The 55,985-nt window shown below is 61.3% G+C and carries 55 protein-coding genes (2 of these 55 running past the window's edge); 39 read left to right on the top strand and 16 right to left on the bottom strand.

The window, feature by feature from the left end:
• Positions 1–224 carry the 5' portion of a DUF695 domain-containing protein gene (locus BM059_RS04445; protein ID WP_036998583.1) on the bottom strand. It extends 214 nt beyond the left edge of the window, so only the first 224 of its 438 coding nucleotides appear in the window; the start codon lies at positions 222–224; the stop codon falls past the left edge of the window.
• 233 nt (positions 225–457) lie between these two features.
• On the opposite strand from BM059_RS04445, the gene BM059_RS25710 reads away from it, so the two are divergent.
• The 3 genes from BM059_RS25710 to BM059_RS04455 all read left to right on the top strand — a co-directional run bounded on the left by BM059_RS25710 (position 458) and on the right by BM059_RS04455 (position 1,556).
• A complete protein-coding gene (locus tag BM059_RS25710; RefSeq protein ID WP_279626467.1) occupies positions 458–580 on the top strand; it encodes a hypothetical protein in 123 nt (40 codons plus the stop codon).
• Between the two features lie 157 nt (positions 581–737).
• Positions 738–878 carry a hypothetical protein gene (locus tag BM059_RS04450; protein ID WP_244154379.1) on the top strand — a complete coding sequence of 47 codons (141 nt, stop codon included), beginning with the start codon at positions 738–740 and terminating at the stop codon, positions 876–878.
• A 468-nt stretch (positions 879–1,346) separates the two neighbouring features.
• The gene (locus BM059_RS04455) at positions 1,347–1,556 is read left to right on the top strand and encodes a cold-shock protein (RefSeq protein WP_074937003.1); all 210 of its coding nucleotides are present in this window, start codon (positions 1,347–1,349) and stop codon (positions 1,554–1,556) included.
• A gap of 610 nt (positions 1,557–2,166) precedes the next feature.
• Here the strand turns inward: BM059_RS04455 and BM059_RS04460 are convergent.
• Genes BM059_RS04460 through dapE form a run of 3 tightly spaced genes read right to left on the bottom strand, consistent with a single transcriptional unit; the run spans position 2,167 to position 4,495 of the window.
• Positions 2,167–2,538 (bottom strand): hypothetical protein, encoded by a 372-nt coding sequence (locus BM059_RS04460; RefSeq protein ID WP_074937004.1) that lies wholly within the window; start codon positions 2,536–2,538, stop codon positions 2,167–2,169.
• Between the two features lie 5 nt (positions 2,539–2,543).
• On the bottom strand, positions 2,544–3,356 hold the full coding sequence (locus BM059_RS04465; protein WP_074937006.1) for a putative RNA methyltransferase: 813 nt from the start codon (positions 3,354–3,356) through the stop codon (positions 2,544–2,546).
• A complete protein-coding gene (gene dapE, locus BM059_RS04470; RefSeq protein ID WP_074937008.1) occupies positions 3,353–4,495 on the bottom strand; it encodes a succinyl-diaminopimelate desuccinylase in 1,143 nt (380 codons plus the stop codon). Before dapE ends, BM059_RS04465 begins: the two co-directional genes overlap by 4 nt.
• 199 nt (positions 4,496–4,694) lie before the next feature.
• On the opposite strand from dapE, the gene tcdA reads away from it, so the two are divergent.
• From tcdA to BM059_RS04485, 3 genes are all read left to right on the top strand, one after another.
• The gene (gene tcdA / locus BM059_RS04475) at positions 4,695–5,504 is read left to right on the top strand and encodes a tRNA cyclic N6-threonylcarbamoyladenosine(37) synthase TcdA (protein WP_074937010.1); all 810 of its coding nucleotides are present in this window, start codon (positions 4,695–4,697) and stop codon (positions 5,502–5,504) included.
• Between the two features lie 100 nt (positions 5,505–5,604).
• Positions 5,605–6,447: a substrate-binding periplasmic protein gene (locus tag BM059_RS04480; RefSeq protein ID WP_244154380.1), complete on the top strand. Its 843-nt coding sequence runs from the start codon at positions 5,605–5,607 to the stop codon at positions 6,445–6,447.
• Between the two features lie 39 nt (positions 6,448–6,486).
• Positions 6,487–6,948: a YehS family protein gene (locus BM059_RS04485; RefSeq protein ID WP_074937012.1), complete on the top strand. Its 462-nt coding sequence runs from the start codon at positions 6,487–6,489 to the stop codon at positions 6,946–6,948.
• A gap of 132 nt (positions 6,949–7,080) precedes the next feature.
• Here the strand turns inward: BM059_RS04485 and BM059_RS04490 are convergent, their stop codons facing one another.
• The 5 genes from BM059_RS04490 to BM059_RS04510 form a co-directional block, all read right to left on the bottom strand.
• Positions 7,081–7,611, bottom strand: a complete 531-nt coding sequence (locus BM059_RS04490; protein WP_074937014.1) for a hypothetical protein — start codon at positions 7,609–7,611, stop codon at positions 7,081–7,083.
• 67 nt (positions 7,612–7,678) lie between these two features.
• A complete protein-coding gene (locus BM059_RS04495) occupies positions 7,679–8,089 on the bottom strand; it encodes a SufE family protein (protein WP_074937016.1) in 411 nt (136 codons plus the stop codon).
• 115 nt (positions 8,090–8,204) lie between these two features.
• Positions 8,205–9,410 carry an aminotransferase class V-fold PLP-dependent enzyme gene (locus BM059_RS04500; protein ID WP_074937018.1) on the bottom strand — a complete coding sequence of 402 codons (1,206 nt, stop codon included), beginning with the start codon at positions 9,408–9,410 and terminating at the stop codon, positions 8,205–8,207.
• A 79-nt stretch (positions 9,411–9,489) separates the two neighbouring features.
• Complete coding sequence (gene dapD, locus BM059_RS04505) at positions 9,490–10,524, bottom strand: 2,3,4,5-tetrahydropyridine-2,6-dicarboxylate N-succinyltransferase (RefSeq protein WP_036998564.1); 1,035 nt, start codon at positions 10,522–10,524, stop codon at positions 9,490–9,492.
• A 37-nt stretch (positions 10,525–10,561) separates the two neighbouring features.
• Complete coding sequence (locus tag BM059_RS04510) at positions 10,562–10,909, bottom strand: ArsC family reductase (protein WP_036998562.1); 348 nt, start codon at positions 10,907–10,909, stop codon at positions 10,562–10,564.
• Positions 10,910–11,061: 152 nt separating this feature from the next.
• On the opposite strand from BM059_RS04510, the gene BM059_RS04515 reads away from it, so the two are divergent.
• Positions 11,062–12,696 carry a Na+/H+ antiporter gene (locus tag BM059_RS04515; protein WP_074937019.1) on the top strand — a complete coding sequence of 545 codons (1,635 nt, stop codon included), beginning with the start codon at positions 11,062–11,064 and terminating at the stop codon, positions 12,694–12,696.
• A gap of 145 nt (positions 12,697–12,841) precedes the next feature.
• Here BM059_RS04515 and dapC read toward each other — a convergent pair whose 3' ends face one another.
• The 3 genes from dapC to map all read right to left on the bottom strand — a co-directional run bounded on the left by dapC (position 12,842) and on the right by map (position 17,644).
• The gene (gene dapC, locus BM059_RS04520) at positions 12,842–14,038 is read right to left on the bottom strand and encodes a succinyldiaminopimelate transaminase (RefSeq protein WP_074937021.1); all 1,197 of its coding nucleotides are present in this window, start codon (positions 14,036–14,038) and stop codon (positions 12,842–12,844) included.
• Positions 14,039–14,075: 37 nt separating this feature from the next.
• Complete coding sequence (locus BM059_RS04525; RefSeq protein WP_074937023.1) at positions 14,076–16,775, bottom strand: [protein-PII] uridylyltransferase; 2,700 nt, start codon at positions 16,773–16,775, stop codon at positions 14,076–14,078.
• An 86-nt stretch (positions 16,776–16,861) separates the two neighbouring features.
• Complete coding sequence (map, locus tag BM059_RS04530; RefSeq protein ID WP_074937024.1) at positions 16,862–17,644, bottom strand: type I methionyl aminopeptidase; 783 nt, start codon at positions 17,642–17,644, stop codon at positions 16,862–16,864.
• A gap of 285 nt (positions 17,645–17,929) precedes the next feature.
• Here map and rpsB point away from each other — a divergent pair, with 285 nt between their 5' ends.
• The 23 genes from rpsB to ispD all read left to right on the top strand — a co-directional run bounded on the left by rpsB (position 17,930) and on the right by ispD (position 43,957).
• Positions 17,930–18,673: a 30S ribosomal protein S2 gene (rpsB, locus tag BM059_RS04535; protein WP_036998555.1), complete on the top strand. Its 744-nt coding sequence runs from the start codon at positions 17,930–17,932 to the stop codon at positions 18,671–18,673.
• A gap of 112 nt (positions 18,674–18,785) precedes the next feature.
• A complete protein-coding gene (gene tsf / locus BM059_RS04540; RefSeq protein WP_036998554.1) occupies positions 18,786–19,649 on the top strand; it encodes a translation elongation factor Ts in 864 nt (287 codons plus the stop codon).
• Between the two features lie 188 nt (positions 19,650–19,837).
• Positions 19,838–20,581, top strand: a complete 744-nt coding sequence (gene pyrH / locus BM059_RS04545) for a UMP kinase (protein WP_036998553.1) — start codon at positions 19,838–19,840, stop codon at positions 20,579–20,581.
• On the top strand, positions 20,578–21,135 hold the full coding sequence (gene frr / locus BM059_RS04550) for a ribosome recycling factor (RefSeq protein ID WP_036998551.1): 558 nt from the start codon (positions 20,578–20,580) through the stop codon (positions 21,133–21,135). The genes pyrH and frr overlap by 4 nt, the downstream gene beginning before the upstream one ends.
• A gap of 17 nt (positions 21,136–21,152) precedes the next feature.
• The gene (uppS, locus tag BM059_RS04555; RefSeq protein WP_036998550.1) at positions 21,153–21,899 is read left to right on the top strand and encodes a polyprenyl diphosphate synthase; all 747 of its coding nucleotides are present in this window, start codon (positions 21,153–21,155) and stop codon (positions 21,897–21,899) included.
• The gene (locus BM059_RS04560; protein ID WP_074937025.1) at positions 21,899–22,714 is read left to right on the top strand and encodes a phosphatidate cytidylyltransferase; all 816 of its coding nucleotides are present in this window, start codon (positions 21,899–21,901) and stop codon (positions 22,712–22,714) included. Before uppS ends, BM059_RS04560 begins: the two co-directional genes overlap by 1 nt.
• The gene (gene ispC, locus BM059_RS04565) at positions 22,711–23,895 is read left to right on the top strand and encodes a 1-deoxy-D-xylulose-5-phosphate reductoisomerase (RefSeq protein ID WP_074937027.1); all 1,185 of its coding nucleotides are present in this window, start codon (positions 22,711–22,713) and stop codon (positions 23,893–23,895) included. The genes BM059_RS04560 and ispC overlap by 4 nt, the downstream gene beginning before the upstream one ends.
• A 63-nt stretch (positions 23,896–23,958) precedes the next feature.
• Entirely contained in the window at positions 23,959–25,311 is a 1,353-nt protein-coding gene (rseP, locus tag BM059_RS04570; RefSeq protein WP_074937029.1) for a sigma E protease regulator RseP, read from the top strand.
• Between the two features lie 86 nt (positions 25,312–25,397).
• Positions 25,398–27,758 carry an outer membrane protein assembly factor BamA gene (gene bamA, locus BM059_RS04575; protein WP_036998544.1) on the top strand — a complete coding sequence of 787 codons (2,361 nt, stop codon included), beginning with the start codon at positions 25,398–25,400 and terminating at the stop codon, positions 27,756–27,758.
• A 45-nt stretch (positions 27,759–27,803) separates the two neighbouring features.
• Positions 27,804–28,307 carry an OmpH/Skp family outer membrane protein gene (locus tag BM059_RS04580; RefSeq protein ID WP_036998543.1) on the top strand — a complete coding sequence of 168 codons (504 nt, stop codon included), beginning with the start codon at positions 27,804–27,806 and terminating at the stop codon, positions 28,305–28,307.
• Positions 28,308–28,309: 2 nt separating this feature from the next.
• Positions 28,310–29,365 carry a UDP-3-O-(3-hydroxymyristoyl)glucosamine N-acyltransferase gene (lpxD, locus tag BM059_RS04585; RefSeq protein WP_036998541.1) on the top strand — a complete coding sequence of 352 codons (1,056 nt, stop codon included), beginning with the start codon at positions 28,310–28,312 and terminating at the stop codon, positions 29,363–29,365.
• Positions 29,366–29,412: 47 nt separating this feature from the next.
• Positions 29,413–29,853 carry a 3-hydroxyacyl-ACP dehydratase FabZ gene (gene fabZ / locus BM059_RS04590; protein WP_036998539.1) on the top strand — a complete coding sequence of 147 codons (441 nt, stop codon included), beginning with the start codon at positions 29,413–29,415 and terminating at the stop codon, positions 29,851–29,853.
• Positions 29,850–30,626, top strand: a complete 777-nt coding sequence (gene lpxA / locus BM059_RS04595) for an acyl-ACP--UDP-N-acetylglucosamine O-acyltransferase (RefSeq protein ID WP_074937031.1) — start codon at positions 29,850–29,852, stop codon at positions 30,624–30,626. Before fabZ ends, lpxA begins: the two co-directional genes overlap by 4 nt.
• Positions 30,627–30,789: 163 nt before the next feature.
• A complete protein-coding gene (gene lpxB / locus BM059_RS04600; RefSeq protein WP_074937033.1) occupies positions 30,790–31,923 on the top strand; it encodes a lipid-A-disaccharide synthase in 1,134 nt (377 codons plus the stop codon).
• Positions 31,923–32,522 (top strand): ribonuclease HII, encoded by a 600-nt coding sequence (rnhB, locus tag BM059_RS04605; RefSeq protein WP_074937034.1) that lies wholly within the window; start codon positions 31,923–31,925, stop codon positions 32,520–32,522. The genes lpxB and rnhB overlap by 1 nt, the downstream gene beginning before the upstream one ends.
• A gap of 114 nt (positions 32,523–32,636) precedes the next feature.
• Positions 32,637–36,167 (top strand): DNA polymerase III subunit alpha, encoded by a 3,531-nt coding sequence (dnaE, locus tag BM059_RS04610; RefSeq protein WP_074937036.1) that lies wholly within the window; start codon positions 32,637–32,639, stop codon positions 36,165–36,167.
• 141 nt (positions 36,168–36,308) lie between these two features.
• Positions 36,309–37,259 carry an acetyl-CoA carboxylase carboxyltransferase subunit alpha gene (locus tag BM059_RS04615; protein ID WP_074937038.1) on the top strand — a complete coding sequence of 317 codons (951 nt, stop codon included), beginning with the start codon at positions 36,309–36,311 and terminating at the stop codon, positions 37,257–37,259.
• A 58-nt stretch (positions 37,260–37,317) separates the two neighbouring features.
• Positions 37,318–38,640 carry a tRNA lysidine(34) synthetase TilS gene (gene tilS, locus BM059_RS04620; protein ID WP_074937040.1) on the top strand — a complete coding sequence of 441 codons (1,323 nt, stop codon included), beginning with the start codon at positions 37,318–37,320 and terminating at the stop codon, positions 38,638–38,640.
• A 151-nt stretch (positions 38,641–38,791) separates the two neighbouring features.
• Positions 38,792–40,423 (top strand): CTP synthase, encoded by a 1,632-nt coding sequence (locus BM059_RS04625; RefSeq protein ID WP_036998525.1) that lies wholly within the window; start codon positions 38,792–38,794, stop codon positions 40,421–40,423.
• 3 nt (positions 40,424–40,426) lie between these two features.
• Positions 40,427–41,272 carry a 3-deoxy-8-phosphooctulonate synthase gene (gene kdsA, locus BM059_RS04630; RefSeq protein WP_074937041.1) on the top strand — a complete coding sequence of 282 codons (846 nt, stop codon included), beginning with the start codon at positions 40,427–40,429 and terminating at the stop codon, positions 41,270–41,272.
• Between the two features lie 151 nt (positions 41,273–41,423).
• Positions 41,424–42,713 (top strand): phosphopyruvate hydratase, encoded by a 1,290-nt coding sequence (gene eno / locus BM059_RS04635; RefSeq protein ID WP_074937044.1) that lies wholly within the window; start codon positions 41,424–41,426, stop codon positions 42,711–42,713.
• A 270-nt stretch (positions 42,714–42,983) separates the two neighbouring features.
• Positions 42,984–43,262 carry a cell division protein FtsB gene (ftsB, locus tag BM059_RS04640; RefSeq protein WP_036998521.1) on the top strand — a complete coding sequence of 93 codons (279 nt, stop codon included), beginning with the start codon at positions 42,984–42,986 and terminating at the stop codon, positions 43,260–43,262.
• On the top strand, positions 43,259–43,957 hold the full coding sequence (ispD, locus tag BM059_RS04645; protein WP_074937046.1) for a 2-C-methyl-D-erythritol 4-phosphate cytidylyltransferase: 699 nt from the start codon (positions 43,259–43,261) through the stop codon (positions 43,955–43,957). Before ftsB ends, ispD begins: the two co-directional genes overlap by 4 nt.
• Before the next feature lie 13 nt (positions 43,958–43,970).
• Here the strand turns inward: ispD and BM059_RS04650 are convergent, their stop codons facing one another.
• Together BM059_RS04650 and BM059_RS04655 are read right to left on the bottom strand one after the other, a co-directional pair.
• A complete protein-coding gene (locus BM059_RS04650) occupies positions 43,971–44,294 on the bottom strand; it encodes an HPF/RaiA family ribosome-associated protein (RefSeq protein WP_074937048.1) in 324 nt (107 codons plus the stop codon).
• A gap of 143 nt (positions 44,295–44,437) precedes the next feature.
• A complete protein-coding gene (locus BM059_RS04655; RefSeq protein WP_036998518.1) occupies positions 44,438–45,334 on the bottom strand; it encodes a LysR family transcriptional regulator in 897 nt (298 codons plus the stop codon).
• Between the two features lie 173 nt (positions 45,335–45,507).
• Here BM059_RS04655 and BM059_RS04660 point away from each other — a divergent pair, with 173 nt between their 5' ends.
• The 9 genes from BM059_RS04660 (at position 45,508) to rpoS (ending at position 53,598) form a co-directional block, all read left to right on the top strand.
• The gene (locus BM059_RS04660; RefSeq protein WP_074937050.1) at positions 45,508–46,620 is read left to right on the top strand and encodes an S-(hydroxymethyl)glutathione dehydrogenase/class III alcohol dehydrogenase; all 1,113 of its coding nucleotides are present in this window, start codon (positions 45,508–45,510) and stop codon (positions 46,618–46,620) included.
• A 93-nt stretch (positions 46,621–46,713) separates the two neighbouring features.
• On the top strand, positions 46,714–47,556 hold the full coding sequence (gene fghA / locus BM059_RS04665; protein ID WP_074937052.1) for an S-formylglutathione hydrolase: 843 nt from the start codon (positions 46,714–46,716) through the stop codon (positions 47,554–47,556).
• Positions 47,557–47,661: 105 nt separating this feature from the next.
• Complete coding sequence (gene ispF / locus BM059_RS04670; protein ID WP_036998512.1) at positions 47,662–48,135, top strand: 2-C-methyl-D-erythritol 2,4-cyclodiphosphate synthase; 474 nt, start codon at positions 47,662–47,664, stop codon at positions 48,133–48,135.
• Positions 48,132–49,190, top strand: a complete 1,059-nt coding sequence (gene truD / locus BM059_RS04675) for a tRNA pseudouridine(13) synthase TruD (protein ID WP_074937054.1) — start codon at positions 48,132–48,134, stop codon at positions 49,188–49,190. Before ispF ends, truD begins: the two co-directional genes overlap by 4 nt.
• Positions 49,178–49,927, top strand: a complete 750-nt coding sequence (gene surE, locus BM059_RS04680; protein WP_036998506.1) for a 5'/3'-nucleotidase SurE — start codon at positions 49,178–49,180, stop codon at positions 49,925–49,927. Before truD ends, surE begins: the two co-directional genes overlap by 13 nt.
• The gene (locus tag BM059_RS04685; RefSeq protein WP_036998504.1) at positions 49,927–50,601 is read left to right on the top strand and encodes a protein-L-isoaspartate(D-aspartate) O-methyltransferase; all 675 of its coding nucleotides are present in this window, start codon (positions 49,927–49,929) and stop codon (positions 50,599–50,601) included. Before surE ends, BM059_RS04685 begins: the two co-directional genes overlap by 1 nt.
• Positions 50,602–50,626: 25 nt before the next feature.
• Entirely contained in the window at positions 50,627–51,565 is a 939-nt protein-coding gene (locus BM059_RS04690) for a polyprenyl-phosphate transporter (protein WP_036998502.1), read from the top strand.
• A 48-nt stretch (positions 51,566–51,613) separates the two neighbouring features.
• Positions 51,614–52,489: a peptidoglycan DD-metalloendopeptidase family protein gene (locus BM059_RS04695; protein WP_083413228.1), complete on the top strand. Its 876-nt coding sequence runs from the start codon at positions 51,614–51,616 to the stop codon at positions 52,487–52,489.
• A gap of 101 nt (positions 52,490–52,590) precedes the next feature.
• On the top strand, positions 52,591–53,598 hold the full coding sequence (gene rpoS, locus BM059_RS04700) for an RNA polymerase sigma factor RpoS (protein ID WP_074937058.1): 1,008 nt from the start codon (positions 52,591–52,593) through the stop codon (positions 53,596–53,598).
• A 472-nt stretch (positions 53,599–54,070) separates the two neighbouring features.
• Here rpoS and fdxA read toward each other — a convergent pair whose 3' ends face one another.
• The gene (fdxA, locus tag BM059_RS04705; RefSeq protein WP_017678218.1) at positions 54,071–54,394 is read right to left on the bottom strand and encodes a ferredoxin FdxA; all 324 of its coding nucleotides are present in this window, start codon (positions 54,392–54,394) and stop codon (positions 54,071–54,073) included.
• A gap of 140 nt (positions 54,395–54,534) precedes the next feature.
• Positions 54,535–55,985, bottom strand: partial view of a DNA mismatch repair protein MutS gene (gene mutS, locus BM059_RS04710; RefSeq protein WP_074937060.1) — the 3' portion only. 1,117 nt of this gene lie beyond the right edge of the window; 1,451 of the gene's 2,568 nt are visible here — the last part of the coding sequence; its start codon lies off the right edge, out of view; its stop codon occupies positions 54,535–54,537.

The raw sequence follows: 55,985 nt of genomic DNA on the forward strand, positions 1-55,985 counted from the left end.
CCTATCGTCTCTAATCCGTCCTCGAGCCTGATCATTTCTTTGTTGATCCGGGCCGGTGGTAAACCGTTGTTTTGCGCTGCCTCGTATTTCCAGGAGATGACGGTAAGCCACGGCATCGTGTGCTGGATGTTCAAGGGTGGCGCGTCGGCGATGAATTTATAGATGATCGGCTTGCCTTCGATCGTTGCTTTGGCGACTGACCAGATACGTTCTGTAGGTGCCATGGAAGATGCTCCGGCTAAGTAAAGAGGGCGACTCTGATGTGGGTTTCGGCCATGCCAATGATGTGAAGTGGCGCGTTTTCTCCCGAGGCAGTCTGCAGAGATGCTTGAGCGTGACATTCAGCTTCTTGTAGCAATCCAGTGTCTGTGGGGCGTTTTCGCCCAGCTGTCTGGCGAAGATGTCACAGGCGATCGTCAGATGCTCATGGGCCTGCCGGTACGGCATGGAGATGATCATGGTTGCCATGGGCGATGCCGATATTGAGGTGTTCGGCTGGGTAGTGGCGTTCGTCCATTGCCAGCGCTTTGTGCAGTGGTGTGATCCCCTGCTGAAACTGGCCATCGAACATGTCTCGTGACTCAGATAGGCGAGAGATAGCTTGTGTAGATAATCATCGGTTCTTTCGAGGGTGTAGTGCTTGATCATCTTGCTCAGCGCCTCGTCGGCTGAAACCCATTGAGGTAACAGGCAGAGTTGTCACGACAAACGCGACAGGGGCCAGGGAGAAACGCGACATGGATGACGGTAAGCCCAAGCTGCTGGATCAACTGCGCCAGCAGATTCGATTCAGAAACTATTCCATCCGCACCAAAGCTGTCTACGCCGACTGGGCAAAAACGCTATATCCGCTTTTATCACTATCGGCATCCGGCTGAGATGGGCACTGTCTACGTTTTCGCGATGGCTTCGCTGAGTGCACGCCATTGGCGACGGTGTGACGAGAAGACGCTCGATGAGCAAGCAGGGTGGGCAGCATTGGCTGGCGCTTGGCGAGCGTGAAGGTTCAACGCCGGGTAAGTAAGTGCGCGCAGTGACCGGGCATATCGAACGGCGCCTGATCAGGTGCAGTGGCTGACGAAGAAGTTGCGCGATCTGTCAGTCAAAAGCTCGTAAAACAAGCTGTAACATGCATATCTTCTGGGTTCTTGGCGGTTTTGAAAAAGTGCTTTTCAGTCACGATCCATGCTTTATACTCGGCCTTCGGCTGCAGCAAGAACGCGAATCACTTGACCTGCTCCATGCTCGATTGCCAGGGGTGGTGAACGCTGAGAGGAACGTTTTTTACCGAGCCGTCAAAGCGCCTTCGGGATAATAAAAACATAGCGAGTTTGGAGAAGTTGGTAATGGCAGATCGTGAGATGGGAACCGTCAAATGGTTCAATGATTCCAAGGGTTACGGGTTCATTCAGCGCGAAAGCGGCCCAGACGTATTCGTTCACTACCGCGCCATCCGCGGTGACGGCCACCGCACTCTGGCCGAAGGTCAGAAGGTCGAGTTCGGCGTGACCCAGGGCCAGAAAGGCCTGCAGGCGGAAGACGTCTCCGCGGTCTGAATGCCAAACTCGTGATTCAACAAGGCCCGTCGATGACGGGCCTTGTTGTTTGTAGGGGGCTGTACTTCGTAGGGCGGGTGAAACCCGCCGAAGGGCGTGGTGGGTTGCACGGATAGCTCCCCTATTCCATTCACCGGGGGCACGCCTGGGGATGCTCTGAAATAGCCGTCATTCCCGCGCAGTCGGGACAGCAGCTTTATCGCTGAACAGCGCTTGCGCTGGCCCGAAGGAGAATAATCCACAACCCCGCAGCACCTGGACTCCCGCCTTCGCGGGAGTGACGGTGTGGGGGGGCAGGGTTTCCCCAGTGGAATGGGACTGGGCGAGGGTAGAAAGCGCTGCGAGACTGCCGGCTTTCCCTCTCCAGGGGGGAGGGTATTGATCGTGTTCGATATTTCCCCGGATTGCATCCGGGCTACGGGGTGTCGACTTAAAGGCTCGTAGCGCGAGGCTTCTGACCCTCTCCCGCCCTTCGGGAACCCCTCTCCGCGCTCCGGCCTGATCGCTTCGCGATCAGGCGCTCATCGGCGCAGGAAGCGATGCTTCCAAAACGCGCCTCTACGCCCCATAAATGGGAGAGGGTCAGCAGATGGCAGCGAAGCGGCTGCTTTTATTCAGTACGCCAGACGATCTCGGTTTCGCCGTCGGCATCGATCTTGATCCAGCGATCGGCTTCTTCATCGCTCTCGTCTTCGACCCAGGTGCCCGGTGCACAGCGAACCTGTACGCCGAGTGCGGCATGGGCGGCGCGGGCGCAGGCGAGGTCGTCGTCCCAGGGCGTGACGTCACTTTCCAGGTAGAGGCTGTGCCATTTGCCCACGGCTTTAGGTAGCCAGGTCACCGCTATGTCGCCGGCCTTGCATTTGAAGGTCTGGCCTTTCTGCTGCCAGTCACTGCACGGGCCAAGTGCCTCACCCAGCCACTGCGCCACGGCATCGCGTTCGGCGTCTTTCAGGTAGATCTCGATATCGGGTTGGCGCATGGCATTCAGTCCTGATCTTTGACGATCCAATCGTAGCGGATGGCGATGGTAACTTCGAAGGGCTCAGCGATTACCGCTTCGCGGCGTTCGGCGCTGGCGCGCCAGCCGTGCGGGGTCATGGCCAGCAGGTCGGCACGCGCCTGGGCATCGCTCAGGTGCAGCGAAAACTCCAGGGTTTCGCTATGGGCCAGGCGCATGCCCGCGGGGATCAGTGCCAGGTGCTTCTCGTCGTCGTAGTCGCGTACTTCGTCGTACAGCTGCTGGCGCAGTTCCATCAAATGCACGCGGGTTGGTCCCATGCGCAGCAGGCCGCCGCCAGGAGCGAGCAGGCGTTTGGTCTCGCTCCAGTCGAGTGGGCTGAAGACGCTGGCCAGCAACTCGCAACTGGCGTCACTCAGGGGCACACGGGCCATGCTCGCCACCAGCCAATTCAGTTGCGCAGCGCGCTTGCAGGCTCGTTTGACCGCCTCGCGGGAGATGTCCAGGGCGTAGCCGTCGGCGGCGGGCAGGGCGCGGGCGATCTGCTCGGTGTAATAACCCTCGCCGCAGCCGATATCCAGCCAGCGCGCGGGCCTGTACTCGGTCGCGAGTGAGGCTAGTCGCGAGGCCAGCGGTGCGTAGTGTCCACCGTCGAGAAAGCGCCGACGGGCCTCGACCATGGCGGCGTTGTCGCCGGGGTCGCGGCTGTTCTTGTGCTGCACCGGCAGCAGGTTGTAGTAGCCCTGCCGTGCCCGGTCGAAACTGTGGCGGTTCGCGCAGGCCAGGCCATTGTCGTTGGGCTCGAGCGGCGCTTGGCAGATGGGGCAGATCAGGCTCATGCCAGCAATTTCACCATGGTCTGGTAGTAAACCTCGGTGAGCAGGTCGAGATCGCTGGCCAGCACACGCTCGTTGATCTGGTGGATGGTGGCGTTGACCGGGCCGAGTTCGACCACCTGGGTACCCAGGGTGGCGATGAAGCGGCCATCGGAGGTGCCGCCGGAAGTCGACGGTGTGGTTTCGCGACCGGTGACGCCCTTGATACTGGCGGCCACGGCGTCCAGCAGGTCGCCCGGCTGGGTGAGGAAGGGCAGGCCGGACAGTGCCCACTCCAGGTGGTAATCCAGGCCATGCTTGTCGAGGATCGCGGCGACACGCTGCTGCAGGTCCTCGACCGTGGATTCGGTGGAGAAGCGGAAGTTGAACACCGCTTTCAGTTCACCGGGGATGACGTTGGTGGCGCCAGTGCCGGAGTTGAGGTTGGACACCTGGAAGCTGGTCGGCGGGAAGTAGTCGTTGCCATGATCCCAATGCTCGGCTGCCAGCTCGGCCAGCGCCGGGGCTGCCAGGTGAATCGGGTTCTTCGCCAGGTGTGGGTAGGCCACGTGGCCCTGTTTGCCATACACGGTGAGGGTGCAGCCGAGCGAGCCGCGGCGGCCGTTCTTGACCATATCACCGAGCAGGGTGGTGCTCGACGGTTCGCCGACGATGCACCAGTCGAGGCGCTCGTTACGTTCGCGCAGGCGCTCAACCACAGCCTTGGTGCCGTGCTGCGCCGGACCTTCTTCGTCGCTGGTGATGAGGAAGGTGATAGCGCCCTTGTGCTTCGGATGGTCGGCGACGAAGCGTTCAACGGCGATGATCATGCTCGCCAGGCTGCCTTTCATGTCGGCTGCACCACGGCCGCAGAGCATGCCGTCTTCATCCACGCGTACGTCGAATGGCTGGTACTGCCAGGCATCCAGCGGGCCGGTGGGCACCACGTCGGTGTGACCGGCAAAGCACAGCACCGGGCCGTCACCACCACGTTTGGCCCAGAAGTTCTCCACCTCTTCGATGCGCATGTGCTCAACCTCGAAGCCGCAGGCGGCCAGGCGACGCATCATCAGCTCCTGGCAGCCTTCATCGACCGGGGTCACGGATGGGCGGCGAATCAGGTCGAAGGCGAGTTCCAGGGTCGGGGTGAGGGTGACGGTCATTGCGGCTCCGGTACGACGGCTAGCGTGAAGGCTGGCCATCTTAAAGCAAAAGTCGTTACCGATCAGGTGATAAGGCGCGCCGTACGGCGCATTCAGCGTAAACGCAGGTCACTGCGACTGGCCGACGGCTGACCTGTTCGACAGGCTTGGGTGGGCAGGGTGCTATCTCTATAATGCGCGCCTTCCTGCAGGGGGTGTGATGGGTACTGACGATCAGCGATTTGGCGGCATAGCCCGGCTTTACGGCCAGGAGGGCTATCAGCGACTGGCTGCAGCGCACGTGGCAGTGGTCGGTATCGGCGGTGTCGGCTCCTGGGCGGCTGAGGCGCTGGCGCGTTCTGGCGTCGGCGAGATCTCCCTGTTCGACCTGGATGACGTCTGCATCACCAACACCAATCGCCAGGTGCACGCCGTCGAAGGCGCGGTGGGCAAGGCCAAGGTCGATGAGATGGCCGCGCGTATTCGCGCCATCAATCCCGCCTGCGTGGTGCACGCCGTGGCGGATTTCGTCACCCGCGAAACCATGGCCGAGTACATCACCGAGCAGCTCGACGGCGTGATCGATTGCATCGACAGCGTGCCGGCCAAGGCCGCGCTGATCGCCTGGTGCAAGCGACGCAAGATTCAGATCGTCACTACCGGTGGCGCGGGTGGTCAGGTCGACCCGACGCAGATTCAGGTCACCGATCTGAACAAGACCTTCAATGACCCGCTGGCGGCCAAGGTGCGTTCGATGCTGCGTCGCGATTACGGCTTCTCTCGCACGCCAGGCCGCACCTACAGCGTGCCCTGCGTGTTTTCCACCGAGCAACTGCGCTATCCCAAGCCGGACGGCACGGTTTGCCAGGCCAAGGGGTTCGTTGGCGAGGGCGTGCGCCTCGACTGCGCGGGTGGCTTCGGTGCGGTGATGATGGTAACCGCCAGCTTCGGCATGGCTGCTGCGGCCAAATTGGTGGACAAGCTGGTGGCCGGGGTTCGGCGGCCGGCGGAGCGTCTGCCCAAGGGTTGAAAAATCCCCGCAGGCGCTGGGCTTGTCTATGCTGGGGCGAAGGAGAAGTTGTCGTAGCGGACAGGGATACGTCGGAGATGATTCGTATCAGAGGTGATTTGTGTCGTACCTGTTTTATAGCGTCGCGCTGAGACGACGCTGGGCACGGATGCTCGCCTTCCTGACATTGCCGGCTTTGCTGGTGATCCTGGGGCCGGTGCAGGCCGAGCCGCAAAAGTTGCGTATTGGAACCGGCGACTGGGCGCCCTATGTCGATCATGAGCGCAGCGACGGCGGCGCGCTGGCGCGGCTGATCAGTGCGGTGTTCGCCGAGGCGGGCTACGAGGTCGAATACATCTTCCACCCCTGGGACCGCAACGTGCTGATGCTGCAGCAGGGCCAGTTGCACGCGATCATGCCCTACAGCTGCACGCCCAGTCGGCTCAACTACGGCATTTGTAGCGACACTTTGGTACGTGGCGAGATCGTTCTGTTCCATCGTCGCGACCAGGCGTTCGACTGGACCACGGTCGAGGATCTGCTGAACTACCGCATCGGCACCACCCTGGGGTATTCCTACGGCCCGGCGTTCGACGAAGCGCTGCAGGCGGGACGCCTGGACGTGCAGCAGAGCGGCAAGGAAGACACCAGCTTTCGCCTGCTGGAACTGGGGCGTGTCGACCTGCACCCACAGGACAGGGCGGTGGGCTATGCCATGCTGCGCCGCTTGTTTCCGAAAGATGGCGGCAACATCATTCATCATCCGCGTCAGCTAAATACCGAGCCTCTGCGGCTGTTGTTCCGCAAGGATGACCCCGAAAGTGTCATGCTGTTGCGCATGTTCAATGCCGGTCTGCGCGAGTTCGCCAAGCGTGGTGATCTACAGCGACTGCAACAGGCACTCAACACCGGTGATGCCGATGACTGGAAACCCAGTCAGTCATCTCCAGTCGCGCGGGATTGAGCGGCACCCTTCGAATTTCTGTTCTCAAGAGTCTTTTGCATGCTCAATAACGATGTACTGCGCAGCTTGCGTTATCTGCTGGACGTCAGCGATGGCAAGCTGGAAGAGTTTTGCCTGTTGGCGGATTATCCCGTCGAGCCAGGTTTGCTCTCGGCTTGCCTGCTGCACGAGGAGGAGCCTGGCTACCGCCCTTGCAACGGTGTCCTGCTGGCTCACGTGCTCGAAGGCCTGGTGTTCTACAAGCGCGGCAAGGACGACAGCCGGCCGCGCCTGCCGGTGGAAAAACGCCTGAGTAACAACCTGATCCTGAAGAAGCTGCGCGTTGCCTTCGAGCTGCGTGACGACGATATCCAGGTGATTCTGCAATTGGCTGACCTGCCGATGACCAAGACCGAGCTCAGCGCTCTGTTTCGCGCGCCGGGTCACAAGCATTTTCGCGAGTGTGGCGACCAGATTCTGCGCAATTTTCTGCGGGGGCTGACGTTGCGCGAGCGGGGCTGAGCCCCCGCTGCACATTGCCTAGGGATGTTCTGAAAAACCACTTTTCGTCACTCCCGCGAATGCGGGAGTCCAGCAAATCCGCAGGTCCTGGATTCCCGCCTGCGCGGGAATGAAGGCTTTTTCAGAGTTTCCCTAGATGATTTCGGAGGTTGGCCGCTGCCGGCGGCGCGGGACCAGCAATATGCCCAAGGCTACCCCCAGAAAGCTGGTCAGCAGATCCCCAGCGATGGCGCCTGCGCTGTCCCAGCCAGTCTCAGGCAATAGGCAGTCGTAACTGACGCTGGTGAGCGCACCGAATTGCAAGGGTTGCTGATCCAGCGGTTGTCCCAGGTTGTACTGGGGTATGGCAGCCCAGTCATCATGGATACGCTGCGTTTCTTCTGGGCTGCATAGATTGCTGTAAAAACTGATGCTGGCTAGGGCTATCAAGCCGAATGCGACCAAGCCGCTGGTGACGAGGCGCCGATTCGGAACCATCAGCGCCAGGCAAATCCCGGCAAGTAGACCGGACAAGAGCTGGATCAAGATGAAGGGATGCATCGGCAGCGCCTCGTAGAAGGCGTCCGGCAGAAATGCCAGCATTCCTCCAAGCAGCTGTGGGCCGAAGTAAACCAAGGCGATGCTAAGCAGGGCGGCTAGCCCCACGCGGATAAAAATAGGCATGACTCGCTCCATGAGTTCGGGGGAGGCGAGCATACATTATCGACGCAGGGCGAGGCCGAACCTGCTTCTAGCTTTCTTGCACCAGTTCTCGCATACGCTGCAGCACCGCATTGAGACCATTGCTGCGTGACGGCGAGAGCTGCCGTTGCAGGCCCAGCTGTTCGAACCAGTCGACCAGGTCGAGCGCTGCCAGTTTGTCACCGCTAAGTCCATCGACCCGGGCCAGCAATATGGCAAGCAGGCCGCGCAGCAGACGAGCTTCGCTGCCAGCGCGGAAATGCCAGACGCCATCCTGGTTTTCTGCCACCAGCCAGACCAGGCTCTCGCAGCCATGCACGCGGTGCTCGTCGACGCGTTCGGCATCGTTCAATGGCTCCAGACGCTCGCCCCATTGCATCAACAGGCGCGCGCGCTGCTCCCAGCCTGGGCAGGTGTTGAAGGCGTCCAGGGCTTGTTGGGCGGCAGGTGGTAGGTTCATCGCGACATTCGTCCTGCACCCGTAGACCCGGCTGGGCGGCATTGCGCGTTAGCCGCGAAGTGGGCGAAGGCATTCGCGGCTGAAGCCGCTCCTACGAGGAGCCATTGGCCGCGTTTCACCGCAGCAGCTCCAGGGCGTTATCCAGGGCGCTGAAGAATCGCTGCAGATCTTCACCATTGTTGTACAGGCCGAGCGAGACGCGAATCGCGCCACTCAGGCCGAGGCCTTTCATCAGTGGCATGGCGCAGTGATGCCCGGCGCGCACCGCGATGCCCTGTTCGCTGAGCAGATGAGCTAGGTCGGCGTTATGCACGCCATCGACGCAAAAACTTGCCAGCGCCAGCTGAGGTTGGCCGAGCAGGCGGACACCGTCACGCGCTTGCAGGCCGGCCAGCAGCTCGGCATGCAGAGCCGCTTCATGCTGGATCACGGCGGCGTGATCCTGACCGTTCAGCCAATCCAGTGCAGCGCCTAGGGCGATGACCGCTGAAACCGCTGGTGTGCCGGCCTCGAAACCCAGCGGCGCAGGGCGAAAGCGCGCCTCGTGGTAGTCAGCATCGAGCACCATCTCGCCGCCGAACTGCCAGTGTTGCAGCCTGGCCAGGGCAGCGCTGCGGCCGTAGAGCAGGCCAACGCCGTCCGGGCCGTAGAGCTTGTGCGACGAGCAGACGTAAAAGTCGCAGCCCAGCGCCTGCAGGTCATGACGACCATGCACCGCGCCCTGCGCCCCATCGACAACGGTGATGGCGCCTTGCGTGCGTGCCAGCGCCAGCAGTTCATTCAGTGGCTGCCAGCGGCCAAGTACGTTGGACAGCTGCGAGACCGCCAGCAGGCGAGTGCGTGGGCCGATTAGCCTGGCTGCTTGCTGCAGATCGATGCTGCCCGTGTCATCGAGCGCCAGGATTACCAGCTCCAGGCCACGACGCTTGGCCAGTTGCTGCCAGGGCAGCAGGTTGGCGTGGTGCTCCAGCTCACTGATGACGATCTGCTCGCCGGGCTGTAGCAGGTGCTCCAGGCCGTAGGCCAGCAGGTTCAGGGATTCGGTTGTGCCGCGGGTAAAGATGATCTCCTCGTTACCGGCTGCATTCAGCCACTGCGCCGCCTTGCCGCGTGTCGCCTCGAAGGCGCGAGTGGCGCGCTCACCCGGCAGGTGCTGGGCGCGATGTACGTTGGCCACGCCGCTGGCCAGGTAGCCGAGCAAAGCGTCCAGCACCGCCTGCGGTTTTTGCGCAGTGGCGGCGCTGTCCAGATAGGTCTGGCCTTCGGCTGCGAGGGCGAGAATGCCGGGAAAGTCGGCACGCCAGGGGGAGGTCAGTGACATGAGAAGCCTATCCCGTAGGGTGCGCCATGCGTACCGGGCCGCATGGCTGAGCGGTGCGCACGGCGCACCCTACGCGGGATCAGTTGTGGGCGTGCAGAGCTTCGTTCAGTTCGATGGCCGACTTGTGGGTCTTGCACTCCACGGCGCCGGTCAGCGAGTTGCGACGAAACAGCAGATCCGGCTGGCCAGCCAGTTCGCGTGCCTTGACCACCTTGACCAGGGCGTTGCCCTCGTCGAGCAGGTTCACCTTGGTGCCGGCAGTGATGTACAGGCCGGCTTCCACGGTGTTGCGGTCGCCCAGCGGGATGCCGATGCCGGCGTTGGCGCCGATCAGGCAGCCTTCGCCGACGCTGATGATGATGTTGCCTCCACCGGACAGGGTGCCCATGGTCGAGCAGCCGCCGCCCAGGTCCGAGCCCTTGCCGACGAATACGCCAGCGGAAACGCGGCCTTCGATCATGCCCGGGCCTTCGGTGCCGCCGTTGAAGTTGACGAAGCCTTCGTGCATCACGGTGGTGCCTTCGCCGATGTAGGCACCCAGGCGCACGCGCGCGCTGTCGGCGATACGCACGCCGGCCGGTACCACGTAGTCGGTCATTTTCGGGAACTTGTCCACCGAGAACACTTCCAGCAACTCGCCTTTGATGCGTGCTTCCAGCTGGCGTTCGGCCAGTTCGCCGAGGTCGACGGCGCCCTGGCTGGTCCAGGCGACGTTAGGCAGCAGCGGGAAGATGCCGGCCAGGTTCAGGCCGTGCGGCTTGACCAGGCGATGCGACAGCAGGTGCAGCTTGAGGTAGGCCTCCGGAGTGCTGCTCAGCGCGGCATCTTCAGCCAGGAAGGTGGCGACCAGCGGGTTGTGGCTTTCGGCCAGGCGGGTCAGCAGCGCTGCTTGAGCAGCGTCCACGCCTTTCAGCGCTTCAGCCAGATCGGCGGCTTGCGCAGTGGTAAAGGCGATAGCCTGGTTGCCGCCCTGGTAGCCGAGCTTCTCGGCGACCTTGGCCACCAGCTCGCTGGCCGGGTTGAGCAGCGGCAGGGCGTAGAAGACTTCCAGCCAGTTGCCCTGGCGGTTCTGGGTGCCAACACCAAAGGCGATGCTGAAGAGAGAGGTGCTCATTAGATGGGTTCCTTACAACGAAATCGGGTGAGATTGATCAGGCCAGCGCGGCTTGGTAGTTATCCGGTTTGAAGCCGACCAGGGTCTTGTTGCCCAGGTCGAGTACCGGGCGCTTGATCATCGACGGTTGGGCCAGCATCAGTTCGATGGCCTTGGCCTGATCGAGATCGGCTTTCTGTGCGTCATCCAGCTTGCGGAAGGTGGTGCCGGCACGGTTCAGGACGGTCTGCCAGCCATGCTCGTTGCACCACTTTTCCAGGTTTGCACGGTCGATTCCGACGCTCTTGTAGTCGTGAAAGGCATAGTCGACCTGGTGTTCATCGAGCCAGGTTCTGGCCTTTTTCATCGTGTCGCAGGCCTTGATGCCATACAGGACGTAACTCATTGATCTTCCTCTGATGAGTGGCGTGCCGGAAGGTCCGGGAAATACGGCCGGCTATTATGCCACGTCGTGTCCTTGCATGGCGGCGGCTGTCGCTGCGATGTGTTACGGCGCTAGAATCGCAGTCTCCCGCTCGTTCCCGCCGGTTTTGCGCCATGCAATTGCTCTACACCATCCTGATCATGTTGCTGGTGGTCAGTGGCACCCGTATTTCTGCTCAGTTCATTCCCTTGCCATTGCCGCTGCTGCAAATTCTGATTGGCGCGCTGTTGGCGATTCCCGTGCTGGGGCTGCACGTGCGGCTCGACCCCGAGTTGTTCCTGTTACTGTTCATCCCGCCGCTGCTGTTCGTCGATGGCTGGCGCATGCCCAAGGGACAGTTTCGTCAGTTGCGCACGCCGATCCTGTTGCTGGCGTTCGCGCTGGTGTTCTTCACCATTCTCGGCGCTGGGCACTTCATCCACTGGCTGCTGCCGCAGGTGCCCCTGGCTGCCTGCTTCGCCCTGGCGGCGGTGCTGTCACCGACCGATGCGGTGGCAGTTTCGGCAATCACCCACGGCCGCCTGCCGAGTACCTTGAACAATTTGCTGCAGGGCGAGGCGCTGATGAACGATGCCTCTGGCCTGGTGGCGTTCAAGTTCGCGGTGGCGGCGACCCTGACCGGCGTGTTTTCGATCACCGATGCCAGCATGCAGTTCGTCCTGGTGGCCTTTGGCGGCCTGGCCATCGGTGTCGCGCTCAGTTACATGCTCGGGCGTTTGCGCGCCTGGATGATCGCTCGCGGCTGGGAAGACCCAGCGCCACACGTGTTGCTGCTTCTGCTGCTGCCGTTCGCGGCTTATGTGGCGGCCGAGCACCTGGGGTTATCCGGCATTCTGTCGGCGGTCGCGGCGGGGATGATGCAGAGTCGCCTCGACCTGCTGCCGAGGCAGACCTCCACGCGCATGCTCAACCGCAGTGTCTGGGCCTTGCTGGAGTTCACCTTCAACGGCCTGATCTTCCTGCTGCTGGGCCTGCAGTTACCCGACATCCTCAACGCAGCATTGGGTGAGCATGCGGCGCTCTGGTCGTTCGCCCTGGAGGCGGCGGGCATGGTACTGGCGGTCTATGCAGTGCTGATGCTGCTGCGCTTCGGCTGGGTCTACAGCTATTGGCGAGTGTCCGGTACGTTGCTCCGCCTGCGTGGCGAGCCTACGCGGTTTGCCGGGCAGTCGCGCATTGCCTTGAGTGCGGTGCTGACCCTTGGTGGTGTACGCGGCGCGGTGACGCTGGCGGGTGTGATGTCACTGCCGTTGCTGCTCAACAGTGGTCAGGCCTTTCCCGAGCGTGACCTGCTGATTCTGATCGCCGCCGGGGTGATCCTGGTGTCGCTGCTGGTGGCCAGCGTAGCGTTGCCGCGCATTCTGCCGCGGCTCCCGCAGGACAACGGTGCTCTGCGCGAGCGCGAGCTCAATCGCCACCGTGCGCTGATGCTGGAGTCGGCGATTCGCTACCTGGAATCGGAGGATGAGCGTGCGGCCGATGCCGAAGGGGCGATCACCTCGGTGGAGGTGAAGGCGCGTTTGATGAGCGAGTACCGCGATCTGCTGGAGCGCGCCCGCGATGGTGACGAAGCGCACGAGCAGCAGCGCGAAGTGGATCGCCTGGAATACCGCCTGCGTCTGCAGGCGCTGCGCACCCAGCGGCTGGAGCTGTATCGCATGCGCAAAGACAACGAGCTGGACGACGATATGCTGACCGAGATCCTGCGCGATCTGGATATCGCCGAGGCGCGCCTGCACAAGGGTTGAGTCACAGATAGGCGTAGCCCGGATGCAATCCGGGAGGCCCTATGCAGGCTATCCCCGGATTTCATCCGGCTACACCGTCAGAAGTGCGCGGCTCAGGCCCCTTCATCGCTGTGGGAGGGGGCTTTAGCCGCGGCGGTAGACGTCTTCAGGCGCCGCGAATGAAGCGGGCGATGCGCTCGGCGGCCTCGATGCACTCGGCCAGCGGTGCAACCAGCGCCATGCGCACGCGACCCGCCCCTGGGTTGACGCCATTCACTTCACGCGACAGGTAGGAGCCGGGCACCACGGTGACGTGCTCGGTGGCGAACAGGTCGCGAGTGAACAGGGTGTCGTCACCCGGGGTGCGCGCCCACAGGTAGAAGCCGCCATCCGGGCGCTGCACGTCCATCACCGGCGCCAGGATGTCGAGCACGGCAGCGAATTTCTCACGGTACATGTCGCGGTTGGCGCGTACATGCGCTTCGTCGTTCCAGGCGGCGACGCTGGCCAGCTGGGTTTGTACCGGCATGGCGCAGCCGTGGTAGGTGCGGTACAGCAAGAAGTGCTTGAGGATGTTGGCGTCGCCGGCGACGAAGCCCGAGCGTAGCCCTGGCAGGTTGGAACGTTTGGAGAGGCTGTGGAACACCACGCAACGGGCGAAATCGCTACGGCCCAGTTCCGCGCAGGCGCTGAGCAGGCCGGGCGGAGGTGCATCCTCATCGAAATACAGCTCGCTGTAGCACTCGTCGGCGGCGATGACAAAGTCGTACTCGTCGGCCAGGGCGATCAGTTTCTTCAGCGTCTCGACCGGGATCAGCGCGCCGGTGGGGTTGCCCGGCGAGCAGAGGAAGAGAATCTGGCAGCGCTGCCAGGTTTCGGCCGGTACGGCATCGAAGTCCGGGTTGAAGCCATGGGCTTCCAGGCATGGCAGGTAGTGCGGCTCGGCCCCGGCGAGAAACGCTGCGCCTTCGTAGATCTGGTAGAAGGGGTTGGGGCTGACCACCAGGCCCTTGGCGTTGCGGTCGACCACCGCCTGGGTAAAGGCGAACAGGGCTTCGCGCGTGCCGTTGACCGGCAACACATGACGCGCGGCATCCAGCCAGCCAGTCGGCACGCCGAAGCGGCGTTCGCACCAGGTGGCAATGCTCTGGCGCAGTTCCGGCAGGCCGAGCGTGGTCGGGTAAACGGCGAGTTTGTCGAGATTGGCGGTCAGCGCCTGGCCGACGAACTCGGGCGAGCGATGCTTGGGCTCGCCAATGGACAGGGCGATTGGGCGCTTGTCGGCGGCCGGTTGCACGCTGCCGAGCAGTTCGCGCAGTTTCTCGAAAGGGTAGGGCTGGAGCTGGTCGAGGGCTGGGTTCATCGTTATCTCGCGTACTTCGGAAAGCGCGGCGGCGCAATCATATGTTGATCTGCATGGCCTGCGGTTGAGCGCTGGGCTCGGACAGGCGGCGGACGATGGTTTCCTGCAGGCGCGCGCAGAGCTCGGGGTCGGACAGCGGCTGGTTGTTGGCGTCGGTGACGAAGAATACGTCCTCGACGCGCTCGCCGAGGGTGGCGATCTTGGCGTTCTGCAGTGACAGGTCGTATTCGAGGAAGATTCGCCCGATCCGCGCCAACAGGCCGGGGCGGTCCGGTGCGGTCAGTTCGAGGATGGTCACCGGGCGCTGCGCGTCATTGTGGATGGTCACCTGCGGCGCGAAGGCGAAGTGCTTGAGCTGGCGCGGTACGCGGCGCTGGATGATGGTCGGGTAGTCGTCCGGGTTCTTCAGCGCTTCGATCAGGCCTTCGCGGATCTGCTGGATGCGAGCAGGGTTGTTGCCGATCGATCCACCGTCTGCGTCCAGCACCACATAGGTGTCGAGGGTGAACTGGCTGGTGGAGGTGATGATCCGTGCGTCGTGAATGTTCAGGTTGAGCTGGCTCATCGCGGCCACGGTCACGGCGAAGAAGTCATGCTGGTCCGGTGCGTAGATGAAGATCTGCGTGCCTCCCTCGAACTCGCGCTGGGTGGTTTCCTTCATTAATACCAGCGGGCCGCCATCGTTGGGATGCTGGAGAATGGCATCGGTATGCCAGGCCACGTCGGTGGCGGTGTGGCGCAAGAAATAATCGTCGCCGAGCTGGCTCCATAGTTGTTCGGCATCGTCCGGGTCGGTGCCACCGCGCACCAGGGTGTCCAGGGCGGCGTTCTGGGTCTGGCGAATCTGCTCTTCACGGTCCAGTGGGTTTTCCAGGCCACGGCGCAAGGCGCGCTTGGTCTCGGTGTAGAGCTGGCGCAGCAGGCTGGCGCGCCAGGAGTTCCACAGGCTGGGATTGGTGGCGTTGATATCGGCCACGGTCAGCACGTAGAGGTAGTCCAGGTGGGTCTGGTCGCCGACGAACTGGGCGAAATCGTGAATTACCTGAGGGTCGGAAAGGTCCTTGCGCTGGGCGGTAGTGGACATCACCAGATGGTGCTGCACCAGCCAGACGATCAGCGCGCTGTCCCATGCCGGCAAGTGATGGCGGCGGGCGAAGGCCTCGGCGTCTACCGCGCCCAGCTCCGAGTGATCGCCACCACGGCCCTTGCCGATATCGTGATACAGGCCGGCGAGGTAGATCAGCTCGGATTTTGGCAGCTTGTCGATCAGCTTGCTGGCCAGCGGGAATTTCTCCGCCAGCTCTGGCCAGCGGAACTTGCGCAGGTGCTTGATCAGATTGAGCGTGTGCGCATCGACCGTATAGATGTGGAACAGGTCGTGTTGCATCTGTCCGACGATATGGCCGAACTCCGGCAGGTAGCGGCCGAGGATGCCGTAGCGGTTCATCCGTCGCAGGTTGCGGTGGATGCCTTCCTTGCACTTGAACAGCTCGATGAACAGGCTGGTGTTGCGGATGTCCTTGCGGAACTCGTCATCGATCAGGTGGCGGCTGTCGCGCAGCAGGCGGATGCTGTCGGCGCGCACGCCCTTGATCTCCGGGTGCTGGGCCATCAGCACGAAGATCTCGATGATGGCGAAGGGCGTGCGCTTGAACACGTTCGGGTGGGTCACTTCGATATAGCGGTCGCGCACCTGGAAGCGGCTGTTCAATGGTGTGGCCGGACCACTTTCACCAGCGCGCAGGATAACTTCCTCGAAGTGCTGGTTGATCAGGTCCGACAGCTCGGAAATCCCCATCACCACGCGGTAGTACTTCTGCATGAAGTGTTCGATGCTGCGCTTGCCATCGCCGTCCTGATAGCCGAACAGGGCGGCGATCTTCACCTGGTAATCGAACAGCAGGCGGTCTTCGGCGCGCCCGGCGAGCATGTGCAGGGCGTAGCGCACCTTCCACAGGAATTCCTGGCTGGAGGAGAGTAGGGCGTACTCGCTCTCCAGCAGGAAACCGTGACTGACCAGGGCCTGCAGATTGAGCGTGCCAAATTGGCGGCGCGCCACCCAGAGTACGGTCTGGATGTCGCGCAGGCCGCCGGGCGAGCCCTTGACGTTGGGCTCTAGGTTGTACTCGGTGTCGTTGTACTTGCCGTGGCGCGCTTTGCGTTCCTCGCGCTTGGCCAGGTAGAAGTGCTTGCTTGGCCACATGGCGTCGGTGCTGGTCACCTGCTGCATGCGCTGGCGCAGGTGTTCCGGGCCGGCAATGGTACGGCTTTCCATCAGGTTGGTGATGACCGTCAGGTCGGCGCGCGCCTCTTCGGCACACTCGTCGACCGAACGCACGCTCTGGCCGACTTCCAGGCCAATGTCCCAGAGCAGGGTGAGAAAGCCTTCGATGGGCTCGCGGAAGATTTCGTGATCGTCGCTGCCCAGCAAAATCAGCAGGTCAATGTCCGAATAGGGGTGCAGTTCGCCACGGCCATAGCCGCCAACGGCGAGCAGAGCGATGTCGGCATCTTCGCTCCAGGTGAAGCGCTTCCAGGCTTCCTGCAGGATCTGATCGACGAACCAGGCGCGGTCTTCGACCAGGCGGCGAATCTCGCGGCCGGCGCGAAAGCGGGCGTCGAGAACCTCATGCGCACCCCGGATGGCTTTCTTGAATGCGGCGATGGGGCTGGATTTTAGCGCCAGCTCTGCCTGGAACTGACCGCGGTCAAACAGTTCGGGGTCCATCTGCGGCATGCAGGTGCCTTCCTTTATATAGGGTGGGGCGCGCTATACGCACCACAAGCTTAAATGGTGCGCATGGCGCACCCTACGAATCGCGCTCAGGCCGAGGTGCGGGCGATGGTGTCGTCGCTGCGCAGGGTCAGGATTTCGTAGCCATCAGCGGTGACCAGCACGGTGTGCTCCCACTGTGCCGACAGCTTGCGGTCCTTGGTGATGGCGGTCCAGCCGTCGCCGAGCAGGCGGGTTTCCGGGCGGCCCTGGTTGATCATTGGCTCGATGGTGAAGGTCATGCCTTCTTTCAGTTCCATGCCGGTGCCGGCCTTGCCGTAGTGCAGTACCTGCGGCTCCTCGTGGAAGACGGCGCCGATACCATGACCGCAGTATTCTCGGACCACGGAGAAGCCGTTCTTTTCTGCGTGCTTCTGGATCACTTCGCCGATATCGCCCAGGCGAGTGCCGGGTTTGACCAGCTCGATGCCTTTATACATGCACTCCTGGGTGATTATGGCCAGGCGTTCGGCCCACTCGGCGACCTTGCCGACCATGAACATCTTGCTGGTATCGCCATGGTAGCCGTCCTTGATCACGGTGACGTCGATGTTCAGCACGTCGCCGTCTTTCAGCGGCTTGTCATTGGGAATGCCGTGGCACACCACGTGGTTGATCGAGGTGCAGATCGACTTGGGAAAGCCCTTGTAGTTGAGTGGGGCGGGGATGGCCTGCTGCACGTTGACGATATAGTCATGGCAGATGCGGTCGATTTCCTCGGTGGTGACACCTGGTTTGACGTGCTCGCCGATCATCTCCAGCACTTCGGCGGCCAGGCGGCCGGCGACGCGCATTTTCTCGATTTCTTCGGCGGATTTGATGGTGACGGTCATATCAGGCTCTCGGGTGCACACGGAAAGGGGCTTATCTTAGCAGCTAGAAGTCACAAGCTATAAGCCGCAAGTAGGCAGTAGCTGGTTCGCCTGGCTCTGCTCTAGCTTGGACTGGTAGCTTGTCGCGGCTTTGTGTGGTATAAAACGCGCCGCTTTGAGGGCGTACGTGCCCGAAAGCTTAAACCCACACACGTATCGACACGGTTTCCTGGGTGCCTTTCGACAAGTTCGAGGGTTGGAAGCTGGGATACGTGGAGGCCTAACCCGACTTATCAAGGAACTATCATGTCCCAAGTCAATATGCGCGATATGCTGAAGGCCGGTGTGCACTTCGGCCACCAGACCCGTTACTGGAACCCGAAAATGGGCAAGTACATTTTCGGCGCGCGCAACAAGATTCACATCATCAACCTCGAAAAAACCCTGCCGATGTTCAACGAAGCTCAGGCTTTCGTTGAGAAGCTGGCTGCTGGCAAGAACAAGATCCTGTTCGTCGGCACCAAGCGTTCCGCTGGCAAGATCGTTCGCGAAGAAGCTGCTCGTTGCGGCTCGCCGTTCGTGGATCACCGCTGGTTGGGCGGCATGCTGACCAACTACAAGACCATCCGTGCTTCGATCAAGCGCCTGCGCGATCTGGAAACCCAGTCCCAGGACGGTACTTTCACCAAGCTGACCAAGAAAGAAGCCCTGATGCGTACCCGTGATCTGGAAAAATTGGATCGCAGCCTGGGTGGTATCAAGGACATGGGCGGCCTGCCGGACGCTCTGTTCGTGATCGACGTTGACCACGAGCGCATTGCTATCACCGAAGCCAACAAGCTGGGCATCCCGGTTATCGGCATCGTCGATACCAACAGCAGCCCGGAAGGCGTTGACTACATCATCCCGGGTAACGACGACGCCATCCGCGCCATCCAGCTGTACATGGGTGCCATGGCCGACGCCGTGATTCGTGGTCGCAGCAACGCTGGTGGCGCCACCGAAGAGTTCATCGAAGAAGCTCCGGCCGCTGAAGCTGCCGAAGGCTAAGCAGTAACGTCGCTCATATAGCGTTACGTGCTGAGCAAAAAGGGGGCTAGGCCCCCTTTTTGCCACTCACAGATTTTGATTTGGTTGAAGACCTACCGAGAGGATTTTCAAGATGGCAGAGATTACTGCAGCCCTGGTTAAAGAACTGCGCGAGCGTACTGGCGAAGGCATGATGGATTGCAAAAAGGCCTTGACCAAGGCTGGCGGCGACATCGAAAAAGCTATCGACGATATGCGTGCATCCGGCGCCATCAAGGCCGCCAAAAAGGCTGGCAACGTTGCAGCTGAAGGCGCTATCGCTGTCAAGGCTGACGGTCAGGCCGCAGTCCTTATCGAAGTCAACTCGCAGACCGACTTCCTGGCTCTGCAGGACGACTTCAAGAACTTCGTCACCAGCAGTGTGGACAAGGCATTCGCCGACAAGCTGACCGACGTAGCTCCTCTGATCGAAGCTCAGGAAGCCGAGCGTACCGCCCTGGTTGCCAAAGTAGGCGAAAACGTCAACATCCGCCGCCTGGTGCGCGTTGAGGGTGACGTTGTCGGTTCCTACCTGCACGGCAACAAGATTGGTGTTGCCGTTGTCCTGAAAGGCGGCGACGTCGAGCTGGCCAAAGACATCGCGATGCACGTTGCTGCAAGCAACCCGGAGTTCCTGCTGCCAAGCGACGTTTCGGCTGAAGCAATCGAGCGCGAGAAGGCTGTCTTCCTGCAACTGAACGAAGAGAAGCTCAAGGGCAAGCCTGCCGATATCGCCGAGAAGATGGTGGCTGGCCGTATCTCCAAGTTCCTGGCAGAAGCCAGTCTGGTTGAGCAGGCGTTCGTCAAGAACCCTGAGGTCAAGGTCGGTGAGCTGGCCAAGAAAGCCGGCGCTGAAATCGTTTCCTTCACTTACTTCAAAGTAGGCGAAGGCATCGAGAAGCCGGTCGACAACTTTGCTGAAGAAGTTGCTGCCCAGCTGGCCGCCAGCAAGCAGTAATCGGTTTTTCGGTATGTGCCCCAAAGAGGCTGCCCGTTTGCGCGGGCGGCCTCTTTGCCGAATAAGGGGTGACGAATAAAGTATCGGTCGTTTCAACGAACGGCCGTTGGCGCTGTCGAAGTGCCGAATAATTGCAGCGCTCAAAGGCGTTGCTGACGAATTTCATATCGCCGCAGGAGAGACTTGCAATGGCTCAGCAGACGACTGGTCGCCAACCTCGCTACAAACGCATTCTGCTCAAACTTAGCGGCGAGGCCCTGATGGGCTCGGAAGATTTCGGCATCGATCCCAAGGTGCTCGATCGCATGGCGCTGGAAGTCGGCCAACTGGTCGGCATCGGCGTGCAGGTCGGCCTGGTGATCGGTGGCGGCAACCTGTTCCGCGGTGCGGCCCTGTCCGCTGCGGGCATGGATCGAGTGACCGGCGACCACATGGGTATGCTGGCAACGGTGATGAACGCCCTGGCCATGCGTGACGCGTTGGAGCGCTCGAACATCCCGGCCATCGTCATGTCGGCGATCTCCATGGTCGGCGTCACCGACCATTACGACCGCCGCAAGGCCTTGCGCCATCTTAAAACCGGTGAGGTGGTGATCTTCGCCGCTGGCACCGGCAACCCCTTCTTTACCACCGATTCGGCCGCTTGCCTGCGTGCCATCGAAATCGATGCCGACGTGGTACTGAAGGCGACCAAGGTCGATGGCGTGTACACTGCCGACCCGTTCAAAGACCCGCACGCCGAGAAATTCGAGCGCCTGACCTATGACGAGGTGCTTGATCGCAAGCTGGGTGTGATGGACCTGACGGCCATCTGCCTGTGCCGTGACCACAACATGCCGCTGCGGGTCTTCAACATGAACAAGCCCGGTGCCCTGCTGAACGTTGTAGTAGGTGGCGCTGAAGGAACTCTGATCGAGGAGGATGCACAATGATCAACGACATCAAGAAAGACGCTCAGGAACGCATGAGCAAGTCCCTGGAATCGCTGGGTCGTAACCTGGCCTCCATTCGAACCGGTCGTGCCCATCCGAGCATTCTCGACAGCATTAAGGTACCGGCCTGGGGCAGCGACATGCCGCTGAATCAGGTGGCTGCAATCACCGTCGAAGATGCGCGCACCCTGAAGATCGTCGCGCATGACAAGACCCTCGGTGCTGCCATCGAGAAGGCTATCCTGACCTCCGATCTGGGCCTGAACCCGAGCAGCGCCGGTACCACCATCCGTGTGCCGATGCCGGCTCTGACCGAGGAAACCCGCAAGGGCTACACCAAGCAGGCCCGCGGTGTTGCCGAAGACGCCAAGGTCGCTGTGCGCAACGTGCGTCGCGATGCCCTGGCCGAGCTGAAGAAGCTGTCCAAGGCCAAGGAAATCAGCGAAGACGAAGAGCGTCGCGCCGCTGACGAGCTGCAGAAGATCACCGACAAGTTCATTGGTGATGTCGACAAGGCGCTCGAGGTCAAAGAAGCGGACCTGATGGCCGTTTGACGGCTGGACGCCCATACATGGACAAGAACAAGCAGGGGGCGGTGCCGCGGCATGTCGCCATCATCATGGATGGCAACAACCGATGGGCGAAGAAACGCCTGTTGCCAGGTGTGGCTGGGCACAAGGCTGGGGTCGATGCGGTTCGCGCGGTGATCGAGGTCTGTGCCGAGTCGGGCGTCGAGGTGCTGACCCTGTTCGCCTTCTCCAGTGAGAACTGGCAGCGGCCGGCCGAGGAAGTCGGCGCACTGATGGAGTTGTTCCTGGGGGCGCTGCGTCGTGAGGCCAAGCGCCTGCTGGATAACGACATCAGCCTGCGCATCATCGGGGATCGTTCGCGATTCCATCCCGAGTTGCAGGCGGCGATGCGTGAGGCTGAGTTGTTGACTGCCGGCAATCGCCGTTTCACCCTGCAGATCGCCGCCAATTATGGCGGTCAGTGGGATATCGCCCAGGCCGCTCAGCGTCTGGCGCGTGAGGTGCAGGCCGGCCATCTGCAGCCTGAAGACATCACCCCTGAGTTGATTCAGGGCTGTCTGGCTACCGGTGATCTGCCGTTGCCCGACCTGTGCATTCGCACCGGGGGCGAGCACCGCATCAGCAACTTCCTCCTCTGGCAGCTCGCTTACAGCGAACTGTACTTTTCCGACCTCTATTGGCCGGACTTCAAGCACGAGGCCATGCGCAAGGCGCTGGCCGATTTCGCTACCCGCCAGCGTCGCTTCGGCAAGACCAGCGAGCAGGTGGAAGCTGAGGCGCGCCCTTAATGCTCAAACAACGAATCATCACGGCGTTGGTGCTGTTGCCCATCGCCCTGTGTGGGTTTTTCCTGCTCGATGGCGGCGCCTTTGCCCTGTTCATTGGTGCGGTGGTGACGCTGGGGGCCTGGGAATGGGCGCGTCTGGCTGGGTTCGAGGCACAGTCTCTGCGTGTGACCTATGCAGTCGCGGTGGCCGTGCTGCTGGGGGCGCTGTACATGGTTCCAGCCGTCGCGCCATTACTGTTGGCGGTGGCGGTGCTGTGGTGGCTGGCGGCGACCGCGCTGGTGATTACCTATCCCGATAGCAGTCGATTCTGGGGCGGCGTTGCCGGGCGTTTATTGATCGGTTTGTTGATTCTGCTGCCGGCGTGGCAGGGATTGGTCCTGCTCAAGCAGTGGCCGCAGGCCAATGCGCTGATCATTGCGGTGATGGTGTTGGTCTGGGGGGCGGATATCGGTGCCTATTTCTCTGGCAAGACTTTCGGCAAGCGCAAGTTGGCGCCCAAGGTCAGCCCGGGCAAGAGCTGGGAGGGGCTGTATGGCGGTCTCGCTGCCAGCCTGCTGATCACGCTTGTGGTCGGTCTGCAGCAGGGCTGGTCCGTTAGTGGATTATTGCTGGCGTTGGCAGGCGCTGCGCTGGTGGTGCTGATTTCGGTGGTTGGCGATCTGACCGAGAGCATGTTCAAGCGTCAGTCGGGCATCAAGGACAGCAGCAATCTGCTGCCGGGGCATGGTGGTGTGCTGGATCGCATCGACAGCCTGACGGCGGCCATTCCGCTGTTTGCTGCATTGCTCTGGCTGGCTGGCTGGGGCTCGCTGTGAGCGCCGTGCAGCAGGTCACGGTGCTGGGGGCGACCGGCTCCATCGGCCTCAGCACGCTGGATGTGATCGCGCGTCACCCCGAGCGTTACAGCGTATTCGCGCTGACTGGCTTCTCGCGTTTGGCGGAGCTGCAGGTGCTGTGTGTGCAACATCGGCCGCGTTTTGCGGTGGTGCCTGATGACGCTTCAGCGCTCGAACTGCAGAGCAATTTGCGTGCGGTCGGGCTGGCGACCGAAGTGCTGGTCGGCGAAGCTGGGTTGTGCGCGGTATCTGCTGATGCGGCTGTCGATTGTGTGATGGCGGCAATCGTCGGTGCGGCAGGCCTCAGGCCGACGCTGGCGGCCGTGCAGGCTGGCAAGAAGGTGCTGCTGGCCAACAAGGAGGCGCTGGTGATGTCCGGCGCCCTGTTCATGCAGGCGGTCAAGCTGAGTGGTGCGGTGCTGCTGCCCGTCGACAGTGAGCACAACGCTATTTTTCAGTGCCTGCCGGGGGACTATGCGCGAGGTCTGCAGGCGGTCGGTGTTCGCCGTGTGCTGCTGACAGCCTCTGGTGGGCCTTTTCGCGAGACGCCGTTGGTCGAGTTGGAACATGTCTCACCGGAGCAGGCTTGTGCGCATCCGAACTGGTCGATGGGGCGCAAGATTTCCGTCGACTCGGCCAGCATGATGAACAAGGGGCTCGAATCGATCGAGGCCTGCTGGCTGTTCGATGCCCGTCCCGAGCAGGTCGAGGTGGTCATTCATCGGCAGAGCGTTATTCATTCGCTCGTCGATTACATCGACGGCTCGGTGCTGGCCCAGTTGGGCAACCCGGATATGCGTACGCCCATCGCCAATGCCCTGGCCTGGCCGGAACGTATCGATTCGGGGGTGTCGCCTCTGGATCTGTTTGCCGTCGGTCGTCTGGATTTCGAGCGTCCTGACGAGCAGCGTTTCCCCTGCTTGCGCCTGGCCCGTGAGGCTGCGCAGGTTGGCGGCAGTGCGCCAGCGATGCTCAACGCCGCCAACGAAGTGGCGGTCGAGGCGTTTCTGCAGCGGCGCATCCGTTTCACTGATATCGCGCGTATGATTGAGTCGGTGTTGAACGCCCAGCCGGTGCAGGCTGTCGAAGCGCTCGATGCGGTGTTCGAAGCCGATGCGCGTGCGCGTGAACTGGCAGGGCAATGGCTCGCGAGTCGTTGATAAGGCCAGTGCGGGTCTGGCGTGCATCAGAATTTGAACGGCCCCTAAGGCTGGAGAAGTGAAATGAGTGGGTTGTACATGCTGGTTGGCACCCTGATTGCCTTGGGTGTCCTGGTCACCTTTCACGAGTACGGACACTTCTGGGTGGCTCGCCGCTGCGGCGTCAAGGTTCTGCGTTTTTCCGTTGGTTTCGGCACGCCACTGGTGCGTTGGCACGACCGTCATGGCACCGAATTCGTGGTAGCTGCCATTCCTTTGGGTGGCTACGTCAAGATGCTCGATGAGCGCGAGGGTGATGTTCCACCCGAACTCGTCGAGCAGTCCTTCAATCGCAAGAGCGTGCGTCAGCGCATCGCCATCGTGGCCGCAGGGCCTCTGGCCAATTTCCTGCTGGCGCTGCTGTTCTTCTGGTTCGTCGCCATGCTCGGCAGCCAGCAGGTGCGCCCTGTGATTGGCGCTGTGCAGCCGGACAGCCTGGCGGAAGTGGCTGGGCTGCGTGCCGGGCAGGAAATTGCGGCAGTCAACGGCGAGGCCACCAGTGGCTGGTCGGCGGTCAACTTGCAGTTGGTAAGGCGTCTGGGTGAGAGCGGCACGCTCGATTTGCGCGTGCTCGAGCCGGGCTCCACCGTCGAGACGTCCAAGCAGGTGCAGTTGAACAACTGGTTGCGCGGTGTCGATGAGCCGGATCCGATCGGTTCGCTGGGTATTCGTCCTTGGCGCCCGGTGCTGGAGCCGGTGCTGGCTGAAGTCGATTCCAAGGGGCCAGCCTATGCCGCTGGACTGCTGGCTGGGGATCGCTTGCTGGCGCTTGATGGTGAGCCCCTGGCTGACTGGCAGGATCTGGTCGACCGCGTACGGGCCTTGCCTGGAGAAGCGATCACGCTGCGCTTCGAACGCGCAGGGCAGGAGCAGGATGTACAGCTGACGTTGGCGTCACGCGGTGAGGGGGCTGATCGCAGTGGCTACCTGGGTGCGGGCGTGCAGGGCGTCGAGTGGCCGCCAGAAATGCTGCGCGAGGTACGCTACGGGCCGCTCGAGGGTATCGCCGAAGGCATGCGTCAGACTTGGGCGATGAGTGTGTTGACCCTCGATTCGCTGAAGAAAATGCTGTTCGGAGAGCTCTCGGTAAAAAACTTGAGTGGGCCGATAACCATTGCTAAAGTGGCGGGCGCTTCAGCTGAGTCAGGGCTGGGGGATTTCCTGAAATTCCTTGCATATCTGAGTATTAGCCTGGGGGTTCTCAATCTGCTGCCCATTCCTGTACTGGATGGTGGGCATCTGCTGTTTTATCTGGTCGAGTGGGTGCGTGGTCGCCCCTTGTCTGAGCGGGTTCAGGGTTGGGGGATGCAGATCGGCATCAGTCTGGTCATCGGGGTCATGTTGCTTGCCCTGGTCAACGACCTCAGCCGCCTGTGAGCATTGCTGAATCGCGTTCTTGAGATTTAAAAGAAGTGTCGCCTAAGCGGCAGTTTTTATCGTCAGTTGGAATAAGAAAGGACTTCATGAAACGTCTGCTGCTACCTGCGGTACTGTCCGCATTGATGATCGCCGAAGTTCACGCCGAGTCCTTCACCATCTCCGATATACGCGTCAACGGCCTGCAGCGGGTTTCCGCTGGTAGCGTATTCGGCGCACTGCCCCTGAATGTGGGCGAGCGGATAGATGATCGCCAACTGGTCGACGCCACCCGTTCTCTGTTCCGTACCGGCTTCTTCCAGGATATCCAGCTCGGTCGCGATGGCGACGTGCTGGTCGTCACTGTGGTCGAGCGTCCCTCCATCTCGGGTATCGAGATTGAAGGCAACAAGGCCATTACCACCGAAGACCTGCTCAAGGGCCTGAACCAGTCCGGTCTGGCCGAAGGCGAGATCTTCCAGCGTGCGACCCTCGAAGGCGTGCGTAACGAGCTGCAGCGCCAGTATGTCGCTCAGGGCCGCTATTCGGCCGAGATCGAAGCTGAAGTGATTCCGCAGCCACGTAACCGCGTCGCGCTGAAAATCACCATCAACGAAGGTACCGTTGCTGCCATTTCCCACATCAACGTGGTCGGCAATACCGTGTTCTCCGATGAGGATCTGGTCGATCTGTTCGAGCTGAAGACCACCAACTGGCTGTCCTTCTTCAAGAACGACGACAAGTATGCCCGCGAGAAGCTGTCCGGTGACCTCGAGCGTCTGCGCTCCTACTACCTGGACCGCGGCTATATCAACATGGATATCAGCTCCACCCAGGTATCCATCACCCCGGACAAGAAGCACGTCTACATCACCGTCAACGTCGAAGAGGGCGAGAAGTACAGCGTTCGCGACGTGAAACTCTCCGGTGACCTCAAGGTTCCAGAAGAAGACGTGCGCGCGCTGCTGCTGGTCAAGGAAGGGCAGGTCTTCTCGCGCAAGATCATGACCACCACCAGCGAACTGATCACTCGTCGCCTGGGTAACGAAGGCTATACCTTCGCCAACGTCAACGGCGTGCCGGAAGCGCATGACGAAGACAACACCGTTTCGATCACCTTCTTCGTCGACCCGGGCAAGCGTGCCTACGTTAACCGCATCAACTTCCGCGGCAACACCAAGTCCGAAGACCAGGTGCTGCGTCGCGAAATGCGTCAGATGGAAGGTGGCTGGGCCTCGACCTACCTGATCGATCAGTCCAAGGTGCGCCTGGAGCGTCTGGGCTTCTTCAAGGAAGTCAACGTCGAAACCCCGCAGGTACCGGGTACCGATGACCAGATCGACGTCAACTATAGCGTCGAGGAGCAGCCGTCCGGTTCTATCACCGCCAGCGTCGGTTTCGCCCAGAACGCCGGTCTGATCCTCGGTGGTTCGATCAGTCAGAACAACTTCCTGGGTACCGGTAACCGCGTCAGCATCGGTCTGACCCGCAGTGAATACCAGACCCGATACAGCTTCGGCTTCGTGGACCCCTACTGGACCGTCGACGGTGTCAGCTTAGGTTACAACGCCTTCTACCGCACCACTGACTACGATGAGCTCGATGTCGACGTATCCAGCTACTCGGTGGACAGCCTGGGTGCCGGTGTCAACATCGGCTATCCGATCAGCGAAACTGCGCGTCTGACCTACGGCCTGACCGTGCAGCAGGACAGCATCGACACCGGCCGTTACACCGTCGACGAGATCTTCGATTTCATTGACGCCGAGGGTGATAACTATCTGAACTTCAAGGGTTCCATCGGCTGGTCCGAGTCGACCCTGAACCGTGGCGTCCTGGCCAACCGCGGTCATTCGCAGAGCCTGGTGCTGGAAACCACGCTGCCAGGTAGCGATCTGTCGTTCTACAAGCTCGACTACCGTGGTCAGGTGTTCACCCCGATCAGCGACAACTACACCCTGCGCTTCCATACCCAACTGGGTTACGGCGACAGCTACGGCAGTACCGCAGAGTTGCCGTTCTACGAGCACTACTACGCCGGTGGTTTCAACTCGGTGCGTGGCTTCGAGGACAGCAGCCTGGGCCCACGCAGTACACCGAGTAGCGGTACCAAGCCGGGCACCCTGCGTGACCCGGATCGGGACCCGCTGCCGTTCGGTGGTAACGTTCTGGTACAGGGTGGCGTAGAGATGCTGTTCCCGCTGCCGTTCGTCAAGGATCAGCGTTCGCTGCGTACCGCGTTGTTCTGGGACGTGGGTAACGTCTTCGATACCAACTGCTCGTCGACTCAGAAGAAGCTCAGCGACAGCTGCAATATCGACTTCAGCAGCATGGCCAGCTCCGTGGGTGTCGGCCTGACCTGGATCACCGCGCTGGGGCCGTTGAGCTTCAGCTTGGCCATGCCGATCAAGAAGCCGGATGATGCCGATACTCAGGTATTCCAGTTCTCCCTGGGTCAGACGTTCTAAAAACTCATTCACCGAAAGCCAACAGTTTTGTTGCAGGAGTGCATTGTGCGTAAGTTGACTCAACTGGTTCTGTTCACCGCCGCTCTGATCGCCACTCCGGCGTTCGCCGAGATGAAGGTGGCTGTGCTGAACTATCAGATGGCGCTGCTCGAGTCGGATGCGGCCAAGCGCTATGCCGTCGATGCCGAGAAGAAATTCGGTCCGCAACTGAACAAGCTCAAGACCCTGGAGAGCGACGCCAAGCGTATTCAGGATCGTATGGTCAAAGACGGCGACAAGATGCAGCAGGCCGAGCGTGAGCGTCTTGAGCTCGAATTCAAGCAAAAGGCCCGTGATTTCCAGTTCCAGTCCAAGGAGCTGAACGAATCCAAAGCCATCGCCGACCGCGAGATGCTGGCCAAGCTCAAGCCGAATCTGGACAAGGCCGTTGAAGAAGTGATCAAGAACGGTAACTTCGATCTGGTACTCGAGCGCGGTGCGGTGATCGATGTCAAACCTCAGTACGACATCACTCGCCAGGTCATCGAGCGCATGAATCAGATGCGTTAAGCATGACGGTGACAGTTACTCTCGGCCAGTTGGCCGAGCGCCTGGGCGCCACATTGCGTGGCGCCGAAGGTAAGGTCATCACGGGCCTGGCCACCTTGCAGGAGGCCAGGCCCGAACAGTTGAGCTTCCTGGCCAACGCCCAGTATCGCAAGTTCCTGGCGCAGACCCAGGCCGGTGCTGTGCTGCTCACTGCGGCCGATGCCGAAGGCTACGCTGGCGATGCCCTGATCGTGGCTAATCCTTACCTGGCCTATGCCGCGATCTCGCACCTGTTCGATCGCAAGCCCAAAGCTTTGCCTGGCGTTCATGCCACTGCACAGGTTGCCGATGACGCTCAGGTCGATCCGAGCGCTAGCATCGGTGCTTACGCGGTCATCGAAAGTGGTGCATGCATCGGTGCCGACGTCAGCATCGGCGCGCATTGTGTGGTTGGTGCGCGCAGCGTGATCGGCGAGGGCGGTTGGCTGGCTCCTCGGGTGACGTTGTACCACGATGTGCAGATCGGCAAACGTGTGGTGATTCAGTCCGGCGCGGTGATTGGTGGCGAGGGTTTCGGTTTCGCCAACGAGAAGGGTGTCTGGCAGAAAATTGCGCAGATCGGTGGGGTGACCATCGGCGATGACGTCGAGATCGGTGCCAACACCACGGTTGATCGCGGTGCGCTGTCCGATACCCTGATCGGCAATGGTGTGAAACTGGACAACCAGATCATGATCGCGCACAACGTGCAGGTTGGTGACAACACCGCCATGGCCGGCTGCTGCGGGATTTCCGGTAGCACCAAGATCGGCAAGAACTGCATGATCGCCGGTGGTGTGGGTATGGTTGGGCATATCGAAGTGTGCGACAACGTGTTCGTCACCGGCATGACCATGGTGACCCGTTCGATCACCGAACCGGGCGCCTATTCTTCCGGTACCGCCATGCAACCGGCGGGCGAGTGGAAGAAGAGCGCTGCACGCATTCGTCAATTGGACGAGATGGCCAAGCGTCTGCGCGAGTTGGAAAAACAGCTGGCTGCCGTGACCCAGGGCGCGGATACCTCATCTGATGCCTGAGCGCGGTCTTTCCGCGCTCTTTTCTTTTCTTACAGGCTAAACCGGACATGATGGACATCAACGAAATTCGTGAATATTTGCCGCACCGCTATCCGTTCCTGCTGGTGGATCGTGTGGTGGACCTGGACGTCGAAGGCAAGACTGTTCGCGCCTACAAGAATGTCAGCATCAACGAGCCGTTCTTCAATGGCCACTTTCCCGAGCATCCGATCATGCCAGGCGTGCTGATCATTGAAGCCATGGCGCAGGCTGCCGGGATTCTCGGCTTCAAAATGATGGGCGTTAAACCGGCCGATGGCACCCTGTACTACTTCGTCGGCTCCGACAAGCTGCGCTTCCGCTCTCCCGTTACTCCCGGCGATCAGCTGATGCTGGAAGCCAAGTACCTGAGCGACCGCCGCAGCATCTGGAAATTCGAGTGCCGTGCCACCGTCGATGGCAAGGAAGTCTGCTCCGCTGAAATCATCTGTGCGGAACGCAAACTATGAGTTCGATTGACCCACGCGCGATCATCGACCCCAGTGCCAGATTGGCCGACGACGTTGTCGTCGGCCCGTGGAGCATTGTCGGGGCCGATGTGGAAATTGGCGAGGGTACAGTCATCGGCCCGCACGTAGTGCTCAAGGGGCCGACCGTGATCGGCAAGCACAACCGCATCTACCAGTTTTCTTCGGTTGGCGAAGACACGCCGGACCTGAAGTACAAGGGCGAGCTGACTCGCCTGGTGATCGGCGATCACAACACGATTCGTGAAGGTGTCACCATTCACCGTGGCACCGTACAGGATCGCAGTGAAACCACTATTGGCGATCACAACCTGATCATGGCCTATGCCCATATCGGCCATGACAGCGTGATCGGTAACCATTGCATCCTAGTCAACAACACGGCACTGGCCGGGCATGTCTGGGTCGATGACTGGGCGATTCTGTCCGGTTATACCCTGGTGCATCAGTTCTGCCGTATTGGTGCGCACAGCTTCTCCGGCATGGGCACCGCAATCGGCAAGGACGTCCCGGCCTTCGTCACCGTCTTTGGCAACCCTGCCGAAGCGCGCAGCATGAACTTCGAGGGTATGCGTCGTCGTGGTTTCTCTGCCGAGGCTATCGCCGCGTTGCGCAGAGGCTACAAGCTGGTCTATCGCCAGGGCCTGACGGTAGAGCAGGCGCTGAACGAACTGGCCGAGTCCGCTGCTCAATTCCCGGAAGTGGCGATCTTCCGCGACTCCATTCAGGCTTCGACGCGCGGCATTACCCGCTAAGAACCTGTTCGAAATCTGCTGCGCGTCGGCCCTGCTGGGTTAGAAAGCAGGCTGCAGTGTTCAGCGCGGTCAAATGCTCATTTACCTTGTAAACTCCGCTTTTTCGCCTGCTTATGCCTTGCATGGCTCTAGCTCGCGAGATTTGCACAGGTTCTAGATCTCTATGAACAGACCCCTTCGCGTCGCACTGGTCGCCGGTGAGGCGTCCGGTGACATTCTTGGCTCCGGTCTGATGCAGGCCATCAAGCAGCGCTATCCGGATACCGAATTCATTGGTGTCGGTGGTGCGCGGATGGAAGCCGAGGGCCTGAAATCCTATTTCCCGATGGAGCGGCTGGCTGTCATGGGCTTGGTCGAGGTGCTCGGCCGCCTGTTCGAACTGCTTGGCCGTCGCCGTCAGCTCGCTCGTGATCTGATCGCCGTACAGCCAGACGTGTTCATTGGCATCGATGCGCCCGATTTCAATCTGGGCCTGGAGCTCAAGCTGCGCCGCGCTGGAATCAAGACGGTGCACTATGTCAGTCCGTCGGTCTGGGCTTGGCGGCAGAAGCGGGTGCTGAAAATTCGCGAAGCCTGTGACCTGATGCTGACGCTGTTCCCGTTCGAGGCACAGTTCTACGACGAGCATCAGGTGCCGGTGCGCTTCGTCGGTCACCCGCTGGCCGATGCCATCCCGCAGCAGGCCGACCGTATTGCCGCGCGCGAAGCGTTGGATCTGCCGCAGCATGAGCCGGTGGTGGCTTTGATGCCGGGTAGTCGAGGCGGTGAAGTTTCGCGCCTTGGCGAGCTGTTTCTCGATGCGGCGATTCGTCTGCGTGCACTGCGTCCCGGCATTCGCTTCCTCATGCCCTGTGCCACGCCTGAGCGTCGCGAGCAGCTGGAGCAAATGCTGGCTGGACGTGACCTGCCACTGACGTTGCTCAATGGTCGCTCTCACGAGGCGTTGGCTGCCTGCGATGCGGTGCTGATTGCCTCGGGGACGGCGACGCTGGAAGCGCTGCTGTACAAGCGACCGATGGTGGTGGCGTACCGTGTGGCGCCGCTGACTTATCGTATCCTCAAGCGCCTGGTCAAGAGCCCCTATATCTCGCTGCCCAATCTACTGGCCGAGCGCCTACTGGTGCCTGAGCTGATTCAGGATGCGGCGACCCCTGAGGCGCTCGCTCAGGCTGTGGCGCCGCTGATCGACGGCGGTCAGGTGCAGACCGAAGGCTTCGACGTGATCCACCGTGCGCTGCGTCGTGACGCGTCGTTGTCGGCGGCCGACGCCGTGCTCAAGCTGGCGGGGCGTGCCTGATGCAGCTGGGTCTCGATTTTACCTTGGTCGAGGAACTGGTCGCGGGCGTCGACGAGGTAGGGCGCGGTCCGCTCTGCGGTGCGGTGGTCACGGCAGCGGTGATCCTCGATCCAGCGCGGCCGATTTTTGGTCTGAATGACTCGAAGAAACTCTCCGAAGCCCGTCGCGAAGCGCTGTTCGACGAGATTCGTGAGAAGGCCCTGGCCTGGTGCATCGCCCGCGCCGAGATGGAGGAGATCGACCAGCTGAATATCCTGCATGCCACCATGCTGGCCATGCAGCGCGCCGTCGAGGGGCTGAGCGTTACGCCGAAACTGGCGCTGATCGACGGCAACCGCTGCCCCAAACTGGCGGTGCCGAGCGCGCCGGTGGTCAAGGGCGATAGCCGGGTGCCGGCCATCGCCGCTGCCTCGATCCTGGCCAAGGTCAGTCGCGACCGCGAGATGCTCGAGATGGATCGCCTTTATCCCGGTTACGGCATTGCCGGGCACAAGGGCTACCCCACGCCGGTTCACCTCGAAGCGCTCAAGCGTCTGGGGCCGACGCCGATCCATCGACGTTCCTTCGCCCCGGTGCGTACCTTGCTGGAAGGCGTGTAACTGCATGGCCCGGATGTAATCCGGGAAATGCCACGCCAGTTGAACCTCTGGCCCTAAGCCAGACCCTCTTAGGCTACAATCCGCGCTTTGTCGTTTTCACCTGCAAGGCCGCCCATGACTCAAGCGTTCGTCCACCTGCGTTTGCACACCGAATACTCCCTGGTCGATGGTCTGGTGCGGGTCAAACCGCTGATCAAGGCCGTCGTGGGGGCCGGCATGCCAGCGGTGGCAGTCACCGACATGAGCAACATGTGCTCGTTGGTGAAGTTCTACAAGACGGCCATGGGCGCTGGGATCAAGCCGATCTGTGGCGCCGATATCTGGATGGCCAGCGCCGAAGAAGATGGCCCGCTGACACGCCTGACGCTGTTGGCAATGAATGCCAAGGGCTACCGCAACCTCACCGAACTGATCTCCCGCGGCTGGTCCGAAGGGCAGAGCAACGACCTGGTGATCATTCAGCGCGATTGGGTCAAGGATGCGACCGAAGGTCTGATCGCACTCTCCGGCGCCCGCGAGGGCGAGGTAGGGCAGGCGCTGCTGGCCGGTGACGAGGTGCTGGCCGAGACGCGCCTGCGTGAGTGGATGCAGGTATTCCCGGATCGTTTCTATCTCGAGGTGCAGCGCACCAGCCGTGTGGGTGACGAGGAATACCTGCACGCCGCCGTAGCCCTGGCCGATCGCGTTGAGGCGCCGCTGGTGGCGACCAACGATGTGCGCTTCATCAAACAGGACGATTTCGAGGCTCACGAGACGCGCGTGTGCATCGGTGAAGGCCGTACCCTGGATGACCCGCGCCGGCCACGTCACTACTCCGATCAGCAGTACCTGAAAAGCGCCGCCGAGATGTGGGAGCTGTTCTCCGACCTGCCCGAGGCACTGGAGAACACCGTCGAGATCGCCAAGCGCTGCAACATTGAGGTGCAGCTCGGCAAGTACTTCCTGCCCGACTTCCCCACGCCCAACGGCATGGGCATCGACGATTACCTGCGTCATGCCTCCTTCGAGGGCCTGGAAGAGCGCCTGGAAGTGCTGCTGCCCAAGGACACGCCGGATTACGAGGCCAAGAGGCAGGTCTACATCGACCGCCTCAACTTCGAACTCGACATCATCATTCAGATGGGTTTCCCAGGTTACTTCCTGATCGTGATGGACTTCATCCAGTGGGCCAAGAGCAATGGCGTGCCGGTCGGGCCGGGTCGTGGTTCGGGTGCCGGCTCGCTGGTGGCCTACGTGCTGAAGATTACCGACCTCGATCCGCTGGCCTATGACCTGCTGTTCGAGCGCTTCCTCAACCCCGAGCGGGTTTCCATGCCCGACTTCGACGTCGACTTCTGCATGGATGGCCGCGACCGGGTGATCGACTACGTAGCGGAGAAGTACGGACGCAACGCGGTGAGCCAGATCATCACCTTCGGCTCCATGGCGGCCAAGGCGGTAGTGCGCGACGTGGCGCGGGCGCAGGGCAAGTCCTACGGCCTGGCCGATCGTCTGTCGAAGATGATCCCCTTCGAAGTGGGCATGACCCTGGAGAAGGCCTTTGATATGGAGGAGCCGCTGCGCGACTTCCTCAAGAACGACGAAGAAGCCCAGGAAATCTGGGACATGTCGCTCAAGCTCGAAGGTGTGGTGCGCGGTACCGGTAAACACGCGGGGGGTGTGGTGATCGCGCCAACCAAGCTCACCGACTTCTCGCCGATTGCCTGCGACGAGGAGGGTGGCGGTCTGGTGACCCAGTTCGACAAGGACGACGTCGAGCAGGCCGGCCTGGTCAAGTTCGACTTCCTTGGCCTGCGTACCCTGACTATCATCAAGTGGGCGATGGAAACCATCCATCGCATCCAGAAGCGCGATGGTGCGCCGGACGAGGATCTGGTCAACATCGACTTCATCCCGCTGGATGACAAGAAGACCTACGACATGCTGCAGCGGGCGGAGACCACGGCAGTCTTCCAGCTTGAATCGCGCGGCATGAAGGAGCTGATCAAGAAGCTCAAGCCCGACTGCCTGGAAGACATGATCGCCTTGGTGGCGTTGTTCCGTCCCGGCCCGTTGCAGTCCGGCATGGTGGACGACTTCATCAACCGTAAGCACGGTCGTGCCGAGCTGTCCTACCCGCACCCGGATTACCAGTACGCCGGCCTCGAACCGGTGCTCAAGCCCACCTACGGCATCATCCTGTATCAGGAGCAGGTGATGCAGATTGCCCAGGTCATGGGCGGTTACACCCTGGGTCAGGCGGACATGCTGCGTCGTGCCATGGGCAAGAAAAAGCCCGAGGAGATGGCCAAGCAGCGCGGTGGCTTCATCGAAGGTTGTGCCAGTAACGGTATCGATGCCGAGCTGGCGGGTAACATCTTCGATCTGGTAGAGAAGTTCGCCGGTTACGGCTTCAACAAGTCGCACTCCGCCGCCTATGGCTTGGTCTCCTACCAGACCGGCTGGCTCAAGGCGCATTACCCGGCGCCGTTCATGGCGGCGGTGCTCTCGGCGGATATGCACAACACCGACAAGGTGGTGATCCTGGTGGAAGAGTGCCGCAACATGAAGTTGCGCATCGATCCGCCGGATGTGAACGTTTCCGAGTTCAAGTTCACCGTCAACGACGACGGCCGTATCGTCTATGGCCTGGGTGCGGTCAAGGGCGTGGGCGAAGGGCCGGTGGAGGCCATCGTCGAATGCCGTGCCGAGGGTGGGCCGTTCAAGGACCTGTTCGATTTCTGCAACCGCGTCGACCTCAAGCGCATCAACAAACGTACCCTGGAAGCGCTGATCCGCAGCGGCGCGCTGGATCGCCTCGGTCCGTATTATCAGGACGAGCTCAAGGCCTACCAGGCTAGCGTGGACAAGAATCGCGCCGTGCTCCTGGCATCGATGGAAGAGGCCGTGCAGTCCGCCGAGCAGACCGCACGCAGCGCCGAGAGCGGTCACATGGACCTGTTCGGCGGCCTCTTCGCCGAACCCGAGGCAGACGTCTACGCCAACCACCGCAAGGCGCGCGAGCTGCCGATCAAGGAGCGTCTGAAAGGCGAGAAGGACACCCTGGGCATCTACCTGTCCGGTCACCCCATTGACGAGTACGAAGGCGAGATTCGCCGTTTCGCCCGCCAACGTATCGTCGAGCTGAAGCCGGCGCGTGACACCCAGACCATCGCTGGGATGATCGTCAACCTGCGGGTGATGAAGAACAAGAAGGGCGACAAGATGGGCTTCATCACCCTCGATGACCGCTCCGGGCGAATCGAGGCTTCGCTGTTCGCCGATGCCTTCGCCAGCAATCAGGCGCTGCTGCAGAACGATGCGCTGGTGGTGGTCGAGGGCGAAGTCAGCAACGACGACTTCTCCGGTGGCTTGCGTCTGCGTGCCAAACGCGTGATGAGCCTGGAGGAGGCACGCACCGGCCTCGCCGACAGCCTGCGGGTGAAGGTCGCCAGTGAGGCATTGAAGGGTGATCGACTGCGCTGGCTGGCCGAATTGTGCAGCAAGCACAAGGGCGCCTGCCCGGTGACGCTGGATTACACTGGCGAGGAGGCACGCGCCTTGCTTCAGTTTGGCGACGCCTGGCGGATCGACCCGGCTGACACTTTGATTCAGGCATTGCGTGACCAGTTCGGGCGCGACAACGTCTTTTTGCACTACCGCTGATGCGAGAGGGGGGTGATTGCCCCCTTTGTGTTGGCATCGACACCAACGGGTGTCGACCCGCTGCGTCCTATCCCTTAAGGTAGGGCGCCTAATGGATACAAGCTCCCCGGCCACTTGGCCGTCGACGCAAGACGGATGACTATGAACCCGAATTTCCTCGATTTCGAACAGCCGATCGCCGACCTGCAAGCCAAGATCGAAGAGCTCCGCCTGGTTGGTAACGACAACTCGCTGAATATCGGCGACGAGATTGCCCGCCTGCAGGACAAGAGCAGCGCTCTGACCGAGAGCATCTTCGGCAACCTGAGCAGTTGGCAGATCGCTCAGCTGGCTCGCCATCCGCGCCGCCCGTACACCCTGGATTACATCCAGCACATCTTCACTGAGTTCGACGAGTTGCACGGTGATCGTCACTTCTCCGATGACGCCGCCATCGTCGGCGGCGTGGCTCGCCTGGGTGAGCAGCCGGTGATGATCATTGGTCACCAGAAGGGTCGTGAAGTGCGTGAGAAGGTGCGCCGCAACTTCGGCATGCCGCGTCCTGAGGGCTATCGCAAAGCCTGCCGCCTGATGGAAATGGCTGAGCGCTTCAAGATGCCGATCTTCACCTTCATCGACACCCCCGGCGCTTATCCGGGTATCGATGCCGAGGAGCGTGGCCAGAGCGAGGCCATCGCCTGGAACCTGCGCGTCATGGCGCGCCTGAAGACACCGATCATTGCCACTGTGATCGGTGAGGGTGGTTCCGGCGGCGCACTGGCCATCGGCGTCTGCGACCAGCTGAACATGCTGCAGTATTCCACCTATGCGGTGATTTCGCCGGAAGGCTGCGCCTCGATTCTCTGGCGTACTGCCGAGAAGGCTCCGGATGCTGCTGAGGCCATGGGTATCACTGCCGAGCGCCTGAAGGATCTGGGTATCGTCGATCAGGTGATCGGCGAGCCGCTGGGCGGTGCTCATCGTGATCCGGCTGCGGCTTCCGAGTCGATTCGTCAGGAGCTGATCAAGCAACTGGCCAGCCTGCAGAAGCACGATACCGAGGCGCTGCTCAAGCGCCGCTATGAGCGTCTGATGAGCTACGGCATCGCCTGAGTTCGTTCTGCGTGCATCTCAACGGGCCTTCGGGCCCGTTGTTGTTTAAGCTTGAATGATGACAGCTCTCGATCTTCGCCTGCGCCAGGCCTTGCAGCCCTGGCGAGCGGCTCCTGCCTGGCGTATTGCCTTTTCTGGTGGCCTGGATTCCAGCGTACTGCTGCACCTGCTCGCTGACTGGGCGCGCAGCGAAGATCTGCCGCCGATTTCCGCCATTCATGTCCATCATGGCCTGCAGGCGGCGGCCGACGCCTGGCCCGAGCATTGCGCGCGCGTTTGCGTGCAACTGGGTATCGCTCTGGAGGTCGTGAGGGTTCAGGTCGCGCCTGGTGCCAGTCTCGAACAGGCTGCGCGGAACGCGCGTTATGAGGTGTTCGCTGAGCGGCTGGGCGTGGGCGACGTTCTGCTCAGTGCCCAGCATCGCGACGATCAGGCCGAAACTCTGCTGTTTCGTCTGTTGCGTGGCGCTGGTGTGCGCGGGCTGGCAGCCATGCCGGCCAGTCGGCCGCTGGGGCAGGGCAGTCTGTTGCGGCCGTTGCTCGACAGCTCTCGAGCCGAGTTGCATGAATATGCGCTGAGTCATGGCATTGCCTGGATCGAAGACCCAAGCAATGCCGATGAGCGTTTCAGTCGCAATTTCCTGCGCAGACAGGTTATGCCGCTGCTTGCAGGGCGCTGGCCGCAGGTCACTGCAAGCCTTGAGCGCAGCGCCAGGCACCTGGGCGAGGCCCAGCAGTTGCTCGATGAGCTGGCCGAGATGGACCTGGTGGCTGCTCGTGGTGTTTCTGCATGTCCCTGGCTGCCTCTGCAGTCTCTGGATCTATCGGCGCTGAGCGCTCTGAGTGATGCGCGCCAGCGCAATCTGCTGCGGTATTGGTTGGCGCCGCTGACCCGCATGCCCGATAGCGATCACTGGGCTGGCTGGTGTGATCTGCGTGATGCTGTCGTGGATGCGACACCGATCTGGAGGCTTGCCGATGGTGAGCTGCATCGTGCCGATGGTCGGCTCTGGTGGCTCAGTGGTGAGTGGCTGAATCCATTGACGATGATCGATCTGCCTTGTGCGGCATTCCGCGAATCTGCGGAGCTTCCTGGCAACGGTCGCGTGCAGGTACTGGGCGAGCTGCCGCATGGTCGCTGGCATTTGCGCTATCGCCAAGGCGGTGAGTCGCTGCAGGTGCCGGGGCGCGGCAGGCGTGATCTCAAACGCCTGCTCAATGAAATGCGTGTGCCGGCATTTGTACGCCCGCGCCTGCCGCTGCTGTTCGATGCTGAGGAGCTGGTGGCGGTGGCGAATCTGACTCAGTCGCCAGGAGTAGAGGCCTGCGAAGCGCGCCTGCACTGGTCGCCGCCTATCGGCGCGCAAGGTTTGAGCTGGTAAGGCGTTTCGGGTAGACTACGCTCCCGTCTTACTACAGCTTTTGCCGACTCCCTCAGGGAGCTTGGCGAGCTTGCCATTGTTCTTACTGATGGCGCTCCTTCGCTTTCCCCGGCGGCACTGACCGCTTAAACGCAGACTTCTAGGGTTTTTCATGACGCGCTACATCTTCGTCACGGGTGGTGTTGTTTCTTCATTGGGGAAAGGCATCGCCTCGGCTTCACTGGCGGCCATCCTGGAGGCGCGGGGCCTGAAGGTCACGATGCTCAAGCTGGACCCTTACATCAACGTCGATCCGGGCACCATGAGCCCGTTCCAGCACGGTGAGGTGTTCGTCACCCACGACGGCGCCGAGACCGACCTTGATCTGGGCCATTACGAGCGCTTCATCCGCACCACGATGAGCAAGAGCAACAACTTCACCACTGGTCGCGTCTATGAAGACGTGCTGCGCAAAGAGCGCCGTGGTGATTACCTGGGTGCGACCATCCAGGTCATTCCGCACATCACCGACGAAATCAAACGTCGCATCATCAAAGGTGCCGGCGATGCCGACGTGGCCCTGGTGGAAATCGGCGGCACCGTCGGCGATATCGAGTCGCAGCCATTCCTCGAGGCGATCCGTCAACTGCGCGTGGAAGTGGGTGCCAAGCGCGCCATGCTGATGCACCTGACCCTAGTGCCGTACATCGCCACCGCTGGTGAGACCAAGACCAAGCCGACTCAGCATTCGGTCAAGGAGCTGCGCTCCATCGGTCTGCAGCCGGACGTGCTGGTGTGCCGTTCCGACCATCCGATCGATGTCTCCTCGCGCCGCAAGATCGCCCTGTTCACCAACGTTGAAGAGCGTGCGGTGATCAGCCTGGAAGACGTCGACACCATCTACAAGATTCCGGGCGTGCTGCATGCTCAGGGCCTGGATGACTTCGTCGTCGAGCGTTTCGGCCTGGAGTGCGGCGGCGCCGACCTGTCCGAGTGGGATCGCGTCGTCGATGCCAAGCTCAACCCGGAAAACGAAGTCACCATCGCCATGGTCGGCAAGTACATGGAACTGCTCGATGCGTACAAGTCGCTGATCGAAGCGATGAGCCACGCTGGCATCCAGAACCGCACCAAGGTCAACTTGCGTTATATCGATTCCGAAGACATCGAGAATCAGGGCACTGCGCTGCTCGAAGGTGTCGATGCCATTCTGGTGCCGGGCGGCTTCGGTCTGCGTGGCGTGGAAGGCAAGATCAAGACCGTGCAGTATGCCCGCGAGAACAAGATTCCCTACCTGGGTATCTGCCTCGGCATGCAGGTGGCGGTGATCGAGTATGCCCGTAACGTCGTGGGCTGGACCGACGCCAACTCTTCCGAGTTCGACATGGCCAGCGCTCATCCGGTGGTTGGTCTGATTACCGAATGGCAGGATGCGACTGGCGCCACCGAACAGCGCAGTGAGAGCTCCGATCTCGGCGGTACCATGCGCCTCGGCGCCCAGGACTGCCAGCTGCAAGCCGGTTCGCTGGTACACGACTGCTACGGCAAGGACGTGATCGTCGAGCGTCACCGTCATCGCTATGAGGTGAATAACAACCTGCTGCCGAAACTGACCGACGCCGGCCTCAAGGTCACTGGTCGTTCCGGCGATGGTGCGTTGGTCGAAGTGGTCGAGGCACCGAACCATCCGTGGTTCGTCGCCTGCCAGTTCCACCCGGAATTCACCTCCACGCCGCGTGACGGTCACCCGCTGTTCAGCGGTTTCGTCAATGCTGCGCTGGCGCAGAAAGCGAAGAAGGCTTAAAGCATGGCACAGAAGATCATCAAGGTTCGCGGCATCGAGATCGCCAACGACAAGCCGTTCGTGCTGTTCGGTGGCATCAATGTGCTCGAGTCGCGCGACCTGGCCATGCAGGCCTGCGAGGAGTACGTACGGGTGACCGAGAAGCTCGGCATTCCCTACGTGTTCAAGGCCAGCTTCGACAAGGCCAACCGTTCCTCCGTCACCTCTTTCCGTGGCCCTGGCCTGGAAGAGGGCATGAAGATCTTCGAGGAAGTGAAGAAGACCTTCGGCGTGCCGGTGATCACTGACGTCCACGAGCCGCACCAGGCGGCTGCCGTGGCCGAAGTCTGCGACATCATCCAGTTGCCGGCCTTCCTGTCGCGGCAGACCGACCTGGTGGTGGCCATGGCCAAGACCAGCGCGGTGATCAACATCAAGAAGGCGCAGTTTCTCGCCCCGCAGGAAATGAAGCACATCCTGACCAAATGCGAAGAGGCCGGTAACGATCAGTTGATCCTCTGCGAGCGTGGTTCCTCCTTCGGTTACAACAACCTGGTGGTGGACATGCTCGGCTTCGGCATCATGAAGCAGTTCGAGTACCCGGTGTTCTTCGACGTGACCCATGCCCTGCAGATGCCGGGTGGTCGCGCCGACTCTGCTGGCGGCCGCCGTGCCCAGGTCACCGATTTGGCCAAGGCCGGTATGAGCCAGGGCCTTGCGGGCCTGTTCCTCGAAGCGCACCCGGATCCGGAAAACGCCAAATGCGACGGCCCCTGCGCCCTGCGCCTGAACAAGCTGGAGCCGTTCCTCACCCAGCTCAAGCAGTTGGATGACCTGATCAAGAGTTTTCCGCCAATCGAGACTGCCTGATCCGGTCGTAATCCGGTAAAGTGCCGCCCGAGAAAAATCCCCCTGACCCGTGAGTCAGAGTGAGCCGTCGATCTGCCCTTGGTTGGGCAGCGGCGGCCCAGTGCAGCCTGCTGCTGCCGTCTTATCGTCAACCTTTGGAGCGTTATCAAGAATGGCAAAGATCGTCGACATCAAGGGTCGTGAGGTTCTCGACTCCCGCGGTAACCCCACCGTGGAAGCGGATGTAATTCTGGAAGGCGGTATCGTCGGCAGCGCGTGCGCTCCGTCCGGTGCCTCCACCGGCTCGCGTGAAGCGCTGGAACTGCGTGACGGCGACAAGAGCCGTTACCTGGGCAAGGGCGTGCTAAAAGCCGTCGGCAACATCAATGGTCCGATCCGTGACCTGCTGCTGGGCAAAGACGCTGTCGACCAGAAAGCCCTGGATCGCGCGATGATCGAGCTCGATGGCACCGAAAACAAGGCGACTCTGGGCGCCAATGCCATCCTCGCCGTGTCCCTGGCTGCCGCCAAGGCCGCTGCCCAGGCAAAAGGCGTACCGCTGTACGCGCACATCGCCGACCTGAATGGCACCCCGGGCGTCTACTCCATGCCGGTCCCGATGATGAACATCATCAACGGCGGCGAGCACGCCGATAACAACGTCGACATCCAGGAGTTCATGGTGCAGCCGGTTGGCGCCAAGAACTTCGCCGATGCTCTGCGCATGGGCGCCGAGATCTTCCATCATCTCAAAGCCGTGCTCAAGGCCCGTGGCCTGAACACTGCCGTCGGTGACGAAGGTGGTTTCGCACCGAACCTGGCCTCCAACGAAGACGCCCTGGCCGCCATCGCCGAAGCCGTTGCCAACGCCAGCTACACGCTGGGTGACGACGTGACGCTGGCCCTGGACTGCGCCTCCAGCGAATTCTTCAAGGACGGCAAGTACGACCTGGAAGGTGAGGGCAAGGTGTTCAGCGCTGAAGGCTTCGCCGACTACCTGGCCGGTCTGACCGAGCGTTACCCGATCATCTCCATCGAAGATGGCATGGACGAGTCTGATTGGGCTGGCTGGAAAGTCCTGACCGATAAGATCGGCGAGAAGGTACAGCTGGTTGGCGACGACCTGTTCGTGACCAACACCAAGATCCTCAAGCGCGGTATCGACGAGAAGATCGGCAACTCGATCCTGATCAAGTTCAACCAGATCGGTTCGCTGACCGAGACCCTGGAAGCCATCCAGATGGCCAAGGCTGCCGGCTTCACTGCCGTGATCTCGCACCGCAGCGGCGAAACCGAAGACAGCACCATCGCCGACCTGGCTGTCGGTACTGCCGCTGGTCAGATCAAGACCGGCTCGCTGTGCCGTTCTGACCGCGTTTCCAAGTACAACCAGCTGCTGCGCATTGAAGAGCAACTGGCAGGCAAGGCTCCGTACAAGGGCCGTGCCGAGTTCCGCGGCTAATTTTCGCGTGACGGAAAAGGGCGACGCGAGTCGCCCTTTTTTGTAGGCGATGGCTGCTTAGTAGGGTGCGCCCTGCGCACCAGCGTCGATGGCGGATTGCTGGTGCGCACGGCGCACCCTACCACTGCGAACCCGCAGTGCGTTTTATCGGTCTCTTGGAACCTTTGCACGGATGCAGGTACTGAAATCCCATGTCACTCATCAGCCGGCTTCTTTTCAAGCATGAACGCAGCCCCTACCATGCCGATTACTCAATCTGCGAGTCGCTCCATGCGTAGTCCGTATTGGCTGTTCGTCGTGCTGATCCTGTTGCTGGCCGGGCTGCAGTATCGCCTGTGGGTCGGCGAGGGCAGTCTTGCTCAGGTGAGCCGTTTGCAGCAGCAAATTGCCGAGCAGCAGGGCGAGAACGAACGCCTGCTGGAGCGTAACCGTATCCTCGAGGCTGAGGTGATGGAGCTCAAGCGCGGTATGGAAACCGTGGAAGAGCGTGCGCGTCAGGAGCTGGGCATGCTCAAAGAGGGTGAAACCCTCTATCTGCTGACCGAATGACCACGAAATTCTGGCTGGTGATTCCGGCTGCTGGCGTTGGTGCGCGCATGGCCGCCGACCGCCCCAAGCAGTACCTGCAGATCGCCGGTCACTGCATTCTCGAGCACACCCTGCATTGTTTTCTCGATCATCCAGGCCTGTTGGGGGCTACGGTGTGCGTTGCTGTGGATGACCCGTTCTGGCCGCAATTACCTCTGGCCAGTGATCCGCGTATCCGCCGGGCGCCTGGCGGGCGTGAGCGTGCCGATTCGGTGCTGGCCGGGCTGGAGTCATTGCTGGCCGGCGGTGCCGATTGCGATGACTGGGTGCTGGTGCACGACGCCGCGCGTCCCAACCTTGCCCCTGAGGACCTGGATCGCCTGCTGGAGAGCCTGGCCGATGATCCGGTGGGCGGCCTGTTGGCGGTGCCGGCGCGCGATACCCTCAAGCGTGCCGGGTGCGATGGCCGGGTGGCGGAGACGATTGATCGTAGTGCGATCTGGCAAGCTTACACGCCGCAGATGTTCCGTCTTGGCGCCCTGCGCGAGGCGCTGGCGCAAGCGTTGGAACAAGGCGTGGCAGTGACCGATGAAGCCTCGGCCATGGAGTGGACAGGGCAGTCGCCTCGTCTGATCGAGGGCCGAGCGGATAACCTCAAGGTCACCCGCCCGGAAGACCTGCATTATCTAAAGCGTATCTGGCGCGAGAGTCGCTGAGCGATCCTCGGCATCAGTGCGTCCAGCGTTTGGCATCTTTGCCCAGGTTGCGGTCCAGTGCGTTGGTCAGCTTGTTCATGGCGCCGTCGATCGCCTGCTGCAGTTCGCTGGCATCGTGGGAAACCGTCAGCGGATCACGTCCCTTCATCCGTGCCTCGACCTTGCAGCGCTTGTCCTGTGGGCCGTTCTTGAGCGCGTTCTCGTCGGAAAGATGAATTTCGATGCGGGTGAGGTGGTCCTCGTAGCGCTGGAGCTTGTCTCGGACGCGACCGCTAATGTCGTCCTTGAAGTCAATCGAGGAGGTGACGTGCTTACCACTGTTGACCAGAACCTGCATAACCATGTCCTCATGTAGCTGAGTTCGTGAGGCCCCGTTTGGACGGGGTGCATGGGTTGTGACGCGGTCTTCTCGCTCAAGTTTCGCGCCGGCTTGTGACATTCCATGACTGTTCAGGTCGGCGACAAGGTTGTTACAGCACGTCAGGCAGGGTCGATGTATTCGGCGCGTTGGCTCAGGCCTTGGCGCAGGGCATCGATCAACTGACGAACCTTGGGCGATAGATGACGTTGCTGCGGATAGAGCGCCCAAACTGCGGTATTGGGTGGGCGATGCTGCTCCAGCAGGGAGACCAGTCGCCCGCAACGCAGGTGTTCGAGTACATAGTAGTCGGGCAACTGGCACAGGCCGAAACCGCGTAGCGCTGCATCGAGCACGGCCTGGCCGCTGTTGCAGCGCCAGTTGCCCTGTACCCGAATCTGAGTCTCTCGACCGTTCTCGGCGAAGCTCCAGGCCTCGCTGCTGCCGATCAGGCAATTGTGCCGCGCCAGCTCCGACAGCGAATGGGGGCGGCCATAGCGCTGCAGGTACTCGGGGGCTGCGCACAGGTACATCTCGCGGGGCGCCAGGCGTGCCGCCATCAAGCGCGAGTCTTGCAGGCGCCCCAGGCGGATGGCCAGATCCAGGCCGTCGTGCAGCAGATCGAGCTGGCGGTTGGACAGTTCAATTTCTACGCGCAACTGCGGATGCAGCGCCATGAAGTCATTGACCAGCGGCACGATGAAGCGCTCGCCGTACGCCACGGCGCAGGTCATGCGTAGCAGCCCCTTGGGTTCCGCGCCGAGATCACCGACCGCCCGCAGGGCTTCTTCACGCGCATCTTGCAGGCGCTGGCAATGCTGCAGGAACAGCTGGCCGGCTTCGGTCAGGGCCACGCGGCGTGTGCTGCGGTAGAACAGCCTGCTTTGCAAGCGGTCTTCCAGGCGCGCCACCTGGCGACTGACCTGAGAGGTCGACAGCCCCAGTCGTTCAGCGGCAGCACTGAACTGGCCGCACTCGGCGACGGCGACGAACTCGTCCAGGCCTTCCCAGCGATTCATGCTTGCTCCCTGTCGTAGCCCGGATGCAATCCGGGAAATCTCGATGTGATCATCCTACGTATTCTTCGATCATTATCCCTGTATGGCAATAATGTTTTTCATTCGGGCGGATTATCTCTTTCGCTAGTTCAAATAGACTGCATGGCTATCGTCCAACCGACTGGAGAATCCGCATGATCAAGTCCCGTGCTGCCGTTGCCTTCGCCCCGAACGAGCCCCTGAAGATCGTCGAAGTGGACGTCGAGCCGCCCAAGGCCGGTGAAGTGCTGGTACGTATTGTCGCTACCGGCGTGTGCCACACCGACGCCTACACCCTCTCCGGCGCCGACTCCGAAGGGGTGTTCCCGTCGATCCTGGGTCATGAGGGCGGCGGTATCGTCGAAGCCATTGGCGAGGGCGTCACCTCGGTAGCTGTTGGTGATCACGTGATCCCGCTGTACACCGCCGAATGCCGCACGTGCAAATTCTGCCTCTCCGGCAAGACCAACCTGTGCAGCTCGGTACGCGCGACACAAGGCAAAGGCCTGATGCCTGATGGCACCACGCGCTTCAGCTACAACGGTGAGCCGATCTACCACTACATGGGTTGCTCGACTTTCTCCGAGTACACCGTGTTGCCGGAAGTATCCCTGGCGGTCATTCCCAAGGATGCACCGCTGGAAAAGGTCTGCCTGCTCGGCTGCGGCGTGACCACCGGCATCGGCGCCGTGCTCAACACTGCCAAGGTGGAAGAGGGCGCCACCGTGGCCATCTTCGGTCTGGGCGGTATCGGCCTGGCAGCGATCATCGGCGCCAAGATGGCCAAGGCCTCGCGCATCATCGCCATCGACATCAACCCGGCCAAGTTCGACGTGGCCCGTGAGCTGGGTGCGACCGATTTCGTCAATCCGAAGGATCATGACAAGCCGATCCAGGACGTGATCATCGAGATGACCGACGGCGGCGTGGACTACAGCTTCGAATGCGTCGGCAACGTACAGCTGATGCGTGCTGCGCTGGAATGCGCCCATAAGGGCTGGGGTGAGAGCGTGATCATCGGCGTGGCCGGTGCCGGCCAGGAGATCAGCACCCGTCCGTTCCAGCTGGTGACCGGCCGTGTTTGGCGCGGCAGCGCATTCGGTGGCGTGAAAGGCCGTACCGAGCTGCCGAGCTACGTGGAAAAGTCGCAGCGCGGCGAAATTCCGCTGGATACCTTCATCACCCACACCATGGGCCTGGACGAGATCAACGAAGCCTTCGACCTGATGCATGAAGGCAAGAGTATCCGTACCGTCATCCATTACTAAGTGAATAGGCGCGGCGCTTCGGCGTTCCCCTGTAGGGTGCGCTGTGCGCACCAGGATCCAGCGGTGCGCACGGCGCACCCTACGGAGATCGTGATGACTCTAGAGATCGTATCCAGCAATAAAAGCTTTGGCGGCTGGCACAAGCGCTATCGCCATCGCTCCAACAGTCTCAACTGCGACATGGTATTTGCTGTCTACCTGCCGCCGCAGGCCGAGCAGGGCGCCAAGCTGCCGGTGCTGTACTGGCTGAGCGGCCTGACCTGTACCGATGAGAACTTCATGCAGAAGGCCGGTGCCCAGCGCATGGCCGCCGAGCTCGGGCTGATCATCGTCGCGCCCGACACCAGCCCGCGTGGCGAAGGTGTGGCCGATGATGCCAATGGCGCCTATGACTTCGGTCTTGGCGCTGGCTTTTACCTCAATGCCACTCAAGAGCCCTTCGCCCGTCACTACCGCATGTATGACTACGTGGTGCAGGAGCTGCCGGCGTTGATCGAGGCCAATTTCCCCGTGTCGGACAAGCGTGGCGTCGCCGGTCATTCCATGGGCGGCCACGGTGCGCTGATCTGCGCGCTGAAGAATCCGGGGCGTTATCAGTCGGTGTCGGCGTTCTCGCCAATCAGTACCCCGATGAACTGCCCCTGGGGCGAGAAGGCGTTCTCGCTGTACCTGGGCGAGGAGCGCTCGCGCTGGCGCGAGTGGGATGCCAGCGTGCTGATTGCCGAGGCGAGCGAGCAGCTGCCGATCCTGGTCGATCAGGGTGATCGTGACGACTTCCTCGAAGGCCAGCTCAAACCGCAGGTGCTGCAGGCCGCGGCCAAGGCAGCCGGCCATCCGTTGACGCTGCGTATGCAGCCGGGCTATGACCATAGCTACTACTTCATCGCCAGTTTCATCGACGATCACCTGCGCCACCACGCGGCCGCCTTGCGCTAGCCCTAGCCCGGATGAAATCCGGGAAATTCGCCCCCCGGATTTCATCCGGGCTAGGGGGCAATGCGGTTAGAATCACGCCCTGACTTTTTCAGGGCGTTGTTCTTTATGCGTATCGGTCATGGTTATGACGTGCACCGCTTCGGCGAAGGTGAGTTCATCACCCTCGGCGGCGTGCAGATTCCCCATACATTCGGTCTTGTCGCGCATTCCGATGGCGACGTGCTGCTGCATGCCCTGAGCGATGCCTTGCTTGGCGCGGTGGCGCTGGGCGATATCGGCAAGCACTTCCCTGATACCGATCCGACCTTCAAGGGCGCCGACAGTCGGGTGCTACTGCGTCATGTGATGGGCCTGGTACGTGCCAAGGGCTACGTGGTGGGTAATGTCGACGCCACCATCATTGCTCAGGCGCCGAAGATGGCGCCGCACATCCAGCACATGCGTGAGCGTATCGCCGAGGATCTGGGCGTGGAACTGGATCAGGTCAACGTCAAGGCCACCACCACCGAGAAGCTTGGCTTCACCGGGCGCGAGGAAGGTATCGCGGTGCACGCCGTGGCCCTGCTGGTCAAGGCATGAACGAACTGCAACTGCTCGGGCCGCGTGCCCATGGCGACGCCTGCGGGCGCGCGGTACTCAAGGCTACGGCTGAGGATTTCCAGGTCGACGAGGTACTGGACATTCCGCTCACCGGTCAGGGTGAGCACCTCTGGCTGTGGGTGGAAAAGCGCGGTCTGAATACCGAAGAGGCTGCCCGGCGTATTGCCCGCGCTGCTGGGCTGCCGCTCAAGGCCGTCAGCTATGCCGGCCTCAAGGACCGCCAGGCGCTGACTCGGCAATGGTTCAGCCTGCATCTGCCAGGCAAGGCCGATCCTGATCTGACGGCGGCGCAGGGCGATGACCTGGCCATCCTCAGCAGTCAGCGGCACAACCGCAAGCTGCAACGTGGCGCCCATGCTGCCAATGGTTTCACCTTGCGCCTGACTGCTCTGGAGGCGGACCGCGATGCGCTGGAGCAACGCCTGCAGCGTATGGCCGAACAAGGGGTGCCCAACTACTTCGGCTTGCAGCGCTTCGGCTTCGATGGCGGCAACGTCGAGCAGGCGCGTGATTTTGCCTCGCGGCAAGAACTGCCGGTGCAGCGCAACCTGCGTTCGCGCCTGCTGTCGTCGGCGCGCAGCTACCTGTTCAACCAGGTACTGGCCAAGCGTGTGGCTGCCGGCACCTGGAACCAGGCGCAGATCGGCGACCTGTTAGCCTTCACTGGCAGTCGCAGCTTCTTCATGGCTGGCGAGGCCGAGTGTATTGACCCGCGTCTGGCCATTCTCGATCTGCACCCCACCGGCCCGCTGTGGGGCGACGGGCCTTTGCCGACCACTGCTGAGACCCACCAGCTGGAGCAGGCGGTAGCCGATCAGGCTGCGCAACTGGTGCAATGGCTGATCAAGGCGGACATGGCGCACGAACGGCGAATTCTGCGCCTCCCCATCGGCGGCCTGTCATGGCATTATCCCGAGCCCGATATTCTGCAACTTGCATTCGTCCTGCCGGCCGGGTGTTTCGCCACCGTGGTGGTGCGCGAATTGCTCGATCTGGTGCCAGCAGGGCAGACGGATACTCCATGCGAATTCTGATTTCTAACGACGACGGGGTGAACGCGCCCGGTATCGCTGCGTTGCACCAGGCGCTGGCTGACTACGCCGAGTGCGTGGTGATCGCGCCTGCCGAAGACAAGAGCGGCGCCAGCAGTGCGCTGACGCTCGACCGTCCGCTACACCCGACGGCCTTGGCCAATGGTTACATCAGCCTCAATGGCACGCCGACCGACTGCGTGCACCTGGGGCTCAATGGGTTGCTCGAGCAGACACCGGACATGGTCGTCTCAGGTATCAACCTGGGCGCCAACCTGGGCGATGACGTGCTCTATTCCGGCACTGTCGCCGCTGCGTTGGAAGGCCGCTTCCTGAGCAAGCCGGCGTTCGCCTTTTCGTTGCTCTCGCGTCTGCCCGACAATCTGCCGACCGCTGCCTATTTCGCCCGCAAGCTGGTCGAAGCCCACGAGCGGCTCGAGCTGCCACCGCGCACCGTGCTCAACGTCAACGTGCCCAACCTGCCGCTGGAACACATTCGTGGTGTGCAATTGACCCGCCTCGGCCACCGCGCGCGCGCGGCGGCTCCGGTCAAGGTGGTCAATCCGCGTGGTAAGGAAGGTTACTGGATCGCGGCGGCCGGGGATGTCGAGGACGGCAGCCAAGGCACCGATTTCCATGCAGTGATGCAAGGTTATGTATCGATCACGCCGCTACGGCTCGATCGCACGTTCAATGAGGCCCTCGAAACGATGGATGGCTGGTTGGAGGGCATCTTCTGATGCGTGGACAGGACGACATGCAGCGCAGCGGGATCGGTATGACCTCGCAGCGCACCCGTGAGCGATTGATTCAGCGCCTCTACGAGGAAGGGCTGTCCAACGCGCGGGTGCTGGAAGTGATCCGCCGTACACCGCGTCATCTGTTCGTCGACGAGGCGCTGGCTCATCGCGCCTATGAGGACACTGCGCTACCCATCGGCCACAACCAGACCATTTCCCAGCCTTACATGGTCGGGCGCATGACCGAGCTGTTGCTGTCTGCCGGCCCGCTGGACAAGGTGCTGGAGATCGGCACCGGCTCTGGTTACCAGACCGCTGTGCTGGCGCAACTGGTCGAGCGGGTGTTCTCGGTGGAGCGTATCCAGGTGCTGCAGGATCGTGCCAAGGAGCGTCTGGCCGAACTCAAGCTGCGCAACGTGGTCTTTCGCTGGGGTGATGGCTGGGAAGGCTGGAACGCGCTCGGCCCTTATAACGGCATCATCGTCACTGCCGCCGCCGCGCAGGTGCCGCAGGCCTTGCTCGACCAACTGGCTCCAGGTGGGCGCTTGGTCATCCCGGTCGGCAGTGGCGATGTGCAGCAACTGCTGCTGATCATTCGTGAAGCGGATGGTTTTTCCCGTCACGTCCTGGACGCCGTGCGCTTCGTACCGCTGCTCAACGGGCCCCTGGCCTGATCGCTTTATCTCTCCGGAAGGATCCATGAAGAAACATTTTCTGCTCTATGCCAAGGGGCTGGCCATGGGCGCTGCAGATGTCGTGCCCGGTGTTTCCGGTGGCACCATCGCGTTCATCAGCGGCATTTACGACGAGTTGCTGCATTCGATTGCCCGTGTTCCCGAAGCGCTTCTTCTGCTGCTGCGCGGCCGCATCAAGGACGCCTGGCAGATGGCCAACGCGACCTTTCTGCTGGTGCTGCTCTGCGGCATTCTCACCAGCGTTCTGACTCTTGCGCGGCTGATTACCTACTTGCTGCACCATCACCCGATTCCAGTATGGTCGTTTTTCTTTGGCCTGATTCTGGTCTCCACCTATCTGGTCGGGCGGGAAATCAGCCGCTGGAACTGGAGCCGGGTGCTGAGCTTTGTGCTGGGACTGGCTTTCGCTTACTGGATCACCGTTGCGGCTCCCATGCAGTGGGGCAGTGATTTGCCTACCCTGTTCCTGGCTGGCGCCATCGCCATCTGCGCGATGATCCTGCCGGGTATCTCGGGTAGCTTCATTCTGTTGCTGCTCGGCCTGTACTCGGTGGTGCTGGGCGCGGTGAAGGACCTCAATCTACTGGTCCTGGCGGTGTTCGCCAGTGGCTGTCTGGTGGGTATTCTCAGTTTCGCTCGCCTGCTCAGTTGGCTGCTGTCGCGCTGGCGCGATCTGAGCCTGGCGTTTCTGAGCGGCCTGATGCTGGGTTCGCTGAACAAGGTGTGGCCCTGGAAAGAGACCCTGAGCTGGCGTATCGACAGCAAGGGCGAGCAGGTGCCGTTACTGGAGAGCAACCTGCTGCCAGGGCAATTTGCCGAAATCAGTGGCCAGGATCCGCAGTTGCTGTTTGCCGTTGCACTGGCAATCGGCGGTATCGTTCTAGTGCTCGGTTTGGAGTGGCTGGCGAGTCGTCGGCCAGTCGATACTGGTCGCAGCGAATAAATACGGCACAATAGGCGCCGTACTCGGAATCATTCAGGGAGCAGTTGGGTGAGTTGGACCGTCCTTCACGTGCTAGTCCGCGCAGTAGCAGCCATTCGCCTGCCTCTGGCCATGCTTGCTGCCTGCGCGTTGGTCGGCTGCGTCAGCTCGCCCCCAGGTGGCGTGCAAGTGGTCGACCGTGGACAGAACCAGGGGCGTGCTCCAGTGGTACAGCGTCAGCCCGTGCGCAGCGGCCACTATGTGGTGCAGCGTGGCGATACGCTGTATTCCATTGCCTTTCGTTTCGGCTGGGACTGGAAGGCACTGGCTGCCCATAACGGCCTGCGTGATCCTTACGTGATCCGCGTTGGCCAGACGATCCGTTTCGACAACCGTCCGGTAGGCAGCAGTCAGCCGGTGGCATCGGCGCCATCTACGTCGACTTCGCCTGTCGTCTCCCAACCAGTCAGTCGCCCGCCGGTTGCCGTGACGGCGCCGCCCGCAACGCAGCCGACCAGGCCGCCTGTGGCCAACACCCCAGCGACTACTCCGGTAACGCCGGTAAGCCGCTCCGCCAGTGGTTGGTCCTGGCCAAGTCAGGGTGCGGTGATCAGTCGATTCTCTTCAAACGGCAGTTTGAATAAAGGCATTGATATAGCCGGGGAATTAGGACAGCCTGTTTTAGCTGCGTCTGATGGATCAGTGGTGTACGCCGGGAGTGGTTTGCGGGGCTACGGCGAGTTGATCATCATCAAGCACAGCGATACCTACGTAAGTGCTTACGGTCATAACCGCAGGTTGTTGGTACGGGAGGGGCAGCAGGTCAAAGCCGGGCAAAGCATTGCCGAGATGGGGTCCACAGGGGCCGACCGGGTGAAGCTGCACTTCGAGATTCGCCGCCAAGGTAAACCTGTCGATCCGCTGCAATATCTGCCACGTCGTTGATCCGCTGCTGACCCACGCCATCACGTAGGAGGGACGGGCTCAGGTATGGCCAGGACGGTTCCGCCAGAGTCTGTTGTCGAACTCAGCTAGGGACAACAACAATGGCTCTCATCAAAAAAGAAGCGCCGGAGTTTGACGTCGACGATGAACTGCTCCTCATGGAGCCAGGCATCGTTTTCGGCGAGGTTCAGGGCGATGAGGTGGAAGCACCGGTCGCACGTACCAAGGCCAAGAACGCCACCCCCTCCAAGCAACACAAATACATCGACTACACCCGGGCGCTAGACGCCACTCAGCTTTACCTCAACGAAATCGGTTTCTCTCCCTTGCTCTCTCCCGAAGAGGAAGTGCACTTCGCGCGTCTGGCGCAGAAGGGCGATCCTGCCGGGCGCAAGCGCATGATCGAGAGCAACCTGCGCCTGGTCGTGAAGATCGCTCGGCGTTACGTCAACCGTGGTCTATCGCTGCTCGATCTGATCGAGGAAGGTAACCTCGGCCTGATTCGCGCCGTGGAAAAGTTCGATCCGGAGCGGGGGTTCCGTTTCTCGACTTATGCAACCTGGTGGATCCGCCAGACCATCGAACGCGCCATCATGAACCAGACGCGAACCATCCGTTTGCCGATTCATGTGGTCAAGGAGCTCAACGTCTACCTGCGTGCGGCTCGTGAACTGACCCAGAAGCTCGACCATGAGCCTTCCGCGGAAGAAATTGCCAACCTGCTGGAAAAACCGGTGGGCGAGGTCAAGCGCATGCTCGGCCTCAATGAGCGAGTGTCCTCGGTGGACGTCTCGCTCGGTCCGGACTCGGACAAGACGTTGCTCGACACTCTGACCGATGATCGCCCGACCGATCCCTGCGAGCTGTTGCAGGACGATGATCTGTCGCAGAGCATCGATCAGTGGCTCTCCGACCTGACCGACAAGCAACGTGAGGTCGTGGTGCGTCGTTTCGGTTTGCGCGGCCACGAGAGCTGTACGCTGGAGGAGGTGGGCCAGGAAATCGGCCTGACTCGCGAGCGAGTTCGGCAGATTCAGGTCGAGGCGCTCAAGCGCCTGCGGGAGATTCTCGAGAAGAACGGTCTCTCCAGCGACGCCTTGTTTCAGTGAGGCGATCCCCTTGATCACGAACCCGGCTTCGGCCGGGTTTTTTATGCGCGCTCGTGTAAGTCATCGCTTACAGATGCTGTCAGTGTTTGTTCTTAAAACTTATGATTTTCACTTATTTGTTAGATAAGTTATTGTTTTTAAATGAATTTAAAAATAAACAAAACAGACTAGGCAACGATTGGTCTGGTTGTGCGGCAACCTGGAACGGCTAATATCACACCCGTGCTCAGGGACAAGCACGGGTCATCAGGATGATGACTAGGAACATCGCAAGAAGCGATTCATCAGGACGATGAGTTGGGAAACAAAGGGATTAGGGAATAAAAGTGGGCGGCGCAAGCCGCCCCTTTTTTTGCGCGCTATTTTTTCTGGCACGCTTGTGGACCGTCACCTATGTTCCTGATGTCGTCATGGCCTGTGCTCAGAAAATAAAAGACCCGCACTTGGCGGGTCTTTGTATTTCTGGATGAACTCAGCGTTCCAGATGCTGCAGTTTATCCTTCACGCCGTCCCACTCTTCGGCGTCCGGCAGTGCCTCTTTCTTCTCGGTGATGTTCGGCCATACTTCTGCCAGATCGGCGTTCAGTTCAATGAACTCCTGCTGGTCTTCTGGTACTTCGTCTTCCGAGAAGATTGCTTGCGCTGGGCACTCGGGCTCGCACAGGGCGCAGTCGATGCACTCGTCTGGGTGGATGACCAGGAAGTTCGGGCCTTCGTAGAAGCAGTCCACCGGGCAGACTTCCACACAGTCGGTATATTTGCACTTGATGCAGTTGTCGGTGACGACGAAGGTCATGTCTGATTCTCTCCTCGGGCGGCGGCCTGGGCCCTTTCTGTGAAGGGCTGCCAGGCGCTCTGTCTGTGGCCGCGGCTCAGGCTGTAAACCGGGGCGGTCGTAAAATTGCGCGCGATTCTAGCAGTTTGTTGTATTGAGCGTTAGATCTGCGTCTTCCATGTATATAACAGCTCCAGCGCTTTGCGCGGAGTCAGATCATCTGGATTGATCTTGTGTAATTGCTCCAGCAGTGGATGCGGCACGCTGGCGAACAGATCGCTTTGCATCGGTGCTTGCGTTTTGCCGGGTTCCTGGCGTGGCAGGTCGTGCGGCAGGCTGGTGGTTTCCAGGCGTGCCAGGTGTTCACGCGCACGGCTGATCACCGTGCCAGGGACGCCGGCCAGCTGTGCCACGGCCAAGCCATAGCTCTGGCTCGCAGGGCCTGGTTGAACGTGGTGGAGGAAGACGATGCGCTCGTTGTGCTCGGTAGCCGAGAGGTGCACGTTGGCCACCACCGGTTCGCTTTCCGGGAGTACGGTCAGCTCGAAGTAGTGGGTGGCGAAGAGGGTGAAGGCGCGCAGATGCGCCAAATGCTCCGCTGCCGACCAGGCCAGTGACAGGCCGTCGAAGGTGCTGGTGCCGCGGCCGACCTCGTCCATCAGCACCAGGCTGCGTTCACTGGCGTTGTGCAGGATGTTGGCGGTTTCGCTCATTTCCACCATGAAGGTGGAGCGGCCGCCGGCCAGGTCGTCGCTTGAGCCGATGCGGGTGAAGATGCGGTCGACCAGCGACAGCTCGCAGGCTGCCGCCGGCACGAAGCTGCCGATATGGGCCAGGAGCACGATCAGTGCGGTCTGACGCATGTAGGTGGATTTACCACCCATGTTCGGCCCGGTGATGACCAGCATGCGGCGGCTGTCGTCGAGGTCCAGGTCGTTGGCCACGAAGGGTGTGGTCAGCACCTGCTCGACCACCGGGTGGCGGCCCTGGTCGATGCGCATGCACGGCTCGTCGACGAAGCGCGGCCGGTTCAGGTCGAGATTCAGTGCTCGTTCGGCCAGGTTGCTCAGCACGTCCAGCTCGGCAAGAGCTGATGCGCTGTCCTGCAGCGGCGCCAGGTGTCCGATCAGGCGCTCGAGCAGCTCGTCGTAGAGCATCTTCTCGCGCGCCAGGGCGCGGCTTTTGGCCGACAGCGCCTTGTCTTCGAACTCCTTCAGCTCCGGGGTGATGAAACGCTCTGCGCCCTTGAGCGTCTGTCGGCGAATGTAGTCAGCCGGTGCCGATTCGGCCTGCTTGGTCGGCAGTTCGATGAAATAACCGTGCACGCGGTTGTAGCCAACCTTGAGGTTGGCCAGGCCGGTGCGGGCTTTTTCGCGGGCCTCCAGGTCCATGAGGAACTGGCCGGCGTTTTCGCTCATCGCCTGCAGTTCATCCAGCTCGGCATCGTAGCCCGTTTTCAGTACGCCGCCGTCACGGATCACCGCGGGCGGGTTGTCGATGATGGCGCGGGCCAGCAGGTCGGCCAGTTCCGGGTAGGTGGCGATGGTGCTGGCCAGTTGTTGCAGATGCGGCGTGTCCAGCGAGGTCATCGCTTGCTGCAGCTCGGGCAGCG

It is taken from the genome of Ectopseudomonas composti, assembly GCF_900115475.1.
Classification (GTDB): domain Bacteria; phylum Pseudomonadota; class Gammaproteobacteria; order Pseudomonadales; family Pseudomonadaceae; genus Aquipseudomonas; species Aquipseudomonas composti.

Bases quoted from the DNA above. Each gene is read 5' to 3' on its own strand.
- BM059_RS04615 (WP_074937038.1), top strand. From the start codon at position 36,309: ATGAACCCGAATTTCCTCGATTTCGAACAGCCGATCGCCGACCTGCAA.
- tsf (WP_036998554.1), top strand. From the start codon at position 18,786: ATGGCAGAGATTACTGCAGCCCTGGTTAAAGAACTGCGCGAGCGTACT.
- BM059_RS04510 (WP_036998562.1), bottom strand. From the start codon at position 10,909: ATGAGTTACGTCCTGTATGGCATCAAGGCCTGCGACACGATGAAAAAG.
- fdxA (WP_017678218.1), bottom strand. From the start codon at position 54,394: ATGACCTTCGTCGTCACCGACAACTGCATCAAGTGCAAATATACCGAC.
- BM059_RS04625 (WP_036998525.1), top strand. From the start codon at position 38,792: ATGACGCGCTACATCTTCGTCACGGGTGGTGTTGTTTCTTCATTGGGG.
- BM059_RS04460 (WP_074937004.1), bottom strand. From the start codon at position 2,538: ATGCGCCAACCCGATATCGAGATCTACCTGAAAGACGCCGAACGCGAT.
- BM059_RS25710 (WP_279626467.1), top strand. From the start codon at position 458: ATGGTTGCCATGGGCGATGCCGATATTGAGGTGTTCGGCTGGGTAGTG.
- dapD (WP_036998564.1), bottom strand. From the start codon at position 10,524: ATGAGCACCTCTCTCTTCAGCATCGCCTTTGGTGTTGGCACCCAGAAC.
- eno (WP_074937044.1), top strand. From the start codon at position 41,424: ATGGCAAAGATCGTCGACATCAAGGGTCGTGAGGTTCTCGACTCCCGC.
- frr (WP_036998551.1), top strand. From the start codon at position 20,578: ATGATCAACGACATCAAGAAAGACGCTCAGGAACGCATGAGCAAGTCC.
- fabZ (WP_036998539.1), top strand. From the start codon at position 29,413: ATGATGGACATCAACGAAATTCGTGAATATTTGCCGCACCGCTATCCG.
- pyrH (WP_036998553.1), top strand. From the start codon at position 19,838: ATGGCTCAGCAGACGACTGGTCGCCAACCTCGCTACAAACGCATTCTG.
- map (WP_074937024.1), bottom strand. From the start codon at position 17,644: ATGACCGTCACCATCAAATCCGCCGAAGAAATCGAGAAAATGCGCGTC.
- dnaE (WP_074937036.1), top strand. From the start codon at position 32,637: ATGACTCAAGCGTTCGTCCACCTGCGTTTGCACACCGAATACTCCCTG.
- lpxB (WP_074937033.1), top strand. From the start codon at position 30,790: ATGAACAGACCCCTTCGCGTCGCACTGGTCGCCGGTGAGGCGTCCGGT.
- kdsA (WP_074937041.1), top strand. From the start codon at position 40,427: ATGGCACAGAAGATCATCAAGGTTCGCGGCATCGAGATCGCCAACGAC.
- BM059_RS04500 (WP_074937018.1), bottom strand. From the start codon at position 9,410: ATGTCACTGACCTCCCCCTGGCGTGCCGACTTTCCCGGCATTCTCGCC.
- BM059_RS04490 (WP_074937014.1), bottom strand. From the start codon at position 7,611: ATGCCTATTTTTATCCGCGTGGGGCTAGCCGCCCTGCTTAGCATCGCC.
- lpxA (WP_074937031.1), top strand. From the start codon at position 29,850: ATGAGTTCGATTGACCCACGCGCGATCATCGACCCCAGTGCCAGATTG.
- BM059_RS04560 (WP_074937025.1), top strand. From the start codon at position 21,899: ATGCTCAAACAACGAATCATCACGGCGTTGGTGCTGTTGCCCATCGCC.
- lpxD (WP_036998541.1), top strand. From the start codon at position 28,310: ATGACGGTGACAGTTACTCTCGGCCAGTTGGCCGAGCGCCTGGGCGCC.
- rnhB (WP_074937034.1), top strand. From the start codon at position 31,923: ATGCAGCTGGGTCTCGATTTTACCTTGGTCGAGGAACTGGTCGCGGGC.
- ispD (WP_074937046.1), top strand. From the start codon at position 43,259: ATGACCACGAAATTCTGGCTGGTGATTCCGGCTGCTGGCGTTGGTGCG.
- BM059_RS04495 (WP_074937016.1), bottom strand. From the start codon at position 8,089: ATGAACCTACCACCTGCCGCCCAACAAGCCCTGGACGCCTTCAACACC.
- rseP (WP_074937029.1), top strand. From the start codon at position 23,959: ATGAGTGGGTTGTACATGCTGGTTGGCACCCTGATTGCCTTGGGTGTC.
- fghA (WP_074937052.1), top strand. From the start codon at position 46,714: ATGACTCTAGAGATCGTATCCAGCAATAAAAGCTTTGGCGGCTGGCAC.
- BM059_RS04650 (WP_074937048.1), bottom strand. From the start codon at position 44,294: ATGCAGGTTCTGGTCAACAGTGGTAAGCACGTCACCTCCTCGATTGAC.
- tilS (WP_074937040.1), top strand. From the start codon at position 37,318: ATGACAGCTCTCGATCTTCGCCTGCGCCAGGCCTTGCAGCCCTGGCGA.
- surE (WP_036998506.1), top strand. From the start codon at position 49,178: ATGCGAATTCTGATTTCTAACGACGACGGGGTGAACGCGCCCGGTATC.
- truD (WP_074937054.1), top strand. From the start codon at position 48,132: ATGAACGAACTGCAACTGCTCGGGCCGCGTGCCCATGGCGACGCCTGC.
- bamA (WP_036998544.1), top strand. From the start codon at position 25,398: ATGAAACGTCTGCTGCTACCTGCGGTACTGTCCGCATTGATGATCGCC.
- dapE (WP_074937008.1), bottom strand. From the start codon at position 4,495: ATGACCGTCACCCTCACCCCGACCCTGGAACTCGCCTTCGACCTGATT.
- BM059_RS04450 (WP_244154379.1), top strand. From the start codon at position 738: ATGGATGACGGTAAGCCCAAGCTGCTGGATCAACTGCGCCAGCAGATT.
- BM059_RS04525 (WP_074937023.1), bottom strand. From the start codon at position 16,775: ATGCCGCAGATGGACCCCGAACTGTTTGACCGCGGTCAGTTCCAGGCA.
- BM059_RS04485 (WP_074937012.1), top strand. From the start codon at position 6,487: ATGCTCAATAACGATGTACTGCGCAGCTTGCGTTATCTGCTGGACGTC.
- BM059_RS04690 (WP_036998502.1), top strand. From the start codon at position 50,627: ATGAAGAAACATTTTCTGCTCTATGCCAAGGGGCTGGCCATGGGCGCT.
- ftsB (WP_036998521.1), top strand. From the start codon at position 42,984: ATGCGTAGTCCGTATTGGCTGTTCGTCGTGCTGATCCTGTTGCTGGCC.
- dapC (WP_074937021.1), bottom strand. From the start codon at position 14,038: ATGAACCCAGCCCTCGACCAGCTCCAGCCCTACCCTTTCGAGAAACTG.
- uppS (WP_036998550.1), top strand. From the start codon at position 21,153: ATGGACAAGAACAAGCAGGGGGCGGTGCCGCGGCATGTCGCCATCATC.
- rpoS (WP_074937058.1), top strand. From the start codon at position 52,591: ATGGCTCTCATCAAAAAAGAAGCGCCGGAGTTTGACGTCGACGATGAA.
- tcdA (WP_074937010.1), top strand. From the start codon at position 4,695: ATGGGTACTGACGATCAGCGATTTGGCGGCATAGCCCGGCTTTACGGC.
- ispF (WP_036998512.1), top strand. From the start codon at position 47,662: ATGCGTATCGGTCATGGTTATGACGTGCACCGCTTCGGCGAAGGTGAG.
- BM059_RS04465 (WP_074937006.1), bottom strand. From the start codon at position 3,356: ATGAGCCTGATCTGCCCCATCTGCCAAGCGCCGCTCGAGCCCAACGAC.
- BM059_RS04455 (WP_074937003.1), top strand. From the start codon at position 1,347: ATGGCAGATCGTGAGATGGGAACCGTCAAATGGTTCAATGATTCCAAG.
- BM059_RS04660 (WP_074937050.1), top strand. From the start codon at position 45,508: ATGATCAAGTCCCGTGCTGCCGTTGCCTTCGCCCCGAACGAGCCCCTG.
- BM059_RS04655 (WP_036998518.1), bottom strand. From the start codon at position 45,334: ATGAATCGCTGGGAAGGCCTGGACGAGTTCGTCGCCGTCGCCGAGTGC.
- BM059_RS04515 (WP_074937019.1), top strand. From the start codon at position 11,062: ATGCAATTGCTCTACACCATCCTGATCATGTTGCTGGTGGTCAGTGGC.
- rpsB (WP_036998555.1), top strand. From the start codon at position 17,930: ATGTCCCAAGTCAATATGCGCGATATGCTGAAGGCCGGTGTGCACTTC.
- BM059_RS04685 (WP_036998504.1), top strand. From the start codon at position 49,927: ATGCGTGGACAGGACGACATGCAGCGCAGCGGGATCGGTATGACCTCG.